Raw genomic sequence first — 43,314 nt, 5'->3', positions numbered from 1 at the left:
CTTCCCGCCCGAGGTGAACGACCAGCGGGCGTTCGCGGTGAACCTGACGGCCTGCCGGCTGTCCCGTTTCGACTTGTACCGGGGTGGCCCCATCCTCGGGCGCTTGCCTTTCAACCCGTCGAAGAAGTTCCGGTATGCCGTGTCGAGGTCGCGCAGTGACTGTTGCAGAACGACGGCCGACACCTCGGCGAGCCACGCCCGTTCCGGCGTCCACTTCGCCTCGGTGATCAGCATCTTCGACAGGTCGCCCGACTTCGGGAACGGCAGCCCCGCCGCGCGCGCCGTCTCTCGGGTGCTGAGCGCGTCGTTGTACACCACGCGCGCGCAGCCGAACGCCCGCGCCAGCGCGANCCGCTGACCGACNCTCGGATACAAGCGGAAGCTGTACCGGAGCTGCACGATCACAGTCGTGCCATTGGTCTATGACGACAGATCNGGGTATCCGCGCTGGCAGGCACTGCGTTTTCGTCCTGCACGCCCACTTGGTTTTCGTGACCAAGTACCGGCATCGGGTCTTCGACGACCGGCACCTGACCCACCTGGAAGAGATCATGCGGGCGGTGTGCGCCGACTTCGAGGTTGAACTGATCCACTTCCCGCCGAAAATCGCCCTGTCGAAGCTCGTCAACAGCCTGAAAGGCGTGTCGTCCCGTCGGATGCGCCAGGAGTTCCCCGACCTGGCCCGGNACTACTGGCGGGCGAACCGGCTCTGGTCAGGCTCCTACTTCGCCGGGTCTGTCGGTGGCGCGCCGCTGGACGTGCTCCGCCGGTACATCGAGGAACAGACCCGTCCGGTTTAGAGCACGCTCAGGCCGCGAGACGGCCTTCCCGCGCGGGCCTTCACCCCCGNCCTGAAGGCCGGAGCACTGGCCCGCAACCCGGTAGCCGTCCTCGTCGAGGTAGCCGACGTCGCCGGTGGTCGACCAGGTGGGGTGATCGGGGTGGCGGGCGGCGGCGGTCTTCGCCGGATCGTTGTGGTATTCGAACGCGGGGACGTCCCGCTCGAAGAAGATCGTGCCGACCTGGCCCGTGGGCAGCTCGGCGCCGTCGTCGCCGCAGATCCGGACGATCCCCATCCCGGGGCGGCCGACCGAGCCTGGCTTGCGTAGCCATTCCTCGGTCGTGATGAACGTGGCGCCGGCCTTCTCCGTCGACGAGTAGTACTCGTAGATGATCGACCCCCACCAGTCGATCATCGCGCGTTTCACCTCGGGCGGGCAGGGCGCCGCCGCGTGGACGGCGACCCGGTGGCTGGACAGGTCGTACTTCTCCCGGACAGCCGGGGCGAGTTTGAGCATGCGGACGAACATCGTCGGCACCCACTGGCTGTGGGTGATGCGGTGGTGCTCGATCGCGGCGAGTGCGCCCTCGGCGTCGAAGCGGTCCATCAGCACGACCGTCCCGCCGTGTCGGTGCACCCAGCCGCCGAACCGCAGCGGTGCGGCGTGGTAGATCGGTGCGGGCGAGAGGTAGACGGTGTCGGGGCCGAAGTCGTACATCGACCCGAACAGGGTGACCAGCGGGTCGCCGGGTTCGTGGACCTCGCGCTCGGGCAGGTCGTCCCGGATCCCCTTGGGCCGGCCGGTGGTGCCGGACGAGTACAGCATGTCCGTGCCGCACGGCTGGTGGGGCAGCGGGCCGGGAGGCACCGAGGCCAGCGCCTCGTCGTACGAACCATACGTACTCGATGCACCCGCGTCCGCGCCGTAGACCAGCCGGATCCCGACCTGGGGGGTCGCCTCGACGATCTGTTCGGCCACGTCGAGCAGGGCGGCCGAGACGACGAGGCCGCGCGCGCCGCAGTCGTCGATGATGTAGGCGATCTCGTCCGCGACGAGGTGCCGGTTGACGGCAGTGATGTACAGGCCCGATCGAAGCGCTGCCCAGAAGACCTCGAAGGCCCGCGGGTCGTTGTCGGTGAGCAGGGCGAGATGATCCTCGCGGCGCAGACCAACCTCGTGCAGGCGGCGGGCGAGCCGGCTCGAGGCGTCCTCCAGCTCGCCATAGGTGAGCACGGCACCCGTGCCGGCGACGATCACGGCCGGCTTGTGGGGAGACTGCTCGGCGAACACCCCCGGGTACATGCGCTCTCCCTGATGCCGATGCGGCGTAGCCGTTCGAGCGGATCCGAATGTGACAGCCATCACAATATTGACGCCGTCACGTTACGTCCACAGACTTCGACACATCGGCGCCAGGCTCGACCCCCGAACCGGGCCTCGCCAACCGGGTTGACTTCGAGTGCGCTCTCATCGTTACGGTCGGCTGCGGGGCGACGATCCCTGCTTGTCCGGAGCCCGCGATGTCCGTTGCCTCCATCCGGACAGGCAGTGCGGGGAGGTCGCGGCCGCGCGGGATCGGCGACGACACATGCAGGGTCACGCGACACATGCAGGGTCAGCGACGACAGTGCAGGAGGCTCATCCATGCGGTACCGCAAGCTCGCCCGGACCGGCGTCGAGGTCAGCACCCAGTGCCTGGGCGCCATGATGTTCGGCGCCTTCGGCAACACCGACCACGACGAGTGCGAACGCATCATCAACCACGCGCTCGACGCGGGCATCAACTTCGTCGACACCGCCGACGTCTACTCGCAGGGCGAGAGCGAGCAGATCGTCGGCAAGGCCATCAAGGGCCGCCGCGACGACATCGTCCTGGCCACCAAGTGCTTCACCCCGATGGGCGACGAGCGCAACCACCGCGGCGGCTCCCGGCGCTGGATCATTCGCGCCGTCGAGGACAGCCTGCGCCGGCTCGACACCGACTACATCGACCTCTACCAGGTGCACCGGCACGACTGGGACGTCGATCTGGAGGAGACCCTCGGCGCCCTGACCGACCTCGTCCGCCAGGGCAAGGTCCGTTACCTGGGCTCGTCGTCGTACCCCGCCGACTGGATCGTCGAGGCGCAGTGGGCCGCGCGCCGCCGCAACAGCGAGCGGTTCGTCTGCGAGCAGCCGCAGTACTCGATCTTCGCCCGGTCGATCGAGGAGGCGGTGCTGCCCGCGACGCTGCGCCACGACGTGGGCGTCATCCCGTGGAGCCCGCTGGCCGGCGGCTGGCTGACCGGCAAGTACCGCCGCGACGCCGAGATCCCGTCGGGCTCGCGTTTCGGGTCGGAGGGGGTCTTCGCCCGCCGCCGCGGCGGTGCCGGGCTGGATGAGGACCCGAGCACGCCGGCCCGCTACGACGCGGTGGAGGGGCTCGCCACCATCGCCGAGCAGGCCGGGATCTCGCTGACCCACCTGGCGCTGGCGTTCGTGGACAGCCATCCGGCGGTGACGTCGACGATCATCGGGCCGAAGACGTTGGCCCAGCTCGACGACGTGCTCGCCGGCGCCGACGTCACCCTCGACGCGACCACGCTCGACGCGATCGACAAGGTCGTCCCGCCGGGCACCGACGTCGCCGGCATCGAGCACTACAGCGGCAACCCCTCGCTGCGCCCCGCCTCCCGCCGCCGTGCCGGCTGACCTCACGCCGCTGTAACGACCCCACGTTCCTTGCCCTTTTGGAGAGACAAACGGACGCCGAAGCCTCCAGAAGGGCAAGGAAGGCGGACTCCTGACCCGCCCTGGCCGGCCGACGAGCATCGGCGGCGCGCCGGGACCGACCCGTCCTCACTAAGATCGAGACCGGCGCCGTCGGCGTCGCATCGACCACGTGAGGGAGCCCGCGCGATGAACGGTTCCGATCTTCTCGCCGATGCCTTCGGGCGGATCCAGGACGAGGTGCGCGACGCCGTCGCCGGGCTCGACGCGCACCAACTCGCCGACCGCGTCGACGGGACGTCCAACTCCATCGGCTGGCTGGTGTGGCACCTGACCCGGGTTCAGGACGACCACGTCGCCGATGTCGCCGGGCTCGAGCAGGTCTGGACCGCGGGCGGCTTCGCGGACCGGTTCGCGCTGGCGCTGCCCGTCGCGTCGATCGGCTACGGGCACACGACCGAGGAGGTCGACGCGGTCCGGGTTGCCGATCCGGCGCTGCTCGTCGGCTACCACCAGGCCGTCCACGACCAGACCGTCCGCTACCTCGCCACGCTCACCGGCGGCGACTTCGACCGCGTGGTGGACGAACGGTGGGAACCACCCGTCACCCTTGGGGTCCGCCTGATCAGCGTCGTTTCAGACGACCTCCAGCATGTCGGCCAGGCGGCGTTTCTGCGGGGCATCATCGAGCGACGGCAGTCGTGACGGCGCCGGGACGGGCCACCGGCCGACCGGACGTTTCGTCACCTCGGCCGGGAACCCATCGCATAGTCGGCAAAAGGTAGGCGTCGTGCCCCATCGTTTCGTTGCCGGCGACGGTCAGCTCATCGTGCTCGACGTCTGGCGGCCCACCGAGGCCTTCCACCAGTTCTTCATCGACCCGCCCGCGCTCGACATCCTCATGCGGGACGCCGGAGTCGTCGACCCGCCCGAGATCCCCTTCTGGCAACCGACCGAGGGCGCCCCCGAAGCACCCTGAGCCACCCGGCACCCTCCCCGCGCCTGCCGGCAGCGCTGGGAGGATGACGGTCGTGCCCGACACCGGATCACGCCCCGTTCCCGATCCACGCCCCGCCGCCGCCGCGCTTCCGGCTTCGCCGCCGGAGGACGGGATCGCCCTCGCAACTGCCCGGGACGAGGACGCGGACCAGATCGTCAAGCTGCAGTATCTCTGCTACCAGTCCGAGGCCGAGCTGTACGGCGACTACTCCATCGCGCCGCTGACGGAGACTGTCGCCGAGCTGCGCGGCATCCTCGCTGCAGGCGGGGACGGGCGGAGCGACGGCGCGACGGTCGTCCTCGTCGCGCGGCGCGGCTGGGAGGTGGTGGCGGCGGTGCGCGGGCGGCTCGACGGCGACATCTGCCGGGTCGGCCGGCTCGTCACCCATCCGCGGCTGCGCCGCCGGGGGCTCGCCAGCCGGCTGCTCGCCGAGATCGAACTCCGCCATCCCACCGCCGCCCGCTTCGAGTTGTTCACGGGCGCCCGCAGTGTCGACAACATCCGCCTCTACACTCGCCGCGGGTACCGGGAGACCGGGCGGGCCGTCGACGGCGGCATCGAGATGATGTTCCTTGCGAAGCCGGCCGGGACGCCCGCCTGAGCAGGCGGGCCGCCAGAAGCTTGGATCGTCAAGAGCCCGGACCGTCGGGGGCTCGAGCCGTCAGGCGCGGGGCTCGAGCCGTCAGGAGAGCGGGGGCTCGGGCCGTCAGGGGTTGCGGGTGCGCAGGAGGGTGCGCAGCTCCGCGTTCCAGTCGATGCCCTCGCCCTCCCGGCCCGCCGGCACCTTCTCCTCGATCTCCGCGAGGAACCGGGTGACGATCGAGCGGGGCAGTTCGAGGTCGGCGTGCCCGGACGGGCTGGACAGGGAGACGGTGACGACCGCTCGCCCCTCCGACCGGGTCGGCCGGATCCGCACGTCACCGGTGCCGGTGGGGCCCTGCGTCCCCTCCGCCAGCAGCGTGCGCGCGAAGATCCAGGTGATGGACTCCCGGCCGGGGCGCAGGATCAGCTCCACCGCGAACGGATCTGCCGGGTCGTAACGCAGGGTGCCCGCCACGGAGGCGCGCGCACCGTCCTCCGTGACGAAGTCGGCGGACAGATCGCGCACCACGACTTGCGCGGGCGTCGAACTGTGACGGAGCATCGCTGCCTCCCAACACGGTCGGATCCGACCCTGTTAGCATCGCTGCTGCCACGCTCCGGATCGGCCGCCCGAAGGCCCCTGTGTACAGGCGGAACAACCCGACACCCACGGGCCGATCAGCACAAGCGCGCGCGAAACGGCGGGCGGCCCGCGGCGCTCGGACGCCAGCCCGGGNGGNGAGGCGCCCAGGAGGCGGAGCGCGGCAGGGGCCCCGCCCTGAGGGCCGTTTCCCGGGTCAGCCCCAGGTGGTGAGGTTGCGGCTGAGGCCACCGACCGGCGCGCCGATCACCTCCCGGCTGATCCCCCGTGTGTCCAGGACGATGGCGCCGGAGGGTCGGATCCGACCGAGCTCGCCGTCCGGGTCGCCGTCTGGGTCGCCGTCGGTGCCGCCGCCGGAAGCACCGGGGGCGCCGGCGCGGTCGCCGCCGGGGGCGTCCTCGGCGCCGGCATCGCCATCGGCACCGCGGCGGGCGGCGCCGGGGACGATGGGTGGATCGCCGTCCCGGTCGGTGGGCCGGCGCAGCGGCAGGGCCGCGCCGCGTGGGGCCGCCCGCCCGCCCCGCAGCACGATCACCCCACGCAGCACCTCGTCGACGAGGACGTCGGCATCGGCCGACGCGGCGGCCGGCGCCGTGACCACTGCCCGCAGAAGCCAGCGCGGCCCGTCGAAGCCGAGCACGCGCACCAGCCAGGCCTCCCCGCGAGCTCCCGCCCCCGCGCCGGACGCCGCCGCCCCACCAGATGCCGCCGCCCCACCAGATGCCGTCTCCGCACCAGGTGCCGTCTCCGCATCGGGTGCCGTCTCCGCATCGGGCGCAGTCTCCGCGCTGGGGGCCGTCTCCGCACCGGGCGCCGTCTCGGCCGTGAGTCGAAGCTCCGCCCCGCAGTCGCCGACGGTTTCCACGACCGGCCCGCAGGTCCTCGGCCCCATCCAGGGGACGAGGTCCGCGAGCAGCTCGGCGGGCGATGCGCGCAGCTCGGCGCGTGTCCCCTCCCACAGACCCTGGCTCTTCGGCGCGGCGTACGCGGCGAGCGTCATCGCCGCCCGACCGGCGCTCACCTCGACCGCGACGCCACGGCCGGTGCCCGGATCCGCTCGTAGGTCGACGGCGACGCCGGCCGGCACGGGGACGATGAGCGAGCCCAGATCGAGCCGGCGAACCCGGTCGTTCGGCGCGTCGGCGAGGTCGTAGGGCCCGGGGGTCGGCTCGCGGTGGCCGGCGGGGACGCCCGCGGGATAGTCCGATCGGGCATCGGCGGCGGCGCCGAGCCGGTTGCGGCCGAACCTTCCGAACATCCCGACCGCCCTCTCCACCTGGCAACCCGTCCAGGATCGCCGATCTCCCGGCCGGTGTCGACGCGGACCGGCATGTGGGGAACGCTCGTGTGACCTCAAGCCGGTGTGTACCCGTTGGGTAGACCGAGGGTAGGTTCGGGGAGGTGAGCGGAGTTCGACAGCCCCGGCCGGCGCCGCCGGCGACGACCCGCGTGCGGCCGCCCACCCCAGGGTGTGGCCCGGGCGGACGGTCAGCGGCGCGCGCCCCTCATCCGGGCCGGCAGTCGCCCGCGTGGGTGATCTACCCGGACGGCCCGCGCCCGCCTCGTCGAGCCGCATGATCGGCGCCGCCGGCACGTCCACGACCGTGATCACGGCCTCCGCTCCACTGAGCGACATCGGGCACTGGGCCCGCGGCAGCGGCCTGGAGGTCGTGCTGCTGGTGACGGGGGCGGTGCTGCTCACCCGGTTGGCAACCTGGCTCGGCGACCGCGTCACCAGCCGGATCGACGTGCCCGCCACCGGGACGGACCGAGTGGTGCGCACGGAGGCGGCCAAGCACCGGCACGCCGTCGCCCAGGTCGTCACCTGGGTCGTGCTCGTCATCGTCTACTGCCTGACGGCGGTGCTGGTACTGCAGCGCTTCGGCGTGCCCCTGACCGGCTTCGTCGCGCCGGCGACGATCGTCGGTGTCGCCCTCGGCTTCGGTGCGCAGCGGGTCGTGCAGGACATCCTCGCCGGGTTCTTCATCATCGCCGAACGCCAGTACGGGTTCGGTGACCTGGTCCGCCTGCTCGTCGCCGGCGGTCCGCCGGCCGGGTCGACCGGCACGGTGGAGGAGGTCACGCTGCGCATCACCCGGATCCGGACGACCAGCGGCGAGGTGGTCACCACGTCCAACGGGCAGATCGTCCAGGTGATCAACCTGTCCCGGGACTGGGCCCGTGCGATCGTCGACGTGCCCATCCCGGCGACCGCGGACCTCACCACCGTCAGCGACCTGCTCAACCGGGTCGGCGCCGAGGCCTACGCGGACGAGACCCTGCACGCCCTGCTCCTCGACGCCCCGACCGTGATGGGCGTGGAGAGCATGGACCTCGACGAGTTCAAGATCAGGGTCGTGGCCCGCACCCAGCCGGGCCGGCAGTTCGAGGTGGGCCGGACGCTGCGAGCGCGCATCGGCACCGCCCTGCTGCGGGAGGGCATCATCGTGCCCACCGATCTCGACACCGCCGCCCCCACCTCTTCGTGACCCGCCCCAGCCTCATGACCCGCCCCAGCCTCATGACCCGCGGCGGCCCCACGGCGCGCCCCGATCCGATCAGGCGGTGCCGAGCTTGACAACGCTGTCCTCGCTGCGGCCGGTCCAGTTCCTGCAGTCGATCCACATGCGCCGCTCCACCATCGCCCTGGTGGTGTTCTTCCTGCTGACCGTCGCGCTGTACCTGCTGGTCCGCCCGACGCCCGAGCGCGTCGTGCAGAGCCGCCGCTCGGCGCAGACCACGCAGTCGACCGTGACCGGCGGGTCGGACGGCAGCGGCGTGGCGAGGACGCCCAAGCCGCATCGCGCCACCGCGACGCCGACCGGCTCCGTGACGCCCACGCCGACCCCGACACCCACCGCCACCGGGGATCCGGCGGCCACGGCGATCCCCACCGCGCCGTCGACCCCCCTCTCCCCGACCGCGACCGCTGACACCGGCTCGGGCCTGCGATCGGACGGCACCACGGCGACGCCGGGCGCCACCGTGCCGGCACCCACCGCCACTCTCGGCCTCGGCTCGTCGGGCACGACCACCCAGCCGTAACCCGACCCCATCCGTAGTCGCACGACGTCAGACTATGGAAAGACCACGCATGGCCACCCGAAAGTGGGATATGGACCGTTCGGTTGGGTAGAGACCGGCCATGACCACACCGCCCACCCCCGCATCGCCCGAGGGCGGTGCCCAGCGACCTGTGCCGAGCCCTCCAGGCACGCCGGTGTCGACGACCGAGCCGATTCCCGCCACCCAGCCGCCGACCGGCGCGCCGCCGCCGGCCGCCGCGTTCCCGGTGCCGCCCGAGCCCGGCGCCGCCCCGTACGGCCAGGCGCCCCCGCCCGGCGCGGCGCCCGGGCAGTACCCGCCGCCGACCGCCGCGCCCGCCGCGCCCGCCGCGCCCGGCTCGCCGACCTCGCCGGCGACCGCGCCAGGATCATCGCCCCCGCCGACCCCCTCGCCGGGTGCGGGACGGCGGTCGGATCCGAGGCGGGGCGGGCGCGCCGAGCGGACGCACATCCCGGTGACCCGCACCAGCCGCGTCTGGACGACGCTGGTGCTGTTCGCGCTCGTCCTCATCCTTCTACTGATCTTCATCCTGCAGAACCAGGACGATGTGAAGCTGTCGTTCCTCGGGGCGCACGGGTCGATCCCGCTCGCCGTCGCGATGCTGTTCTCGGCGGTCGCCGGCGCGCTTCTCGTCGCGATCCCCGGCGTCGGCCGCATGATCCAGCTCCGCAAGGTGGCCCGGCGCGGCACGGCGGCCGTGCGGGCCGGCTCGGCCGGCGTGACCGGCTCGAACGGCGTGACCGGCTCGAACGGCGTGACCGGCTCGAACGGCGTGACCGGCTCGAACGATCGACCGGTCACCGCGGATCCGCCGGCCGGCAGGGCCGCCAAGAGGCTGCTGCACCGCTCGGCCCGGTGACCGACGCGCGATGAGAGGGCGCCAGGGGAACGACCGGGACACCGGCCAGCGTGCCGCCGCCGCACCGGACCCCGGTGCCGGTGACGAGGTCGGCGGTCCGTCCGCGATCGGGACCGGCTCGGAGGCCAGAACCGGACAGGCACCGGGAACGGTGCTGGTGCCGGACCAGGCGGTGCTGCGGGATCAGGCGGTGGCGGCCGTGCGGGCGGCCGACGAGTCGGGGCAGGTCACCGAGCTGCCCCGGCGCTCCTGGTTCGGGGTGTTGCGCCGCACGGTCCGCGAGTTCATGGACGACGACCTCCCCGATCGGGCCGCCGCGCTGACCTACTACGCGGTGCTCGCCGTCTTCCCCGCGCTGCTCGTGCTGGTGTCGTTGGTCGGACTACTGGGCAGGTCGACGACGGACCGCCTGCTCGACAACATCGAGCAGCTCACGCCCGGCGCCGCACGCGACATCCTGCGCAACGCCGTGACCGGGCTACGCGACAGCGCCGGGTCCGGCGGGGTCGTCGCGATCCTCGGCCTGGCCGGCGCGCTGTGGTCCGCCTCGGGATACATCGCCGCGTTCATCCGCGCCGCGAACGCCGTCTACGACATGCCGGAGGGCCGACCCGTCTGGAAGATCGCCCCGCTGCGCCTGCTCATCACGATCACCCTGGTGGTGCTGCTCGCGGTCAGCTCGGTGATCGTCGTGTTCAGCGGGGCGCTCGCCGAACAGGCCGGCACCGCGATCGGCCTGGGCCACGAGGCGATCACCGCCTGGTCGTTCGCGAAGTGGCCGGTCCTCGTGCTGATCGTCACGGCCATGATCGCGCTGTTGTACTGGAGCACGCCCAACGTGCGACCGCACGGCTTTCGCTGGCTGACCCCGGGCAGCGTGCTGGCCGTCGTGATCTGGCTGATCGCGTCGGGGGCGTTCGCCGTCTACGTGGCCACGTTCGGGTCGTACAACAAGACCTACGGGACGCTCGCCGGCGTCATCGTGTTTCTGGTGTGGCTGTGGCTGTCGAACCTGGCGATCCTGCTCGGCCTGGAGTTCGACGCCGAGATCGCCCGGGCGCGGGCGATCGCCGCGGGCCTCGACGAGGGCGTCGAACCGTACGTGGAACCACGCGACACCCGCGCCTGGCCGCGCCCGCGCCGACGAGTCGCCCGGAACTGACGGGGCACGGCCGGGCGAGAGCCGACGGCAGACGCGGCGCGAGCAGCGGGCCGGCAGCGACGGGCTACCGGAGAGGCGACGGGCTACCGGAGGACCGCCTACGGGACGACCGTCACCGGCCACAGGCCGCTGCGGACCAGTCGGCTCGCCAGGGAGCCGATGAGCCGGTGCCCGGCGCTCTCGGACGCGCCGACGACGACCATGTCAGCCTGCACCTCGGTGGCGCTCCGCTTGATCCCGTCGAAGGGGTCACCGGCGCGCACGAGGAACCGGATGGGCACGCCGAGCTCCTCGGAGCGTTCCTGGATCGACGAGCGCACCTCGTCGGCGATCGAGTCGATGACCTGTTGGACCGCCTCCCCGGCCGGGGCCGGAGACAGCGCCGCCCAGACCGACGGCGACGCCACGTACACGACCACGAGCCGGGACGTCTGCCGCCGGGCGAGACCCGCGGCGAACGCCGCCGCGCGCATCGCCGTGCGAGAGCCGTCCACGCCGGCGAGGATCGCCCGCGGGCCATCCGTGCCGAGCTCGAACCGCCCCGGTTGCCAGGCCGGCCCGAAGTCCTCGACCGTCATCACCGATGGCCCCATCTCAGCGCTCACACCCGCAGTCTTTCGCACCCGACCCGTGTCTGAACACCGGCCGGGCGCCGAAAGCGCGCGGGCCGGCTGGTCGGCGTCCGCTGCAGGACCGCCTCAGGTGCAGGACCGCCTCAGGTGCAGGACTGGTGGTAGGGCATCGACGCGAACGCGTCGGCCCACTCCCCCTGCGTGATCCGGTTCGTCGGGTCGGCGCAGGCGGCGCGGGCGAGCCGGCCCGGGTCGGCCTCCCACAGCCGCAGCGTGCCGTCGTACCCGGCGGACAGCACGACGCCGGTGCCGGCGACGAACGTGACCGTGCTGATCGGGCGGGTGTGCCCGTGCCACTGGGTCAGCGTGACCGGTGCGGCGGGGTCGGTGACGTCGAACAGGCGCACCGTCTCGTCGTCGCCACCGGACGCCACGAGCGCGGGGGCGGCGCCACGGGCCACGCTTGAGACCCCGCCGAGCTGCCCGGCGACGGTCGCCTGCGGGACGGGATGCCCGGAGTCGCGCACGTCCCACAGGCGGACGGTCGCGTCGACGCCGCCGGTGACGAGCAGGCCACCGTCACCGCTGAAGGTCACGGCGCGCACCGCGCGGCTGTGCCCGCGCAGGACCGCGCCCGGCGTGGGGTGGGCCGCATCCCGGATGTCCCACAGGCGCACCGTGCCGTCCTCCCCGGCGAGGGCCAAGGTCCGGCCGGCGGGGGCGAACGCGACGGCGTAGACCCCGCCGGTGGACGTGTCGGCGCGGGAGCGCTGCGTCGGGTTGGCGGGGTCGGTGACGTCCCACAGCGCGAGGACGCCGTCGGCCCCGGCGGAGGCGAGGGTGTTGCTGTCCGGGCTGAAGGCGACGGTGCGCACGGTGTCGGTGTGCAGGCTGGCGACGGACCAGCGGCGGATGTGGGCCGGGTCGTGCACGTTCCACAGCCGCACCGCGCCGTCGGTGCCGCCGGAGGCGAGCAGGTCTCCACCGCCGTTGAAGGCCAGCGCCCCGATCCAGCCGGTGCTCCGCACCGAGCCGAGCCGGACGAGTCTGGTCCGCTCGGAGACCTCCCACAGGGTGATGACGCCGTCCGTCCCGCCGGTGGCGATCCGGCTCCCGTCCGGGCTGACCGCCGCCGACAGCACGGCGCCGGGCCCGGCGTCGACGGTGGTGGGGGCGACGTCGGCGCCGAACAGGGCGATCATCGCGCTGCGGGTGGCCGGCGAACTCGGCGCGGCGGTGTAGGCGGCGAGGGCCAGGCGGCGGGCAAGCCCACTGTCGTCGTCCTGGAGCGTGATCGCGCGGGTGGCGACCGAGTCGGGCACGTTCGACGCGGCCGACCCGTTCCCGCCGCGGCCGACGAGGACCACGATCAGGCCCGCGGCGACGGCGATGACCGCCACCGCCGCCACGATCAGCCACGGCCGCCCCGAGCGACGCCGCCCACGCGCGGACGCCGGTGCCGCGTCCTCGGCGCCCGCACCGGACGCACCGTCGGCTGGCCAGCCCGCGACGTCCCCACCGCCGGCCCCGGCTCTTGCCCCGGATCCAGCCTCGAGCCCGGATGCGGCCCCGAGCCCGGATGCGGCCCCGAGCCCGGATGCGGCCCTGGCCGCGGGCGCGGGGCCGGGGTCCGGCGCTGGAGTTCGGGCGACGCCGGCCGGCGTGTGGCCGGCCGCGTCGCCCGCCAGGCGCTCGCCCACGCCGCCGCGGGACTCGGCCTCGGTCCAGACTGTGACCAGGCCGTCGGTGGCGTCCGGCGAGCTCGCCCGCCATCGCTCGGCCGGCTGCCAGACGGGATGCTGACCTGACGGGGACGCCTCCCCGACCGGCCCGGACGGTGCGGGCCCGGCGGTCGCGGCCGGCGGGCCAGACCGGCCGCTGCGATCGCCCCGGTCCGCGGGCGGCAGGGAGCCGGAGAGGTCGGCGCGCGCCGGCGTCGGCGGGAAGTCGGGCGGCGGCCCGACGGGCTGATGATCCGTGATGGGGGTGAGGGGGGTGAGGGGGCCCGCGGCGGCCGGGGTGGGGGGCGGCTGGGTGCCCCGTGGGGTGGTGTTCAGCGGCCGGATGAGCGCGGTCACCTCGGACAGCGACAGCGGCGGCTGCGGCACCGCGACCGGCGCGTCGGCCCGCAGGTCGAGCAGCCGGGCGTAGAGCTCCTCGGCGCGCGGCCGGTCCGCGGCGACCTTGCGCATCGCCTCCTCGACGAGCGGGCGCAGGCTGTCCTCGAACCCGTCGAGCATGGGCGGATCGTTCACGGTCCGGAACAGCAGCCCGGGCGTCGGGCCGCTGCCGAACGGGTAGCGACCGGTCCCGGCGTAGATGAGGACACCGCCCCAGGCGAAGACGTCCGCCGCCGAGGTGACCTGCTCGCCCTTGGCCTGCTCGGGCGCCATGAAGGCCGGCGTCCCGAGCTGGCGGTCCCCGCCGTGGTCGAGATCGAGCCTGGTGGCGGTGTCCAGGGCGCGGGCGATGCCGAAGTCGATGACCTTGGGGCCGAGCCGGGACAGCACGATGTTGGACGGCTTGAGGTCGCGGTGCACGATGCCGGCCCGGTGGATGGCCATCAGGGCGGTCGTCATGCTTACCGCGAGCTGGTGCAGCTCCGCCGTGCTCAGCGGGCCGCGCCCCACCACCGCCTCGGCGAGCGTCGGACCGTCGACGAACTCGGTGATCAGGTAGGGCTGCTCGGCGGTGATGTCGACGTCGAGGACCGCGGCGGTGCAGAACCGGGCCACCCGGCGGGCGTTGTCGGCCTCCTGCTTCAGCCGCGCCCGGAACTCGGCGAGACGGGCGAGGTCCGGGCGGATCAGCTTGACGGCCACCTGCCCGCCGGTGGGGTTCACCCCCAGGTAGACCGTGCCCATGCCGCCCGCCCCGAGCCGACGCAGCAGGCGGTAGGGGCCGACCTGGGTCGGCTCCCCGGACCCGGGCCCGCCACGGCGGTCGTGCGCGCCGTCGGCGGTGGCGCCGTGACCGGATGGGTGGGACATCGGTGCGTCACTCCCGCCCTGGTCGGAGGAAGCCGGCCAACGCTCGGCCGGCGGCTAGCGGCGCTGCGCCCTGGCCCGGCGCCGCCCCCGAGCCGCGAGCTGGTAGTGCACGGCCAGGAAGGACAGCGCGAGGAACAGCGGCAGCAGGACCGACGGCGCCGTCGCGCTGGTGTCCGCGGAGACGAGCACCATGTCGATGCCGGCGTCGAGGTCCTTGCCGCAGTCCGCCCTGACCGGGCGGTAACCCGGCCGGAAGCTGGCGAACTGGACGACAGTCTCGAAGGTACCGGCCTGGTCGGCGACGGCCCGCCCGACGAGTTCGCCGCTGGCCGTGAGCACGGCCGGCGCCCCGGGTCGGCAGCCGGCGCCCCGGGCGAACAGGGTGTCCCCCGCGGTGACGACGGTTCGGTCGAACAACAGCTCCCCGGGTTGCGCCTCCCGCGCCACCGGGGTGCCGACGGGCGGTTCCGGTGCCCCGGCGGGAAGCACCGGGGTGCACTTTCCGAGCACGCGGACCGTGCCCTTGGCGCAGCGCGGCGGCGCCGGGACGGCGCACTGCTCGTCGAGGGGCACCGCGACGCCCCCCGGGCACAGCCGCCGCCCGGCCGGGCAGTCCAGCGTCGCCGCCCGCACCGAGCCGTCCCAGCAGACGACCGGGACCGGCGGTGACGGCGTCGGCGCCGGGCACGCCTCGCCCACCGGCACGCCGACCGGCGAGCCGGCACAGAACCGCTGCGGCAGCGGGCACTGGTCGGCGGTGTCCCGCACCGACCCGTCCGGGCAGGTGACCGAGGCGTGCGGCGACGGCGAACCGCTGGTCGGCGTGGGCGCGGCCTGGTCGGTCCGGGTGGCGGTCGGCGACGGGCAGGGCGTGGCGGCGGCCGCTGCCAGGCCGCGGGGGCGAGCCGGGGCCGTGCTCGCGCAGAGCGGCCGCTTGTCGCAACCCGGCGCCGGCGACGATCCGGTCGGGCAGGGGGTCGAGCACGGATCGGCGGACGGCTCTATGTCGACGATGACCGGGGCCGCGGGCGCGGTCGCCGGGCCGCAGGTCGGCGGCGGCGGCGCGTGGCAGTTGCCGGCGGGGACGTCGCGGGACGGCGAGGGGCAGAGCGGCGGGGAGGTGGGTTCGCAGTTCCCGTCCGGGCCGGGGCTGGCGCCGGTCGGGCACACCGGCGGAGACGTCGGGCAGGCACCGGCACCGGCCTGCGCCGGGCAGGCCGTGGGCGTGCGCGTGCAGTTCCCGCCGGCGGCGACGGTCGTCCCGCTCGGGCAGGCGGAGGGCGTGTTCGTCGGGCCGGTAGGGCTGGGCGTGTCCGAGGGCCCCGGGCCGCTCGGCGACGGGGAGCCCTCGCCGTCGGGTGTCTGCGGCGCGGGCGCCGGAGTCGTCGGCCTGGGCGGGGGCTGCGGCGCGGGATCCGTGGTCGGAGACCCCGAGGTCGCGCCGCCGGAACTCGGCGGCGTGCCACCCGACTGGGACGTGCCACCCGACGAGCCGCCGGTGGAAACGCCTCCGGACCCGCCGGAACCCGGCACAGCACCGGAACCCGACACAGCACCAGAACCCGACACAGCGGCGGAACCCGACGAATCGGCGGAATCCGTCGCGGCTGCCGAATCCTGCGCGCCGGCGGAATGAGGCGGGGCGTCGGTAGCCGTCGCGGCGGCGTTCACATCCGCCAGCCGGGGTGGCCCGGCCAGGCCGCCGGACACCCCCACTCCCACACAAAGGAGCAGAACACCGAGAAAGACGGTCGGCACGACGCCGCGCCGGGACCGCCTCATGAGCCGGTCAGCCGATCGATGGCCAGACACCAGTGCGCCCCCCCGGGTGCGACCGGCAACACGTTGAGGCCGGCCCGTCCCCACGACCCGCGAAAACACGTGATGCACGTTTGGCGGAAGTCCCACCATACGACGATCGTTAGAATAACAGCCGACCGGCCGCGCATCCCGGTCGCGGGGGGAAGTAGTGACAATCGCAATGCCGGCCGGGCGGTCGGTTCGGGAAAGAATTCTTAGCACTGTTTGCCTGGCGGCGTGCCTCGGTTGGCTCATGTTGTCCTCGGCACCCGCTGCCCGTGCGGCGCCGGGGGGTGGCGTGGAGCTGGCCGTGACCGTCGACGGCCAGCCGCTCGGTCGGGGCGATCTCGTCCTCGACGCCGGCGCGGTAGCCCGAGTGGTGGTCGGCGTGCAGAACCTGAGCCGGTCGGACGTGGACGTCGACTCGGTGCGGCTGAGCGGCGCCGTGCTGGGCCTGACCTTCTTCGACTACGACACCCGCGTCCGCACGACGGTGCCGGCCCGCGGCTCGGCGAACTGGACGGTCGATCTCGACATCCGGGACCTGGACGGGCGGGCCACCGGGCTGATGCCAGTCGAGGTGGCGCTGCGGGACACCGATCTGCACACCGTCGCGAAGGCGACCGGAACCGCGAGCGTGCACGGCTCGCTGCTGTCCATCTACGGACTGTTCGGACTCGGCCTGCTGGTCCTGATGGGGCTGCTGTGGGCGGTCGCGCTGCTCCCGCTCGGCCGGCACGCCGCGCCGGCCACCTGGTGGCAGCGGGGGCTGCGGTTCCTGCCCGCCGGCTGCGCGGTCGGGTTGTTCGGCGTCTTCGCCCTCTCCGCGACCCGCCTGCTGTCGCCCACCACCGCCGTCGACGTCTCGCTGACCATCATCTCGGCCGCCGCCTGCTTCGCGGTCGGAGCCCTGCTTCCACGGCTGACCGCCGCCCGTCCCGGCTGACCCCCGCCCGGCTGACCACCGCCCGTCCCGCCGGCCCCGCCCCGTCCCGCCCGTCCCGCCGGCCGACGGGGCGTGTCGCTCATTGACGACATCACAACCTAGCGCCACCATCCAACTCCAAAGGGTAGTTGCGCGGTGGAGAACGCCAGGTCCTCCGTCGGGCGGACTGAGAAGGCGGGCCGCATGCCGAACGACCGCAGGACATTCATCCGCCTGGCCGCGCTGGCCGGCGCCACCGCTCCACTCGCACTCGGCGCGGTCACGCCCGTCGCGGCAGCAACGGGCGACGCCGCGACCGGGAACGCGCCGGCCGCGGTGCCGCTACCCCGTTCCCCGCTCGGGCGGCCGCCGGTGCTCGTCCCCGGCCCCAATTCCTACAGCGCGGGCCGGCTCAGGGCCGGGAACGCCGCCGGGCTGCTCGCCGGTAGCTGGGACGACTCCCCGTACAGCGCCATCGGCGGCATCTGGCGCGACGGGACCGTGCATTTCCTCGACGGCAGCAACGATCCGGCGGCCGTGAACGAAGCCGGCGTCGTCGTCGGCGACGTGGTGAGCCACTACGACCGCCAGGCGTTCCGTTGGTTCAACGGGAACTACCAGCGTCTGGGGTTCCTCGGCGGCACCAACACCATCGGCGGTTATCGCAGCAGCGCGAACGCCGTCAACCGCAGCGGGGCCGTCGTCGGTTACAGCAGCACCGACAGCGGCGCGCAGCACGCCGCCCTGTGGTGGGACCCCCGGCCGCAGGACCTCGGCACCCTCGGCGGCCCGTCGAGCGAAGCCGTCGACGTGAACGCCGCGGGCCACATCGTCGGCTCCAGCGCGACCGCCGCCGGACAGTCGCACGCCGTCGTCTGGTTCGGGGGGGCCATCCACGACCTCGGCACCCTTGGCGGCTCGTCGAGCACCGCCGTCGCCGTCAACGAGCGCGGGCAGATCGTCGGCCACAGCGAGACCGCGGATGGCCACCGCCGCGCCGCGCTGTGGGACCGGGGCCGCGCGATCGACCTCGGCACCCTGCCCGGCGACACCACCTCCAGTGCAGTGGCGATCAACAACGCCGGGCAGGTGCTCGTCAGCTCGTACGGGACGACGAACGGCGCCTTCCTCTGGCAGGCCGGGCGCCGCACCCCGCTGCGGGTGGCCGGCGGCGCCGTCGAACCGGTCGACCTGAACGACCGGGGGGTCGCCTGCGGCACGGTGACGGCGTCCGCCGACGGCACCACGCGCGCGTTCCGCTGGCAGGCCGGCCGGCTCACCCAGCTCGCCACCCTCGGCGGCTCCTACGGCAACGCGTGGGCCGTCACCCCCACCGGGATCATCGTCGGCTCGTCCCGCTCGGCGAGCTCTCCGGTCCCGCAGGCGGTGTTCTGGCCCGCCCCCGGCCGCTGAACCCACACCGGGTCAAAGAGTCAGCCGGGGAGCCGGCCGAGGAGGCCTGGAAAGCGCCGTCAGGCAGCCGGTTCGGCCAACACCAGGAGATATTCAAACTCGTAACGGCCCGGACCGCCGAGCGGGCCGAGATACTCGCCGGCGGCGAATCGCAGCAGGTCGTCGTCGAGCGCGGCGAGGAGTTTCGGATCCGTGCCGAGACGTTCGTAGGTCTCGACCACCGGGGCGAAACACGCCCGGTAGAGCGCGCACCATTCCGCCGGCGAGCCGGCGAAGTCCAGGCGGGCGGTGCGGCGGTGCGTTTCCAGTCGGGTGACCCGATCACCGAACAGGGCGCGCACGTGGTCCGGATCGCCCCACTCGGTCGGCGCCGGCGCACCCTGCGCACGGGTGGGGGCGTGCCGCTCCAGCAACGCGAACAGCCGTCCCATCGCCCCGCCAGCGGTCCAGTTCGCCAACGCCACCGTGCCGCCCGGGCGGCACACCCGCACCAGCTCCCGCGCCGTCGCCGCCNGGTCGGGCGCGAACATGGCGCCGATGCAGGACAGCACCACGTCGAAGTCGTCGTCGGCGAAGGGCAGCAGCTCCGCGTCCGCCTCCAGCCATTCCAGGCTGATGCCGCGCTCGGCCGCCGCCTGCCGGCCCCGCTCGATCAGCGTGGGAGTGAGGTCGGAGGCGGTCACGTCCGCGCCCAGCTCCGCGGCCGCGATGGCCGCGTTGCCACTGCCGGCGGCGACGTCGAGCACCCGGTTGACGGGGGCGACCCCCGCGGCCCGGACCAGGTCGCCGCCGAGACCGACGAGCAGGCGGGCGATCACCGAGTAGTCCCCACGGGCCCAGGTTCGGCCGTCCGGGGCGGGCTGGCCCGGTGCCTGCGCCGCAGCGTTCGCGGCGCTTGCCGGCCGCCCGACCAGCGTGTGCGAGTCGAGATCGTCAACAGTCATGATCTTCCTTTCCCCGGCACGGGTTCACGGATTCCACCGGGCCGATCCACCCCACCACGAAAGAAACCCCAGGTGGATCGCCGATAAACAGCACGGAGCACCCAGGAAGGGCACACCGCACTCGGCTCCGAGGCCACTGAATATCCTCGGAAGCCGACGGGAACTATTCTTGGTGATCGGCCGGTGACACGCCAGCGATACGCATAACCGGCAGAATTGAAGCGGTCACCGCCCGGCAATGCGGCGGATGCGGTATAAGCCCGGCCGGACGGGCGGGGGCGACGGTCACCCGGTTTCGACGCCGCCGGTACGGCGCGCCCCAGGCCGGCGGATCAGCCAGGATGTCGGACGGGGCGTCTGGCCCCCGGCAACCGCCGGCACCGACCAGCACAACGGAGGATCAGCATGAGCGAGTCCGGCGACGTCGCCGTCCAGACCCGGCCCGACCACGTCGCGGTCGTCGAGATCCGCCGGCCGCCGCACAACTACTTCGACGTGCACCTCATCGAGGAGCTCGCCGACACCTACGACAAGCTCGCGGCCGGGTCCGAGGTCCGCGCGATCGTCCTCGCGGCGCAGGGCAAGCACTTCTGCGCGGGCGCCGACTTCGCCGGCACCAGCACGGCGGCGGCGGTCTCGGCCGAGGAGGGGGCGCCGGCTCTCTACCGGGCGGCGCTGCGCCTGTTCACCGCCCCGATCCCGGTGGTGGCGGCGGTGCAGGGCAGCGCGATCGGCGGCGGGGTGGGGCTCGCGGTGTCCGCGGACTTCCGGGTGGCGAGCCCCGAGACCCGGTTCGTGGCGAACTTCTCCCGGCTCGGCCTGCACCAGGGCTTCGGCCTGTCGGTGACGCTGCCGGCGGTCGTCGGCCGGCAGAAGGCGCTGGACCTGCTCTACACCGGCCGCCGGGTCGGCGGGCAGGAGGCGTTCGAGATCGGCCTGGCCGACCGCCTCGCTCCGGCGGAGGGGCTGCGCGACGCGGCGATCGCGTTCGCCGCCGAGATCGCCGCAGCCGCGCCCCTGGCGGTGCGCAGCATCCGGCAGACGATGTGGGCGGACCTCGTGCCCGCGATCCAGGCCGCCACCGCGCGCGAGGCGTCCGAGCAGGCCATCCTGCGGGCCACCACCGACTTCACCGAGGGCGTGCGGGCCACCACCGAGCGCCGCGACCCCCGCTTCACCGGCCGCTGAGCCCGCGCCCCGGGCCGGGAGAGTCAGCGGATTCTCCCGGCCCGGGCCAGGCGAACACGGTCTCCACGACAGGTCCTCCGGCTGACGTGGCCGGCGGAGGTAGTGGGTGCCGGGCCCGACGGAACCCGCGGTGCCATCGCGGTTGACGGGCTTGCCAGGCGCGGATGTATACCGAGTATGATACTGGGTATTCTCCGACGGGACGGGTGCTCATGAGCGTGCGACATGCCCTGCTGGCCCTGCTGAGCGAGGGCCCGAAGTACGGACTGCAACTGCGTCAGGAGTTCGAGGCACGCACCGGCGAGGTCTGGCCGCTCAATGTCGGCCAGGTCTACACGACCATGCAGCGGCTGGAGCGCGACGGCCTGGTCGCCTCCGACGACGGTGAGGAACCTGGCCCGCAGAAGAGCTTCCGGATCACTCCCGAGGGCGGCGCGGAGCTCGCGGCCTGGCTCGCCACGCCGCCCGCCGCCGACGTGCCACCCCGCGACGAGCTGGTCATCAAGGTGCTGGTGGCGACGCGGTTGCCCGGCGTGGATGTCATCCAGCTCCTCCAGACGCACCGGCGGCACCTGATCGAGACGATGAGCCGCTACACCCGCCTGAAGGAGGACGCAGCCGAGGACGACCTGGGGCTGCTCCTGGTCACCGACGCCGAGATCTTCCGGCTGGAGGCGTTCGTCCGCTGGTTGGACACCGCACAGGCCCGCCTGCGTCACCGACCGCCGCCGGCCGCCGACCCGGCACCCACGCCGGCATCCACCCTGGCGCCCACCCCGGCATCCACCCGGACGCGGCGGGGCGCGAGGGCCGGCCGATGACACCCGTACTCGAACTGCGCGCCGTGACGAAGGTGTACGGCTCGGGAGCGGTCGCGGTGCACGCGCTGACCGGCGTCGATCTGTCGGTGAACGCCGGGGAGATGGTCGCGGTCATGGGCCCCAGCGGATCGGGCAAATCCACCCTGCTGACCATCGCGGGCAGCCTGGAGCAGCCGACGACGGGCGACGTCCTGGTCGAGGGCACCCCCCTGGCGGGCATGTCAGCGGCCGACCGGGCCCGGCTGCGGCGCCGGCACGTCGGCTTCGTCTTCCAGGACTTCAACCTGCTGCCCGGGCTCACCGCCACCGAGAACATCTCGCTGCCGCTCGAGCTGGACGGCGTCAGGGCGAGGGCAGCGACCGCGGCGGCGCGGCGGGCCCTGGACGAACTGGGACTGGCGGATCGCGCTGGCGCCTACCCGGACGAGCTCTCGGGCGGGCAGCGCCAGCGGATCGCCATCGGCCGCGCCCTGGTCGGTGAACGCCGGCTGCTACTGGCCGACGAGCCGAGCGGGGCGCTGGACACCCAGGCCGGCGAGAGCGTCATGCGGCTGCTGCGCGACGCCTGCAAGCGCGGGGCGGCCGCCGTGCTGGCCACCCACGACGCCCAGCTCGCCGCGTGGGCGGACCGCGTGGTGTTCGTCCGGGACGGAGTGGCGGTGGACCAGTCCCGCCCGCCGGCCGGCCCGGAGTCGCTCCTGGCCGCCGGCACGGAGCCATCGCGATGACGGTCGCGGCACCCCTACGGCCGGTGGCCCGCGCCGAGGGCGGGCTGCCCGCCCGCCGGGCGATGGTGCGGTGGGCCTGGCGGATGCTACGCCGAGAGTGGCGGTCGCAGATACTGGTGACCCTCCTGCTCCTCGTGGCGGTGGCCGTGGCCGTCTGCGGCGGCACCGCCCTCTACCACGCACCCCCGCCCGCCGATCCCACCCTCGGCACGGCCCGCGACGTCTGGGTGCTCAACGGGCAGGACCCACCGGCGATGACCGCCGACATCACCGCGCTGCGCAGGGCCTACGGGACCGTCGACATGGTCGGCCACACCCCGGAACGGGCCCCGGGGCTCGCCCGGCCGGTCGACTACCGGGCGCAGCCGCTCGGCGGAACCCACACCGGGCACCTGCTCGCCATCCATCGCGGTCGGTATCCGTCCGGGGCGACCGAGGCCGCGGTCACCACCGGCACCGCCAAGCTCCTCGGCCTGCGGCTCGGCGGTTCGATCGCCCTCGACGGCCACCCCCGGACGATCGTCGGCATCGCCGAGAACCCCAGCGACCTGACGGACGACTTCGTCCTCGTGGCGCCCGCCGGGGGGCCGCCGCCGCGGTCGGTGTCGGTGTTCGGGGACCGGCACGGCCGCGAGGGCCCACGGCTGACCACCGTGAGCCAGCGGCTGGGGCAGGGGGGCAACACCGACCAGGTCGTCATCACCGCCCTGGTCCTGGCCGCCACCACCGTCCTGCTCCTGCTGGTCGCGTTCGTCGCCGCCGCGGGCTTCGCCGTCCTCGCCCGGCGCAGACTCCGCCAGCTCGGCATGCTTGCCGCGATCGGTGCCACCGCCCGGCAGGTACGGCTCGTGGTCACCGCCACCGGTCTGCTCGTGGGCACGGTCGCGGCCGGGGTCGGGGCCACGGTCGGGCTGCTGTTCTGGCCTCTGGCCGCCGGCCGGCTGGAGCCCACGATCGGGCACCGGATCGACCGGTTCGACCTTCCCTGGCCGCTGATCGCCGCGATCGTGGTGCTGGCGATGGCGATGTCGGCCGCCGCGGCCTGGTGGCCGGCCTGGGCCGTCTCCCGCCTCCCGGTCACGCTCGCGCTCTCCGGCCGGCCGCCGGCGCCCAGATCCACGCACCGACCGGCGGCGCTCGCCGCGGTCGGTCTGGCCGTGGGGTTGGGCTGCCTGGCGACGAGCGACCGGCGGAACCCGATCCTGATCGTCGTGGGCACGGTGGCCACGGCGCTGGCGATCCTGTTCGCGGGCCCGCCCGCGATCAGGCTGCTCGCGGCAGCCGGCGCACGGACCCCCGTCGCCGCCCGGCTGGCCCTGCGCGACCTGGCCCGACACCCGGCGAGATCCGGCGCGGCGGTGGCCGCGATCAGCCTGGCGCTGGCCATCCCGGTCGCCGCCGTCGTCGTCGCGACAGCCGCCCAGGCGACCCCGGCGACCGGGAACCTGAGCGATCGCCAGGTGCTGGTCCGCATCCCGCAGCCCGGCGACCCGCCGGCGCTCGTTCCGATCAGCTCCGCGAGCCGGCTGCGGGAACTGGCCGACCGGGTCGGCGAGATGGCGGCCGCCCTCCCGGCCTCGACGGTGCTCCCGCTGGACCTGGCCTACGACCCGGCGGCGCCACCGGAGCTCAGCCCCACGACCGGTCAACCCGTCCGGCACGCCCAGGAACTCGGCAGCGCCAGGGGCGACAGCGAGTTCGCGATGGCCCCGGCCTACGTCGCCAGTCCGGCACTCCTGCGGCTCGCCGGCGCCGATCCGGCCGCGATCCCCAGGTCGGTCGACGTGGTCACCGGCCAAGCGCGGAGTCTGGTCATGTTCGCGCCGACCAGGACCCGCGACCTGGAGCATCCCCCCACCGTCCGGGTTCCCGGACCCCGGTACACCTCGCTCCCGGACACGCTGCTGACCGTCGGCGGACTGGCCCGCCGCCAGCTGGTGCCGGTCCGGGCCGGCTGGCTCATCGAGTCCGGGCAGCACCTCACCGGCCCGCAGGTGGCCGCGGCCCGCCGCATCGCCGCCCGGGCCGGCCTGACCATCGAATCCCGGGACGGCCAGGCCGCCGTGCAGACGGTCCGGGCGAGCGCCACGGCGGGCGGGTTGGTCCTCGCGCTCGCGGTCCTGGCCATGACCGTCGGCCTGATCCGCAGCGAAGGCGCCGCCGATCTGCGCACCCTGACGGCCACCGGGGCGGACGCCGGGATCAGGCGGACCCTGACCGCGGCCACGGCGGGCGGGCTCGCCCTGCTCGGCGTGCTGCTTGGCACCTTCGGCGCCGGTCTTGGCCTGGTCGCGGTGTATCGGAGCGATCTGGCGGCCTTCGGCCACGTGCCGGCGATCTACCCGCTGATCTTCCTCGTCGGAGTCCCGTCGGCGGCCACGGCCGCCGGCTGGCTACTCGCCGGCCGGGAACCGGCATCGATCGCGCGCCGGATGCCGCAGTGACCCGGCCCGACCCGGACCGACCCGGCCCGACCCGACCTGCGCCGGGCGGTCCGGTTCACGCACGGGCGGCGGTCGCGGGTGGCGGGGAACGGTTGTCGACGATGTCGCCGGTGGCGAGGTGGCAGCCGCGTTCGAGCAGGCGGCGTGCCGTCGACCTGGTGTCGACACCGTCGGCGATCACCTCGATCCCCAGGTCGATCACGGTGGCGAGGAAGGCGTCGGTGAGGATGCGCAGCCGGTCCGGGGTCGACCGGTCGACCCACAGCGCCGTGTAGGCGGGGTGCAGGGTGATCATGTCGACGGGCAGCAGCCGCAGGCTGTCCACGGTGGTGTCCGCCGAGCCGACCTCGGCCAGGGAGATCCGCACGCCCGCGCGGTGCAGCCGGGTGAGGACCTCAGCGGTGGTGTCGGGGTCGCGGTCCCGGCTCGTTCCGCGGATGTCGAGGACGAGCGCACCGGCCGGCAGCCCCGCGTCGGCCAACGCCGAGGAGATCTCCGCCGGCAGACCCTCGTGGCTGGCCCGCTCGGCGAGCAGCGGCACGTGCACCGCTGCCGGTCGCGCACCGGACGGCGTCCGGCGGGCGACCCACGCCAGGGCGTGGCGCAGCAGGAACCGGTCGAGGGCCGGCCCGACACCGGCCGTGTCGCCCAGGACGGCCAGCCGCTGCGGACGGAACACGCCCAGCCGGGGGTGGTGCCATTCCAACCGGGCCTGGTAGGCGGGCACCTCGTCGGTCGCCAGGTCCACGACGGGCCGCAGGCAGACGCCGAGCCGGCCGCCGCTCGGGTCGTCGCGGGCGGCCGCGGCGAGGGCGGCCTGCAGGGCGGGGATCGTGTCCGGCGCGCCGAGGTCGGCGTCGTACACCGTGAGAAGTCCGCTCTTGCCGGACTTGGCCGAGTACATCGCCAGGTCCGCGCGATGCAGCAGGGTCTCGGCGGTGATCGCGGTGTCGGCGGGGCCGACGACGACGAGCCCGAAACTGGCTGCGACGGCGTAGGTGGTGTCGGCGAGCCGGACCGGAAGGCGGACCGCCTCCGCGAGCCGGTGCCCGATCACCACCGGGTCCTCGGCGTCGCCCGCCGGGGCGGATTCGAGCAGGATGGCGAACTCGTCCCCGCCGAAGCGGGCCACGGTGTCGGTGGCCCGAACGGTCGCGGTGAGCCGGCGGGCGGTGACGCGCAGCAGCTCGTCGCCGGCCGCGTGCCCGAGCGCGTCGTTGACCTGCTTGAAGTCGTCGAGATCGCAGAAGACCACGGCGACCGGGTGCGGCACCCGGGCATAGCGGGCCAGGGTCTGGTCGAGCCGGTCGGCGAACAGCGCCCGGTTGGCCAGGCCCGTCAGCGGATCGTGGAAGGCCAGCCGGCGCAGCTCCCCCTGGTTGTCCTCCAACCGCTCCAGCAGCCGCACGTTGTCGGCCATCGTCGTCATCTGCCGGAGGAGGGCCAGCACGAGCAGGCACAGCAACGCCCAGATCTCCTCCTGCCCGGCCAGATCGGTCCCCACCACCCGCACGACCGCGACGGCGCCCGCGACGAGCAGCGGCAGGTAGGGCAGCATGACGTGCCACCAGCGCCGCCGGTACTGCGTGGCGGTCCACTGCGCCGCCGGGACGACGGCGAGGGGCGGCTGCGCCGGCGGCAACAGCGCGGCGAGGCCCACCAGCAGCGGGCCGGTCACGAAGCCCAGGTCCAGGATGCGCGGAAGGTCGGCGAGGTCCCGGGTCGTCGCGTACAGGTAGATCATGATGGCCAGTGCGAAGACCATCAGCCCCGAGCCCAGCAGGCTGAGGCCGAGCAGGGACCGCGGCCGGCGGAACGTGGCGATCAGGATGATCGTCACGGCGGTGACAAGCGCGGCGGCGGTCACGACGAGGGCGGGCAGGATGTCGTAGACGGGATGATCGCCCTCCTTGATGCCGTTCTCCAGCACCGTCACCCAGGCGAGCAACGCGACGGCACCGGTCACGATGACGCTGTCGAGCACCGTGATCAGGTACCAGCGCCGCTGCCGAGCGGTCCCGCGCGCGAGCGAGTCGAACGGATCGGTCGGGTAGCGCAGCACTCCGGCCAGGCCANACAGCCACGGCACCAGCAGCGCCAGCATGGGCAGGGTGATGTGCGGCACGGGTTGTCCGCCATGGACGACGTCGTGCAGCGAGGCGAGCGCCGTGCCCGACAGCGCCAGCACCATCACGCCGACGAGCACGCGCCAGGTGCGTTCCGCGCCCTCGCTCCGGGCTGCGGTCACGAAGCAGGCCAACGTGCCGGACGTCGTCGATGCCAGCGCGGCGGCCCGCACCATGATCAACGCTGCCCGGGCGGGCAGCGTCAGCGTGGCCAGCGCCACCGCGACGGCGACCACGGCGACACCCAGCGCCGTCCGCCGCCACCACCGGGCGACGGGTGGCCCCCCGAATCCGGGCGGGCGGGCCCGCGCGGGCGCGCGCGCTTCATCCCCCATCTGAACGTCACCGTCCAACCCGGCCGAGCGCGGCGTCACCGCGGCGGTCCGCCCCTCGGCCCCCCGATACCTATGCCCGTCCGGCGGCCCAGATCCGACCGAACCACCCCGACCGCTGCTGAGCGTGACCCCCGGTCCGGGGTCCGGCCTGGACAACCAGGCGGGACCACGGCGCTCCCGGGGCCCGGACCTCACCCGTCGCGCAGCACCGCGGCGAGCCGGTCGACCGCGGCGACGAGACCCTCGCCCGGGGTGCGGCTGTAGGTCAGGCGCAGGTGCGGGGCGACGGCTTCGCCCACGGTGTAGGCGCTGCCGGGGCCGACGGCGACGCCCGCCCGCCGGGCGGCCGCGGTGACGAGCCGATCGTCGGCGCCGGGCGGCAGCGGCAGCCAGACGTGCACACCTCCGCTGGGCGGCTGCGGCGGGTCGCAGGCGGGCAGGGCCCGCGCGATCGCGGCGAGCAACGCCGCCCGGCGGGCCAGCAGCACCCGGCGCAGCGACGCCAGGTGCCGGCGCCAGCCCGGGGTGCTGAGCAGCTCCACCGCGGTCTGCTGGAGCACCGGGGCGACGAACAGGTCGTCGGTGATCCGCACCCGGGCCAGCCGGGCCGCGACCGGGCCGCGGGCGGTGACCGCCGCGATCCGCAGGCCCGGCGACACGCTCTTCGACAGCGACAGCACGTGCACGACGTGGCCGTCCAGGTCGGCGGCGGCCAGCGGGGGCGGGCTGACCGCGGTGAGATCCAGCGGCGCCACCCAGTCGTCCTCGACGCAGAACGCCCGGTGGTCCCGCAGGGCGGCGAGCACCGCCGGCCGGCGGTCCGGGGCGAGCACCGCCCCGGTGGGGTTGGCGTGCCGTGGTTGGAGGTAGACCAGGCGGGCCCCGCTGCGGCCGAGAACGTCGGCAAGATCGTCCGGGCGCACCCCGGCGGCGTCCGCCGGCACCGGGACCGGGACGAGCCCGGCGGCCCGCGCGGCGGCCAGCGCCCCCGGGTAGGTGGTGTGCTCGACCGCGAGGGCCTCGCCGGGCCGACCGAGAGCACGGAAGACCAGCGCGAGCGCCGCCTGCCCGCCGCTGGTGACGAGCACGTCGGATGCGGTGTGGGAGGGACTGACCAGGCCGGCGATCAGCCCGCGCAGGTCGGGCAGGCCGGCGACCGGGGTGCGATCCCAGGCGCCGGGCCGGCGCGCGGCGCGGGCGGCCGCCGCCGCGAGCAGGCCCACCGGCTGGGCCGCCGGATCCAGGTAGGCCGAGGCGAGGTCGAGCACGCCGTCGGGGACGGGCGAGTAGAGGTCTGTCATGTCGTGCGGCAGGTCGTCGCGGGCTCCGAGCACGGCGGTCTGCCAGCTCAGGTCGGTCGACCGCGACGCCGGCGGCTCGGCGACGACGCTGCCGCGACCGGGCGTGGTGACAAGCAGCCCGCGGGCGGCGACCGCCGCGAGGGCCCGCTGCACGGTCAGCGCGCTCGCCCGGTGCCGGCGCTGGAGCTCCCGGGTGCTCGGCAACGCCGAGCCCGCGGGCAGGCGGGCACACAGCGCGGTCAGCTCGTCGACGATCCCCGCCTGCCCTCCCCCGCGGCCCGGCTCTCCCACACGGCTGCCCGGCCCGGCCGCTGACCCGTCAGCGCTTCCGCCGATATCCTCGTACATGAAAGCTAAGGAAAGCGCATTCGTCGGGAGCGGGGAAGCGCGGGGGCTGGTGTCGGGCGCCGCGGGGGTGGTGGCGTTCAGCCTCACGCTGGTCGCGACCCGGGCCGCGGAGCCCGCCTTCGGGGCGCTCACCGTCGGCGCCGGGCGCGCCGTGCTGGCCGCCGGCCTCGCGGCGGCCCTGCTGCGCCGCCGTGGCCTGCCCCTGCGCCCCCCGGACGGGCGGGGCGCGACGATCGTCATCGCAGCGACCGTGGTCGTCGGGTTCCCACTGCTGACCTCGTGGGCGCTCGCGGACGTCCCGGTCGCGCACGCCGCCGTCGTGGTGGGCCTGGCGCCGGCGGCGACGGCCGGCTTCGCGGTGGTGCTGGCCGGGGAGCGGCCGACCCCGCCCTACTGGGCGGCCCTGGGCGTCGGGCTCGCCGCGGTGCTGGCCTTCGCGGCGGTCCAGGGTGCGGGCCGGCCGCGGCTGGCCGACCTGCTGGTGCTCGCCGCGGTGGCGCTCGTCGGCCTCGGTTATGCCGCGGGCGGGGTGCTCTCGCGGCGCTTCGACGGCGCGGCGGTGATCTGCTGGGCGCTGCTGGCGGCGCTGCCGGTCACGGTGCCGCTGACCGCGATCGGCCTCACCGTGCATCCGCCGCGCCAGGTGACAGCCGGCGCTGCGGCTGGTCTGGGTTACGTCAGCGTGGTGAGCATGTTCCTCGGCTTCGTCGTCTGGTACCGGGGGCTCGCCCTCGGCGGGGTGGCGCGGGTCGGGCGGCTCCAGCTCGCCCAACCGGTGCTGACGCTGATCTGGGCGGCGCTGCTGCTCGGTGAACCGCTGACACCGCTCGGCGTCGGGACGGCGGTGATCGTCATCGCCTCGGTCGTCCTCGGCCGCCGGGCTCCTCTACGCCCGCACCAGCCCGACGGAGTTCCCCGCCGGGCATGATCGACGGGGCTCCCCGCGGGCATGACCCGGGTCACCTGCTTCGGTGCGGAACGGGACCGAGGGCGGCGCGCCAGGCCGCCGCGGCGCGCCCGCCGAACAGCCGGTGGGCGCCGCCCGGTCCGCGGTGCCCACCGAGGGTGGGGGCGCATTTGCCGCCCGAGCCGCCAGCCGATATGCAGGAATGTTTACCCGCGGCCAATCAGGCCGACTCGGCACCCGGAATGCGGCCGTCACAGCGGCCTCCGCGCGCATCCGCGCATCTCCGGGGCCCGGGACACAGCATGTGTCCGCAGGACGGATCGGCATCACCGCACCCCCACACCGGTATTTCGGCCGGGCCGATGGCACCGACCGGGGCGGCGGCCATCACCGATTGATGAGACGCATCACGCATTCACCCGGCCGAGGCGCCCACCGCCCGCGGGCCGGACCATCCCGACGCCGCACCGCGCCGCGAGCTACACCCCGAAAGGCGTAGCACCGGCGACCGGAATCAGAACACGACGAATCCGTCTTTGTGCTGCCCTATACCTTGTGCTGCTCCTGGCCCGGCCGCCGGCATTGACCGGGCACCGGTCCGACCGCCACCCATGGGCCGGCACTGGGGCCCGAAAGGGTCGGTCCGCCGCACAAAGGCACAGAGATGGTAGGGAATGAGAAGAAGCCTGCGTTCATTCGTCGCGGCGGGTGCCGCGGTCGCCAGCATCGTCGTCGGCGTGACCGCGTGTAGCGGGGGCGGTGGGAACGGCGGGGACATCCTGAGCCAGGCCCGACACGGTGGGGCGGACCCGTGCGCGCCGACGGCGGGCGTCGACCGTGGCAAGATCAGCCTCGGCCTACTGTACTCCGGCTCGCCGTACGACGGCGACCCCAGCGCGCTGTTCCGGGCGGGCGTGGACGCCCGCCTCGGCGAGCAGAACGCGAAGGGCGGGATCTACGGCCGCCGGCTCTCCTACAGCATCGAGGACGACGAGGCGGCCCCCGAACTGAACGCCGTCGGCGGACGCGCCCTGGCGCAGCGCGACAAGGCGCTCGGCCTCCTCCAGTTCAGCGTGGCGGCCTCCGGATCGGCGCACCTGCTGGAGTCCGCCGGGGTGCCCGTTGTCGACGGGCAGATCACCGATCCGTCGGTGGTGCTCCGCTCGAACGTGTTCAGCTACTCCCGGCCGACGGTGGAGGAACCCACCTCCAGCGGCTGGGGCGAGTTCCTCGCCAACCGAGGCGCGCACCGCGCGGTCACGGTCTCCCTCGAGCTGTCCTCGGCCACCCGGTCGATGGCCGACGCCGCCCGCAGGAGCGTGCTCGCCGCCGGCCTGAAGGTCGCGGACAACCTGCAGGTGCCCAGCGGGCCCTTCGACGCCGACCGGTTCGCCGACGAGGTCCGGGACTCCGGCGCCGACAGCCTCATCGCCTTCGTCCCGGCGCCGAACTTCTACCAGATCGTCGCCGCGGTGCAGGACGCCGGCGTCGACCTCAAGGCGATCCTCGGCAACCCGACCAGCTACGACCGCAGCCAGCTCGCCCGGTTCGGGGACTCCGCAGCGGGGGCGTACGCGTTCCTCGACTACACGCCGTTCGAGGTCAGCACCCCGGCGCACCGGCGGTTCCTCGCCGCGATGGCCGCCTACGCCCCGCAGGCCGCCGCGCTGCCGGACGGCACGGCGCTGATCGGCTGGATCAGCGCCGACCTGCTGCTGCGCGGGATCACCGCCGCCGGCGCCTGCCCGACCCGCGCGGGCGTGCTCGCCGGCCTGCGCAGCCAGACCCGCTTCGACGCCGACGGGCTGCTGCCGGCGCCGATCAACCTGAGCAAGGGCGTGGCCAACATCGCGCCCTGCTACGACTACGTCCAGGTCACCCAGGACGGTAAGAAGTTCGTCCCGGTGCCCGGCAAGCCGCGCTGCGGGCGGATCCTGCGGGCCGGGTGACCCCGCGAGCCCGATGACCCTGCGATCCCGATGACCGCACGAGCCCGATGACCCCGCGGGCCGGGTGACCACGCCCGCGCGAACGGCCGGGTTCCCGCCGCCGCCCTCAGGTCAGGCCGACGGCGGGAACCCGGCGCGCCGCGGCATCACCCCGCGGTCAGCAGGTCGGGCAGCCACCGGTCATGCGGTCGGCCACGTACCCCAGTAGTAGAAGCCGGGGTGCCATTCCTTGGGATGCCAGACCTTGGGGAAGTAGTGGTGGTGCCACCAGTAACCGGGAATCCAGTATCCGGGTTCCCAGTATCCGGGGTGGAAGATACGGTGCTGCCCCTTGTGTTCCTTGGGGCCTTCGTGCGGCTTTTCCACCGCCTTCGGAGGCGGCGGCGCGGGTGTGGTGGCGGCCGGACTTGGGCCTGCCGGTGACGGCGTGGCCGCGCCGGCGGGCGCGGCCACCAGGAATGCGGCGAAGGCAAGGACGACAGCCAGGACCAGAGATCTGCAACGCTTGATGATTTTCATGGCCATCCCTTCGGCAGATGCGCCGTCACGACACCCCGACCGTTCGGATCTCCCGTCGGGAAGCTCTCCCCGGCGCGCCTGCTGAATACCCTCGCCACGCTCCGCACAACCGTCGGTACGCCACGTCGTCGTCACTACGTGAACCGCGTTGTCCGGCGTTTGAAACCCTGCTTGTGCCCTGCGCCTGGATCGGCACATCCGAAATCGGGAAAGGGCGGTTTTTCCTGTGTTGCCCCGTCCGCGCGGGGCGGCTCGTCAGGACACGGCACGTCAGGACACGGCACGACCGAGGTGGCCGGCCAGCCGGCGGTAGGCGTCCGCGTCGGCAGGCACCTCGACCACCGGGCCGAAGGGCATCTCCTCGCGCCCCTCGATCGGTACGGCCCGCCGGGCGATCTCCAGCGAGATGACGGCGAGTTCGGGATCGAGCTCGCCGGTGCGGCCCGTCGCGACCGCCAGATCCCAGGCGTGCATCGTCAGCTCCTGGGTGTAGGCCGCCGCGGCGACCCGGCCGGGCAGCACCGCCCAGGGCAACTGCAGCGGCCGGTCGAGCAGGGTGTCGTCGGACCAGACCGCGCGCAGGTCGGCGGCGGACTTCGCGTAGCGCTCCGCCCAGCCGTCCAACGGCACCCCGGTTGTCACCAGAGGCAGCTCCCGGGGGTCGCCACCCCGACCCGCGACCGCGATCCGCGCGACCACGGTGAACAGGTGCCCGACCAGGGTGGTGACGTCGAACTCGGAACAGGGGGTCGGTAGCGCGATCTGGTCCGGCTCGACGGCGGCGACGAGCCGCCCCGCCTGGTCGAGGGCGCGGTCGAGCAGCGGGCGCGGGTCATCCAGCGGGTTCATGCGGGTGCTCCTTCGGTCGTCGCGGCGTGATCGAAGGCGACGGTAGCCACCGAACAGGTCACCTCCTGTCCTGTTCACGCTGTCCTGTTCACGGCCGCGGGCCACCCCGCCAGACCAGCCCGGCACCGGCACCGGCACCGGCCCGATGCCGCGCACCGCGGCCGGCCTACGGTGATCGGGTGCGAGCGAGTCGGCTGATCGCCATCATCATGCTGCTGCAGGCGCACGAGCGGCTCACCGCCGCGCAGATCGCCGGGCGGCTCGGCGTCAGCGATCGGACGGTCCGCCGGGACCTCGACGTCCTCGGCGAACTCGGGGTGCCGCTGTACTCCGAGCGGGGACACGGCGGTGGGTGGCGGCTGGTCCACGGCTGGCGCAGCGACCTGTCGGGGCTCACCGCCGACGAGGCGCACGGACTGTTCCTGGTCGCGGGTCCGGCGGCGCGTCCCGGGCTCGGGCTGGAGCCCGCGGTGGACTCGGCGCTGCGCAAGCTGCTGGCGGCCCTGCCGGCGGCGACCCGCCCGGACGCCGAGGCCGTCACCGCCACCCTGCTCGTCGACCCGGGCCGCTGGGGTGGCCCCGCAGTGACACCGCCCGCCCAGCTCGCGACGCTGGCCGGCATCCTGCGGGCGGGCCGCCGCGCCCGAGTCCGCTACGCCGGCCGGTCCGACCGCGCGGCCGGCACGCCCGCCCGCGACCGGGACGTCGACCCCTACGGCCTGGTGCAGAAGGGCGACGTCTGGTACCTCGTCGCCGGGACGGACGCCGGCCCGCGCACCCTGCGGGTCTCCCGCATCGAGTCGGTCGCCGAACTCGACGAGCCCGCGGACCGGCCCGCCGACCTCGACCTGCCGGCCCTGTGGGCACAGTCGCGCCGCGCGGTCGAGGAACGGATGTGGGCCTACCGGGTCCGGTTGCGCGCCGACCCCGCGATCGTCCCGATCCTGCTCGGCGTGCTCAGCGCCCGCGGCCGCATCGAACCGCCGGCCGGGTCGTCCCCCACCGGTGAGAGCACCGCCACCGGTGAGAGCACCGCCGCCGGCACCGAGCTTGTCCCGGTCGACTCGGCCAACCCGGTCGACTCGGCCAACCCGGTCGACTCGGCCAACCCGGTCGACTCGGCCGACCCGCTTGGCGCCGTGGGCGGCACCGCCGGCTGGACGGCGCTGTGCGCCTCGTTCCCGAGCGCGGCCGTCGCCGCGGCCGACCTCGCCGGGTTCGGCGCGCGGGTCATCGTCGACGAGCCGCCCGGCCAACCCGACGGCGTCGCCGCGCACCTACGGCGCATCGCAACCGAACTGCTCGCGCGATACTCGCACCCGGCTCCGCGGACGGCACCGAACTCCGACACGGCACCGAACCTCGAAGCCGACGATCGTCAGGAGACCACACCGTGACCCAGACCGGCACCGAGGCTCAGACCGGCACCAAGACCCCGGCCAGCACCGAGACCGGGGCCGGCACCGAGACCGGTCCGGCCGGCATGGCCCCAAGCCAGGGCGGACCCGATTTCGCCGGGCTGCCGCCGCGCAGCCGTCTGGTCGCCGAAGCGCTGCACGCGGCCGGGGCGGAGCAGTCCGCGCGGGCTATCCGCGAGCTGCCCGACTCGGCGCGGACGGCGGCGGAAGCGGCCGCGGCGGTCGGCTGCGAGGTGGGCGCGATCGCCAACAGCCTGGTGTTCGTCACGGAGGCCGCGCGGCCGGTGCTGGTGCTGACCAGCGGCGGCCACCGCGTCGACACCGGCGCGCTGGCCGCCCGGCTCGGGGTGGCAGCCCTGTCCCGGGCCAGCGCCGCCCAGGTGCGGGAGGCGACCGGACAGGCCATCGGCGGGGTCGCCCCGTTGGGTCATCCGGCACCGCTGCGCACCGTCGTCGACGTGACGCTCGCGGACCATCCCCGGATCTGGGCCGCCGCGGGCACCCCGCACACCGTCTTCCCGACGACCTACGAGGAGCTCGTCCGGGTCACCGGTGGCACCCCGCTGTCCGTGACGGCCTGAGAGCCGCCGCCGGCGGCGGCGCGGGCGGCGTTCACGACATCTGCAGGGCGGCCGGCGACTCGGGCAGGATCTGCCCGCCGTCGACCACCAGCGCCTGCCCGGTGATGTAGGAGGCCTCGTCCGAGGCGAGGAACAGCGCCGCGTGACCGATCTCGTCGACCTCGCCGAGCCGGCGCATCGGGATCGCGGCCTCCATCGAGTTCAGATAGTCCGCGCCCAGCTCGTCGAGCCCCTCGGTGCGGACGTTGCCCGGGAGCACCGCGTTCACGGTGACCCGATCCCGGGCGAGCTCCACCGCGGCGGTGCGCATAAACCCGAGGATCGCCGCCTTGGACGCCCCGTAGTGCGACCAGCCGGGATAGCCGGTGATCGGCCCGGTGATCGACGAGGTGAGAATCACCCGGCCGCGGCCGGAGGCGACCAGCGCCGGTAGGAACGCCTGCACGGTGAGGATGGCGCCCTTGACGTTCGTCCCCAGCACCTCGTCGATGTCGGCCTCCGTCATCGTCGCCAGCGGCGCGGACGGGAAGATCCCGGCGTTGGCGCAGACGACGTCCACCCCGCCGTGCCGCTCGGCGACGGTCCGGGCCAGCCGCGCGTTGTCCTCGGCGCTGGCCGCGTCGGCGAGCACGAAGCTGACGGTGCCCTCGCCGAGCTCGTCGAGCTCCTGGGCCGTGGTGGCCGCGGCGACGACGTCCCGGCCGCTGAGCACGACGTTCGCCCCCGCCGTCGCGAAAACCCTGGCGATGCCCTTGCCGATCCCCTTGCTCCCGCCGGTGACCACAACGGTCCGACCCGCGACCGAGGTGAACATGTGGCACGTCCTTTCGTCGATGCGGGGTGATGTCCGCATAGTCCCCGGCGGGCGGGACGTTCAAGCGGCCCGACTTACCCTCCGTCCCGACTCCTCGTCCGGTCCGGCTCGCCGTCGGCGCCAGCGCACCATCAGGCCCGGCCGCAGTCAGCCGGCGAGCAGGCGCCCGGTCAGGTAGGCCTCGGCGAGATCGCAGCTCTCGCGGGCGTACGCCGGGATGCTGGGCACCGCGTCGGAATGCGGGTGGGTGCCGAGCCACGCGACGAGCAGCAACCGACGCAGCAGCACGAAGGTCGGGATCATCGCGACGTCCGCGGCGGTCAGCGGCAGCCGCCGCTGGTAGGCGGCGAGCCACGCGGCGACGAGATCACCAGCGGAGTCGAGGTGCTCGATGAACGACAGCGACGCCGCGAGATCCCACAGGTACCACCCGAAGCCGCAGTCGTCGAAGTCGATGACGCAGACTTCGTCCGCCTTCGCCGCGCCCGCCGCGGCGATGGTTCCGGCGCCGTCGGGGACGAGGAGGTTCGCCATGCGCATGTCCGCGTGGATGAGCCCGAACCGGTCCGGCCCCCTGCCGAAGGCCGACAGCCGTCCCTCGGCGACGGTGGCGGCCCGGCCCAGCAGTTCCACCGCCTCGCGCGCGGCGGCACCCCGCGATCCCAGCACGGCGGCACCCCGCGATCCCGGATCGTCCACGCCCGCTGCTGCATCCGCGCCGATGACGACGGCCTCGCCCAACGCGGTATGCAGGCCGGACGTCCAGCTCCCCCACCGGGCGGCGGGGCCGAGGGTGCTCTCCCACGTCCAGGCGAAGCGGGCGAACGACGGTGGGCGGGCCCAGCTTCGGGCGTGCCGATGCAGCCGCGCGGTGATATCGCCGAGCTGGGTGAACGCCCCTCGCAGCGCGGCCGGTTCCAGCGCCTCGGGCGAGCGGCCGTCAACCCATTCGAACAGCACGGCATGCCGCTCGGCGCCGCCGTCTGCGTCGCCTCCACCACCCGCACCACCACCTGCGCCACCGCCCGCGCCATCACTCGGGGTGCCCTGTGGTCGGGCGGTCGCGGTCGCCACGGAGGCGCCGGTGCGGGTCGGGACGACGGGCGGGGTCCGCACGACCCCGTCGCCGCGCAGGGCGCTCACCCAGGCGAGCTCGCCGTGGATCTCGGCGAGGCTGTGGTAGCCGGGGCGGTGCAGGCGCAGCGCCCAGCGACGCCCGCCGGCGAAGTCGTCCACCCGGTAGGTGATGTTCTCCGAGATGTGTAGCAGGGTGGCCTTCGGCGCCGGGCCAAGATCGTAGGCGGCAAGCACCTCGTCGACGGTCTCGTCCAGCCCGATGAGCCCCTCCACCGAGGTTGCGCTCATCGCACCGCCCACCGACCCGCCTGCGCTGCCCCCGCCGCGCCGGGCGCAGCGGCGCCCGCGTTCCTGTTCCAGTCCTCCGGCACGGGGAGCACCGTAATACGGCTCGATCGTCCGTCCGGGCAAAGATACGTACCGTTACGCGAGCGAGTGTGCCGGCGAGCGACATGCGTCGGCGAGCCTCAGAGTGCGTCGGCGAGCCTCAGAGTGCGTCGGCGAGCGGAGTGCGTCGGCGAGCGGGCAGCGCCGGGGACGGGAGGTGGCCGCGTTGGCCTACCGGGCGACGTTGCGCGGCGAGCGGCATGTGTTCGCCGATCTGGCGACCCTGTTCGCGAAGGCGAACGAGATGAAGTCCGGCGACGAGCTCGCCGGAATCGCCGCCGGGTCGGCGCGCGAGCGGGTCGCGGCGAAGCTCGCGCTCGCCGACGTCACGCTCGGCGAGATCATCGCCGCGCCGCTGATCGACGACGCGGTCACCGACCTGATCCTGCGCGGCCACGACCCCGCGTTGTTCGCCCCGCTGGTCTCGCTCACCGTGGGTGAGTTCCGCGAGCTCGTGCTGTCGCCGTCGTTCCCGGCGCGCTGGCGCGATGACGGCCTGGCCCGCGCGATCACCCCCGAGATCGCCGCCGCTACCGCGAAGATCATGAGCGACAAGGACCTGATCTGCGCGGCGAAGCCGCTGCGGACGGTCACCCGCTGCCGCAACACGATCGGCGAGGCGGGCGTCCTCGGCGTGCGGGTGCAGCCGAACCATCCCGCCGACGACCTGGAGGGCATCCTGCTGTCGGTGCTCGACGGCCTGCTACACGGCTGCGGCGACGCCGTGCTCGGCGTGAACCCGGCGCGCGAGTCGGTCGAGCAGGTCGGGACGATCCTGCGCGGCCTCGGCGCTCTGGTCGACGCGTTGGCGCTGCCGACGCAGACGTGCGTGCTCGCGCACCTCACCACCCAGCTAGCCGCGCTGGCCGCGGGGGCCCCCGTCGACCTGCTGTTCCAGTCGGTCGCCGGCACGGAGGCGGCGAACAGGAGCTTCGGGATCACCCTGGACCTGCTCGCCGAGGGCCGCGAGACCGTGCTCGCGCACCATCGCCAGGACCGGCCGGGCGACTTCGTCGGCGAGCAGGTCATGTACTTCGAGACCGGGCAGGGCAGCGCGCTGTCCGCCGACGCCCACCACGGCGTCGACCAGCTCACCTGCGAGGCACGGGCGCACGGGGTGGCGCGGGCGTTCGACCCGTTCCTCGTCAACTCGGTGGTCGGTTTCATCGGCCCGGAGTACCTCGCCGACGCCCGCCAGATCACCCGCGCCGGCCTGGAGGACCATTTCGTCGGCAAGCTGCTGGGCCTGCCGATGGGCTGCGACGTCTGCTACACCAACCACGTCGACGCCGACCAGAACACCAACGACGACCTGCTCGTCCTGCTCGTCGCGGCCGGCTGCACGTTCGTGATGGGCGTCCCGAGCGCCGACGACGTCATGCTCGGCTACCAGTCGACGAGCTACCACGACGCCGCCGGCATGCGGGAGCTGTTCAACCTGCAGGCGACGCCGGAGTTCACCGCCTGGCTCACCGACCGCGGCCTGCTTGTCGACGGCCACCTCGCCGACCCCACCGGCCCCGTGGCCGCCCTGCTCACCGCCGGTCTCGACGGCGCCCTCGCCACCCTCCCCACTCCACCCGCCGTCCCCTCGGGCCCGACCCGATGACCCCCGGCCACGCCCCCGACCCCGACCCCGCCTCCGTCACGCCGGCCGACGCCATCCCACCTGCCGGCACCGCATCCCCCGACCGGACCAGGCCGGGCCGGGAACCCGAGGCGTCGACGGTGGTGCCGGTGGATCTCGCGGCGCTGGCCGAGCGGGTCCGGGCAGTGACGCCGGCGCGAGTGTTCGTCGGCCGGACCGGTACGTCTTACCGAACGGCGAACCTGCTGGCACTGCGGGCCGATCACGCCGCGGCCCGCGACGCCGTCGACGCCGAACTGGACCTCACCGGCCCCGCGCTGACCACGACGACCGAGCGGTACGGCCTGTTCGCCGTGGGATCGGCCGCCGCCGACCGCGCCCAGTACCTGCGCCGGCCGGACCTGGGCCGGCGGCTGTCCGACGAGGGGCGCGCGCAGGTCGCCGCCCGCTGTCCGCCCGGCGCGGATCTCCAGGTCGTGATCGGCGACGGCCTGTCCGCGGCGGCGGTGGACGCCCAGGTCCCGACGCTGCTGCCCGCGCTGCTCACCGCGGCGGCCGAGGCAGGCTGGTCGACCGGCCAGCCGTTCGCGGTGCGCCAGTGCCGCGTCGGCATCATGAACGACATCGGCGACCTGCTGCGCCCCACGGTGATCGTGCTGCTGATCGGCGAGCGCCCCGGCCTCGCCACCGCCGAGAGCCTTTCCGCCTACCTGGCCCACCGCCCCCGCTCGGGCCACACCGACGCCGACCGCAACCTCCTGTCCAACATCCACCGCCGCGGCCTCCCGCCGGCGAAGGCGGTTGAGCGCATCACCGGCCTGATCGATGCGATGCGCACGTTAGGCATCAGCGGCGTCTCGATCAAGGAACCGACCGCCATACGGACCCTCCCCACCACCGCGCCGCCCGAAGCGGATCCAACCTCCAGCACCTGAGACGGCTGTGATGCGCAGCGCGCCATGAGGGCTGGACGTCTGCCACTGAACCGCGATCGCGGGTACCCCGGAAGATCGAGTGATGTGATCACGCCCTATCGTGAAGCCATCCGGAAAAATGCGAACGGGGGCGGTTCGATGGGCGAGCGGGTCCAGGTCTCGATGTTCCTGAGCTGGTGCCACAGCGACGCCGACGCCAAGCAGGCGCTGCTCGGCCAGCTACACCTCGATGGCCTGGCCGGGGTGCGGGCCGAATGGTGGGAGGACTCGCACCTGCAGATCGGTGAGGACTGGCGTCGGCAGACGCTCGACCAACTCGCCAAGTGCGACTACGGGCTGCTGTTACTGAGCCCCGGCTTCTTCGCCAGCCGCTTCATCCTGGACGTGGAGCTCCCCCGGCTGCTCGGACCGGACGTCGACAAGGTCCTGCCGGTGATGTTGAAGCGGGTCCCGATCGACGGCTCGTGGGACCTGCACGGGGTCGACACCCGGCACATCTTCACCTCCAAGGGGCGCTGCTTCACCGAGACCCGCGGACCGAGCCGGGAGAGGTTCGCATTGGATCTAGCGACCGAGATCCGGCGTCGCGTGCTGAGCGACGCAGCCTGATGCGGCTGCCCGGTCGGGCGGTGCTGCGGCACCTGGATCGACTCGCCGACGATCTCACGCCCCGGCAGTTGGCTCGGCTGCGGGCGTTGGCCGACCTGATCGGCGACGACGGGCGAATCCCGATGCCGCAGGCGTTGGACGTCGCCACACCCGGCGGCGGTGATGTGAAGGCGCAGGACACCTTCCGCAAGTTCCGGGCCGCCCTCGACGAGGCGGCGTCCGCAGCCGGGGTAGACCTGCGGCTGGTCAGCGACCGACGTAAGGCTCCGCCGGCCGACCGGTTCTGCTGGTTCGAGGGCGCCGACGTCACCGGCGAGGAGTTGGCCGAGCGTTCCCAGCGAGAGGCGAGGCGACGAACCGGCGACGAGCCGGTGGCGGCGTCGGTATCCGAGGTGCTCCAACCGGTCGTCCACGTAGAGACGGCTCCGCAGGCGTCCAAGGCGCTCCGCAGGCGGGAACGGCTGTTCATAGAGCTGCTGACCGAGCAGGTCGCCGCGCTCCCCGGCTACAGAGTCACCAGCCCACTCGACATCCCGCTCGGCGTCAACGTCGGGGCTGAGCGGCAACGGCTGCGCGAGGCGGCCGACGTGGTGGTGGAGCTCGACAGCGCCGCCGCCCGGAGGTATGCCCCGCGGGGCGCGACCGCTCGTCGGCCGCTCCGATTCGCCCTGGAGGGCGTCGTTCCGCGAGCGTCCGTCACCGGGAACGCCGCACTGTGTGCCGACCGACCGTTCAGCCAGTGCCGGGATCGCGTCGCCCGGCTGCATTTCGTCACGACGGTCCTGGCGATGGTCGACGACCGCCTTCGGGAACCCCTTCCGGCCAGGCAGGAGCCATGGCCCAGTGCCGAAGCGCCGGCGTGGGCGCGTTACGAGCCGGCGGCAACGGGCCGCACCGGCACCCATGCCTGGGACCGCTCCGGCCGAGAGGCATGGGCCCGGAAGATGATGAGCCGGCGGCCCCTGGACGTGACGCCAGTGCCCCCCGTGGCCGGTGAGACCTCGCTCGCCGCGGGAAGCCCCGGCGACCCGATGCCGCGGCACCTGGGCGAACCGACGAGGGCGGTGGCCCGCCTGCTGAGCTGGGCGGTCGACGAGTCGCCGGGCGCCCGTCACCTGTGCACGCTGCTCGGCGACGTCGGGATGGGCAAAACCACCACCGTCAAGCTGTTTACCGAGGCGCTGCTGGACCGCCGCCGGCAGCACGGCCCCGCGGTGCCGCTGCCGATCCTGCTCGATCTGCGGGATCTGCCGCCAGCGGTGGCACGGGAGGGAGCCAGTCTCACGAGGATCGTGCAGGCGCTGCTGGACGCCGGCAGCGCCAGCGCCAGCGCCGGCCCGTCGGCCGCGCAGGTGCTGGACATGGTGGCCGAAGGCGGCTGCGTGCTGATCTTCGATGGACTCGATGAGGTGCTGGTGCACCTGGAGCCGCACGCCGGCCAGATGTTCACCCGGATGTTGTGGCGCGCCACTGAGGACACCTGGCAGTCTCGGACGGCCGACCGGCGGGGAGCCCGGCCGAGCCGGCTGCTGCTGTCCTGCCGGACCCACTACTTCCGGTCCGTCCGGCACGAGACCACACACTTCAATGGCCAGCACCGCGACGGTCCGGATGGCGCCGATTATCTGGCCCTGTTGATGCTGCCGTTCGGCGAGGATCAGGTACGCGCGTATCTCTCGGCGAACGAGCCCGGCGCCGATGCCGACCGGCTGCTGGAGCTGCTCGACAGCGTGCACAACCTGCGGGAGATCGCCGAGCGCCCGCTGACCCTACGGATGGTTGCCGAGCAACTGAGAACGGTGGAGCAGGCGAAGCTCGACGGCCGCACCGTGCGCTCGGTGGACCTGTACGCGTCGTTCGTCGCGCAGTGGCTGGAACGCGACGACGGCAAGCACTCGTTACTCCCGGCGCACAAGCAGCTCCTGATGGAGGACCTTGCTGCGCGGCTGTGGCGCTCCGGACGGGCGACGTGGCAGGTGGACGAGGTCGAGCAGTGGCTGTTGGAGTTCCTCGCCGGCCGGCCAGACCTGGAGCTGCACTACCCGGCGCGGGCCCCGGACCTGTGGAAGGAGGACCTGCGCACGGCGACGTTCCTGGTACGCCGCGACGACGAGACGTTCGGTTTCGCGCACACGTCGCTGCGCGAGTACTTCCTCGCCCGCCATCTCGCCCGGGCCTTGGAGCTGCCCGCGGAGCAGGCTCGGGCCGGCTGGCAGTTGCCGGTGCCGAGCCCCGAGACGCTCGACTTCCTCGGCCAGTGGCTGGCGGGACGTGGCGAGGCGCAGCGCGGGCGGTGCATGAAGGCATTGGCCTCGATGGCCGCACAGGCCCCAGGCGGGCGGGCCGATGCGGCGGCAGTGCTGGCGTTCGCGTACTGCCTGGCGGCGACCCGGGTGGGCCATCCGAGCCACGCCCCGTCGGGATCCGTCCTCACCGGCGCCGGTCTGGCCGGCTGGCAGATCGACGGTGGCGGCGGGCGGCTTGACCTGCGCGGGGTGTCTCTGGCCGGGGCCAGGCTGACCGACGCCGTGGTGCGCGACGTAGACCTGTCGGGGGCCGACCTGTCCGATGCGGACCTGACCCGCGCTGAGGTGCACGACAGCAGCCTGGACGGGGCCGATCTCCGCCGCGCCGAGCTCACGGGAACGATGTTCCGTGGCTGCGATCTCACCGGCGCACGCTGGAGCGGCTCCCACGCATATGCCACTCAGGCGCTGCTGTGCCGCCCGGTCGACGGTGCCCGCCGCCGAGGCTGGCTGGTGGCACCGAACGCGACCACGCGGCAAGCCGGCGTCCGCATATTGTCCTTCACCGGCCACACCGACTGGCTGACCGGCGGCGCCTGGAGCCCCGACGGCACCCGCGTCCTCACCACGGGCCACGATGACACCGCGCGCATCTGGAACGCCAGCACCGGCCACCATCAGCTCACCCTCACCGGCCACACCCACTGGCTGACCGGCGGCGCCTGGAGCCCCGACGGCA

The 43,314-nt window shown here is 73.9% G+C and carries 37 protein-coding genes and 3 pseudogenes; 25 read left to right on the top strand and 15 right to left on the bottom strand.

What is annotated here, in order from left to right; translation table 11 throughout:
- Positions 1-350, bottom strand: a pseudogene (locus FF36_RS25750) (helix-turn-helix domain-containing protein); the annotation flags it as partial.
- Between the two features lie 86 nt (positions 351-436).
- On the opposite strand from FF36_RS25750, the pseudogene tnpA reads away from it, so the two are divergent.
- A pseudogene (gene tnpA, locus FF36_RS33330) lies at positions 437-686 on the top strand (IS200/IS605 family transposase); the annotation flags it as partial.
- 1 nt (position 687) lies between these two features.
- A partial coding sequence (locus FF36_RS39045) for a transposase (protein ID WP_242422864.1) occupies positions 688-800 on the top strand: 113 nt, incomplete at its 5' end.
- A gap of 50 nt (positions 801-850) precedes the next feature.
- Here FF36_RS39045 and FF36_RS25745 read toward each other — a convergent pair.
- The coding region (locus FF36_RS25745) for an AMP-binding protein (RefSeq protein WP_206778480.1) at positions 851-2,084 on the bottom strand (1,234 nt) is incomplete at its 3' end.
- 342 nt (positions 2,085-2,426) lie between these two features.
- Here FF36_RS25745 and FF36_RS25740 point away from each other — a divergent pair.
- The 4 genes from FF36_RS25740 (at position 2,427) to FF36_RS25725 (ending at position 5,092) form a co-directional block, all read left to right on the top strand.
- Positions 2,427-3,473 carry an aldo/keto reductase gene (locus FF36_RS25740; RefSeq protein ID WP_044887758.1) on the top strand — a complete coding sequence of 349 codons (1,047 nt, stop codon included), beginning with the start codon at positions 2,427-2,429 and terminating at the stop codon, positions 3,471-3,473.
- Positions 3,474-3,680: 207 nt separating this feature from the next.
- On the top strand, positions 3,681-4,196 hold the full coding sequence (locus FF36_RS25735) for a mycothiol transferase (protein WP_044887757.1): 516 nt from the start codon (positions 3,681-3,683) through the stop codon (positions 4,194-4,196).
- Positions 4,197-4,281: 85 nt separating this feature from the next.
- Complete coding sequence (locus FF36_RS25730) at positions 4,282-4,470, top strand: hypothetical protein (protein ID WP_044887756.1); 189 nt, start codon at positions 4,282-4,284, stop codon at positions 4,468-4,470.
- Positions 4,471-4,522: 52 nt separating this feature from the next.
- Positions 4,523-5,092, top strand: coding sequence for a GNAT family N-acetyltransferase (locus FF36_RS25725; RefSeq protein WP_173667341.1), 570 nt, complete (start codon positions 4,523-4,525; stop codon positions 5,090-5,092).
- A gap of 105 nt (positions 5,093-5,197) precedes the next feature.
- Here FF36_RS25725 and FF36_RS25720 read toward each other — a convergent pair whose 3' ends face one another.
- Positions 5,198-5,635 carry an SsgA family sporulation/cell division regulator gene (locus FF36_RS25720; RefSeq protein ID WP_052681433.1) on the bottom strand — a complete coding sequence of 146 codons (438 nt, stop codon included), beginning with the start codon at positions 5,633-5,635 and terminating at the stop codon, positions 5,198-5,200.
- 235 nt (positions 5,636-5,870) lie between these two features.
- A complete protein-coding gene (locus tag FF36_RS25715) occupies positions 5,871-6,932 on the bottom strand; it encodes a DUF3710 domain-containing protein (protein ID WP_044887755.1) in 1,062 nt (353 codons plus the stop codon).
- Between the two features lie 316 nt (positions 6,933-7,248).
- Here FF36_RS25715 and FF36_RS25710 point away from each other — a divergent pair, with 316 nt between their 5' ends.
- The 4 genes from FF36_RS25710 (at position 7,249) to FF36_RS25695 (ending at position 10,761) form a co-directional block, all read left to right on the top strand.
- A complete protein-coding gene (locus FF36_RS25710; protein ID WP_044887754.1) occupies positions 7,249-8,163 on the top strand; it encodes a mechanosensitive ion channel family protein in 915 nt (304 codons plus the stop codon).
- Positions 8,164-8,239: 76 nt separating this feature from the next.
- Complete coding sequence (locus tag FF36_RS25705; RefSeq protein ID WP_236706283.1) at positions 8,240-8,719, top strand: Rv3103c transmembrane domain-containing protein; 480 nt, start codon at positions 8,240-8,242, stop codon at positions 8,717-8,719.
- A gap of 100 nt (positions 8,720-8,819) precedes the next feature.
- A complete protein-coding gene (locus FF36_RS33325) occupies positions 8,820-9,599 on the top strand; it encodes a LapA family protein (RefSeq protein WP_082122227.1) in 780 nt (259 codons plus the stop codon).
- 10 nt (positions 9,600-9,609) lie between these two features.
- Entirely contained in the window at positions 9,610-10,761 is a 1,152-nt protein-coding gene (locus FF36_RS25695; protein ID WP_242422863.1) for a YihY/virulence factor BrkB family protein, read from the top strand.
- Positions 10,762-10,859: 98 nt separating this feature from the next.
- Here FF36_RS25695 and FF36_RS25690 read toward each other — a convergent pair whose 3' ends face one another.
- From FF36_RS25690 to FF36_RS25680, 3 genes are all read right to left on the bottom strand, one after another.
- On the bottom strand, positions 10,860-11,366 hold the full coding sequence (locus tag FF36_RS25690) for a universal stress protein (RefSeq protein ID WP_236706280.1): 507 nt from the start codon (positions 11,364-11,366) through the stop codon (positions 10,860-10,862).
- 110 nt (positions 11,367-11,476) lie between these two features.
- Complete coding sequence (locus FF36_RS25685; protein ID WP_044887752.1) at positions 11,477-14,323, bottom strand: WD40 repeat domain-containing serine/threonine protein kinase; 2,847 nt, start codon at positions 14,321-14,323, stop codon at positions 11,477-11,479.
- A gap of 54 nt (positions 14,324-14,377) precedes the next feature.
- Entirely contained in the window at positions 14,378-15,091 is a 714-nt protein-coding gene (locus tag FF36_RS25680; protein ID WP_236706300.1) for a hypothetical protein, read from the bottom strand.
- Here FF36_RS25680 and FF36_RS25675 point away from each other — a divergent pair.
- The 3 genes from FF36_RS25675 to FF36_RS25665 all read left to right on the top strand — a co-directional run bounded on the left by FF36_RS25675 (position 15,081) and on the right by FF36_RS25665 (position 18,461).
- A complete protein-coding gene (locus tag FF36_RS25675; protein ID WP_044887751.1) occupies positions 15,081-15,959 on the top strand; it encodes a hypothetical protein in 879 nt (292 codons plus the stop codon). The two genes, FF36_RS25680 and FF36_RS25675, sit on opposite strands and share 11 nt — an antisense overlap.
- Before the next feature lie 474 nt (positions 15,960-16,433).
- A complete protein-coding gene (locus FF36_RS25670) occupies positions 16,434-17,069 on the top strand; it encodes a hypothetical protein (protein WP_052681434.1) in 636 nt (211 codons plus the stop codon).
- Positions 17,070-17,252: 183 nt separating this feature from the next.
- Entirely contained in the window at positions 17,253-18,461 is a 1,209-nt protein-coding gene (locus FF36_RS25665; protein ID WP_044887749.1) for an HAF repeat-containing protein, read from the top strand.
- 59 nt (positions 18,462-18,520) lie between these two features.
- Here the strand turns inward: FF36_RS25665 and FF36_RS40150 are convergent.
- Together FF36_RS40150 and FF36_RS39040 are read right to left on the bottom strand one after the other, a co-directional pair.
- Positions 18,521-18,974, bottom strand: a pseudogene (locus FF36_RS40150) (class I SAM-dependent methyltransferase); the annotation flags it as partial.
- A 1-nt stretch (position 18,975) separates the two neighbouring features.
- Positions 18,976-19,405, bottom strand: a 430-nt coding sequence (locus tag FF36_RS39040) for a class I SAM-dependent methyltransferase (RefSeq protein ID WP_242422862.1), incomplete at its 3' end; no start/stop codon positions are given.
- 405 nt (positions 19,406-19,810) lie between these two features.
- Here FF36_RS39040 and FF36_RS25655 point away from each other — a divergent pair.
- The 4 genes from FF36_RS25655 (at position 19,811) to FF36_RS25640 (ending at position 24,586) form a co-directional block, all read left to right on the top strand.
- The gene (locus tag FF36_RS25655; protein ID WP_044887748.1) at positions 19,811-20,593 is read left to right on the top strand and encodes an enoyl-CoA hydratase/isomerase family protein; all 783 of its coding nucleotides are present in this window, start codon (positions 19,811-19,813) and stop codon (positions 20,591-20,593) included.
- A gap of 212 nt (positions 20,594-20,805) precedes the next feature.
- Positions 20,806-21,414: a PadR family transcriptional regulator gene (locus tag FF36_RS25650; protein WP_044887747.1), complete on the top strand. Its 609-nt coding sequence runs from the start codon at positions 20,806-20,808 to the stop codon at positions 21,412-21,414.
- The gene (locus FF36_RS25645; RefSeq protein WP_044887746.1) at positions 21,411-22,142 is read left to right on the top strand and encodes an ABC transporter ATP-binding protein; all 732 of its coding nucleotides are present in this window, start codon (positions 21,411-21,413) and stop codon (positions 22,140-22,142) included. Before FF36_RS25650 ends, FF36_RS25645 begins: the two co-directional genes overlap by 4 nt.
- On the top strand, positions 22,139-24,586 hold the full coding sequence (locus FF36_RS25640) for an FtsX-like permease family protein (protein WP_044887745.1): 2,448 nt from the start codon (positions 22,139-22,141) through the stop codon (positions 24,584-24,586). Before FF36_RS25645 ends, FF36_RS25640 begins: the two co-directional genes overlap by 4 nt.
- Before the next feature lie 55 nt (positions 24,587-24,641).
- Here FF36_RS25640 and FF36_RS39035 read toward each other — a convergent pair whose 3' ends face one another.
- Positions 24,642-26,006, bottom strand: coding sequence for a diguanylate cyclase domain-containing protein (locus tag FF36_RS39035; protein WP_242419640.1), 1,365 nt, complete (start codon positions 26,004-26,006; stop codon positions 24,642-24,644).
- A gap of 1,232 nt (positions 26,007-27,238) precedes the next feature.
- Positions 27,239-28,639, bottom strand: a complete 1,401-nt coding sequence (locus FF36_RS25630) for an aminotransferase-like domain-containing protein (RefSeq protein ID WP_242419632.1) — start codon at positions 28,637-28,639, stop codon at positions 27,239-27,241.
- A 106-nt stretch (positions 28,640-28,745) separates the two neighbouring features.
- Between FF36_RS25630 and FF36_RS25625 the strand changes: the two genes are divergently transcribed.
- Both FF36_RS25625 and FF36_RS25620 read left to right on the top strand, forming a co-directional pair.
- Positions 28,746-29,624, top strand: a complete 879-nt coding sequence (locus FF36_RS25625; RefSeq protein WP_063870502.1) for a DMT family transporter — start codon at positions 28,746-28,748, stop codon at positions 29,622-29,624.
- A 653-nt stretch (positions 29,625-30,277) separates the two neighbouring features.
- Positions 30,278-31,552, top strand: a complete 1,275-nt coding sequence (locus tag FF36_RS25620; RefSeq protein WP_044887742.1) for an ABC transporter substrate-binding protein — start codon at positions 30,278-30,280, stop codon at positions 31,550-31,552.
- Between the two features lie 180 nt (positions 31,553-31,732).
- Here FF36_RS25620 and FF36_RS33320 read toward each other — a convergent pair whose 3' ends face one another.
- Both FF36_RS33320 and FF36_RS25615 read right to left on the bottom strand, forming a co-directional pair.
- Complete coding sequence (locus FF36_RS33320) at positions 31,733-32,071, bottom strand: hypothetical protein (RefSeq protein WP_082122230.1); 339 nt, start codon at positions 32,069-32,071, stop codon at positions 31,733-31,735.
- 270 nt (positions 32,072-32,341) lie between these two features.
- The gene (locus tag FF36_RS25615) at positions 32,342-32,920 is read right to left on the bottom strand and encodes a TIGR03086 family metal-binding protein (protein WP_044887741.1); all 579 of its coding nucleotides are present in this window, start codon (positions 32,918-32,920) and stop codon (positions 32,342-32,344) included.
- 179 nt (positions 32,921-33,099) lie between these two features.
- Between FF36_RS25615 and FF36_RS31790 the strand changes: the two genes are divergently transcribed.
- On the top strand, positions 33,100-34,317 hold the full coding sequence (locus FF36_RS31790) for a helix-turn-helix transcriptional regulator (RefSeq protein ID WP_052681432.1): 1,218 nt from the start codon (positions 33,100-33,102) through the stop codon (positions 34,315-34,317).
- Positions 34,314-34,919 (top strand): YbaK/EbsC family protein, encoded by a 606-nt coding sequence (locus tag FF36_RS25605; RefSeq protein WP_199865499.1) that lies wholly within the window; start codon positions 34,314-34,316, stop codon positions 34,917-34,919. Before FF36_RS31790 ends, FF36_RS25605 begins: the two co-directional genes overlap by 4 nt.
- A gap of 31 nt (positions 34,920-34,950) precedes the next feature.
- On the opposite strand, the gene fabG is transcribed toward FF36_RS25605, so the two are convergent.
- Together fabG and FF36_RS25595 are read right to left on the bottom strand one after the other, a co-directional pair.
- Entirely contained in the window at positions 34,951-35,733 is a 783-nt protein-coding gene (gene fabG, locus FF36_RS25600; protein WP_044887740.1) for a 3-oxoacyl-ACP reductase FabG, read from the bottom strand.
- A 147-nt stretch (positions 35,734-35,880) separates the two neighbouring features.
- On the bottom strand, positions 35,881-37,098 hold the full coding sequence (locus FF36_RS25595) for a phosphotransferase enzyme family protein (protein WP_044887739.1): 1,218 nt from the start codon (positions 37,096-37,098) through the stop codon (positions 35,881-35,883).
- Positions 37,099-37,354: 256 nt separating this feature from the next.
- On the opposite strand from FF36_RS25595, the gene eutB reads away from it, so the two are divergent.
- The 4 genes from eutB to FF36_RS25575 form a co-directional block, all read left to right on the top strand.
- The gene (eutB, locus tag FF36_RS25590) at positions 37,355-38,806 is read left to right on the top strand and encodes an ethanolamine ammonia-lyase subunit EutB (protein WP_236706276.1); all 1,452 of its coding nucleotides are present in this window, start codon (positions 37,355-37,357) and stop codon (positions 38,804-38,806) included.
- Complete coding sequence (gene eutC / locus FF36_RS25585; RefSeq protein WP_082122224.1) at positions 38,803-39,720, top strand: ethanolamine ammonia-lyase subunit EutC; 918 nt, start codon at positions 38,803-38,805, stop codon at positions 39,718-39,720. Before eutB ends, eutC begins: the two co-directional genes overlap by 4 nt.
- A 138-nt stretch (positions 39,721-39,858) precedes the next feature.
- Positions 39,859-40,329 carry a TIR domain-containing protein gene (locus FF36_RS25580; protein ID WP_044887738.1) on the top strand — a complete coding sequence of 157 codons (471 nt, stop codon included), beginning with the start codon at positions 39,859-39,861 and terminating at the stop codon, positions 40,327-40,329.
- Positions 40,329-43,314: pentapeptide repeat-containing protein (locus FF36_RS25575; protein WP_242422861.1), on the top strand; the 2,986-nt coding region annotated here is incomplete at its 3' end. The genes FF36_RS25580 and FF36_RS25575, both read left to right, overlap by 1 nt.

The sequence above is a fragment of the Frankia torreyi genome (assembly GCF_000948395.1).
Lineage (GTDB): Bacteria > Actinomycetota > Actinomycetes > Frankiales > Frankiaceae > Frankia > Frankia torreyi.
Note: the sequence above shows the minus strand (reverse complement) of the source record. Positions and strands in the feature narration are given on the sequence as shown.

Bases quoted from the DNA above. Each gene is read 5' to 3' on its own strand.
- FF36_RS25620 (WP_044887742.1), top strand. From the start codon at position 30,278: ATGAGAAGAAGCCTGCGTTCATTCGTCGCGGCGGGTGCCGCGGTCGCC.
- FF36_RS25595 (WP_044887739.1), bottom strand. From the start codon at position 37,098: ATGAGCGCAACCTCGGTGGAGGGGCTCATCGGGCTGGACGAGACCGTC.
- FF36_RS25695 (WP_242422863.1), top strand. From the start codon at position 9,610: ATGAGAGGGCGCCAGGGGAACGACCGGGACACCGGCCAGCGTGCCGCC.
- FF36_RS33325 (WP_082122227.1), top strand. From the start codon at position 8,820: ATGACCACACCGCCCACCCCCGCATCGCCCGAGGGCGGTGCCCAGCGA.
- FF36_RS25720 (WP_052681433.1), bottom strand. From the start codon at position 5,635: ATGCTCCGTCACAGTTCGACGCCCGCGCAAGTCGTGGTGCGCGATCTG.
- eutC (WP_082122224.1), top strand. From the start codon at position 38,803: ATGACCCCCGGCCACGCCCCCGACCCCGACCCCGCCTCCGTCACGCCG.
- FF36_RS25710 (WP_044887754.1), top strand. From the start codon at position 7,249: ATGATCGGCGCCGCCGGCACGTCCACGACCGTGATCACGGCCTCCGCT.
- FF36_RS33320 (WP_082122230.1), bottom strand. From the start codon at position 32,071: ATGAAAATCATCAAGCGTTGCAGATCTCTGGTCCTGGCTGTCGTCCTT.
- FF36_RS25740 (WP_044887758.1), top strand. From the start codon at position 2,427: ATGCGGTACCGCAAGCTCGCCCGGACCGGCGTCGAGGTCAGCACCCAG.
- fabG (WP_044887740.1), bottom strand. From the start codon at position 35,733: ATGTTCACCTCGGTCGCGGGTCGGACCGTTGTGGTCACCGGCGGGAGC.
- FF36_RS25655 (WP_044887748.1), top strand. From the start codon at position 19,811: ATGAGCGAGTCCGGCGACGTCGCCGTCCAGACCCGGCCCGACCACGTC.
- FF36_RS25645 (WP_044887746.1), top strand. From the start codon at position 21,411: ATGACACCCGTACTCGAACTGCGCGCCGTGACGAAGGTGTACGGCTCG.
- FF36_RS25735 (WP_044887757.1), top strand. From the start codon at position 3,681: ATGAACGGTTCCGATCTTCTCGCCGATGCCTTCGGGCGGATCCAGGAC.
- FF36_RS25640 (WP_044887745.1), top strand. From the start codon at position 22,139: ATGACGGTCGCGGCACCCCTACGGCCGGTGGCCCGCGCCGAGGGCGGG.
- FF36_RS25685 (WP_044887752.1), bottom strand. From the start codon at position 14,323: ATGTCCCACCCATCCGGTCACGGCGCCACCGCCGACGGCGCGCACGAC.
- FF36_RS25580 (WP_044887738.1), top strand. From the start codon at position 39,859: ATGGGCGAGCGGGTCCAGGTCTCGATGTTCCTGAGCTGGTGCCACAGC.
- FF36_RS25715 (WP_044887755.1), bottom strand. From the start codon at position 6,932: ATGTTCGGAAGGTTCGGCCGCAACCGGCTCGGCGCCGCCGCCGATGCC.
- FF36_RS25615 (WP_044887741.1), bottom strand. From the start codon at position 32,920: ATGAACCCGCTGGATGACCCGCGCCCGCTGCTCGACCGCGCCCTCGAC.
- FF36_RS25650 (WP_044887747.1), top strand. From the start codon at position 20,806: ATGAGCGTGCGACATGCCCTGCTGGCCCTGCTGAGCGAGGGCCCGAAG.
- FF36_RS25665 (WP_044887749.1), top strand. From the start codon at position 17,253: ATGCCGAACGACCGCAGGACATTCATCCGCCTGGCCGCGCTGGCCGGC.
- FF36_RS39035 (WP_242419640.1), bottom strand. From the start codon at position 26,006: ATGGCCGACAACGTGCGGCTGCTGGAGCGGTTGGAGGACAACCAGGGG.